Raw genomic sequence first — 56,777 nt, 5'->3', positions numbered from 1 at the left:
CGGAAAGTGCACGCCAAAGGAGTAGAAGTTTTCCCGGGTCAGCTCGGCGCCAAACTGTTCTTGCACCATCTGCCGGTAACTGTCGAAGGCCGGCCGCCAGTCGATCTGGAAGATGCGGTTGCCGGCGGTGGCGGTGGCGCAGGTGGTTTGCTGTGGTGCGGCATAGCCGTGGGCAATCACCGGATTGGCGGAGGAGGGCAGCAGCAGGCACAGCACGCCATGGCCGATGGTGTGATGCTGATCGAACAGGCAGGGCATGGGCTGGAAGCTCTCGCTGCCGGCATTCACGCCGCCGTAGTACACCTGATCGGCCAGCAGCAGGTAGAGCTCGTCCAGGATGGAGGCAATGTCCGGCAGCATGGCGTCGAACAGCATGAACAGCGTAGGCTTGCCCTGTGCTGCCGGCCATTGTTGCAGCATGTGCAGCACCTGGTCGGCCATCTGGCGGGCGGCCGTGGCCGCTCCACGGTCAGGGTGGATGCCAAGCAGGGCGGCATCGGCCGGTGAGGCATGGGGCAGCAGCCAGGCCCCGCCGGGCAGAAAGCCCTGACCGTCCAGCAGGCGCGGAAAAATGCCACCGGCCAGACCGATGCCCAGATGCAGGCAGCAGGTTTGCAGCAGGGGCAGCTGCTGTTGATCGGACTCTGCTACCAGCGCCAGCAATTGCTGGCCGGGATGGCTGGATTGCCATTGACGTAATTGCATTTCCAGCTGTCCGCTATCCAGCGGGCTGTGCCAGGGGGCGTTCATCGGTGGGGCTTTCGATCAGTAAGCTGCTCTTGCGAGCGATAGCCTTATCATAAACGAGGTCATCGCTGTTTCCGACCGTTTTGCACAATAAATGCTGAGAAAAACCGGCCGGCGCAATCCCCTGCCGCGGTGGTTCAGTGTTCCCCGGCCAGTGCCGGCGCGCGCTGGCTCTTGCCCTGCAGCCAGTTGCGCAGCAGGCGGCTGCACAGCGGGATGAAGCAGAACACCATGGCCGGCGTCAGCAGCAGGGTGCTGCACAGCACGCGCAGCACCAGCGGCAGGGCGGCCAGCTGTTCGCCCAGCAGCAGGTTGAAGCTGAGTGAAACCGGAAAGAAGGCCAGCCAGATCATCACCGCCTGCTTCCAGCGCGGTGGCGGCTGCAGGCCGAACCAGCTGTCCAGCCCGCGGGCGCAATGCACCTGGCTGTGCCGGATCAGCCCGGCGCCCTCTTGCAGCCAGTGCCGGCGTGCGGCGCTGGCCGCCCAGGCATCCAGGCTGGACTGGCTGGCGAAGCGGAACAGGATCTGCCAGCAGTCGTCGCCCGGCGGGGGCGACAGCAGGCCCGAGCCCAGATAGCCTGGCGCCTGGCTGGCAAGGGCTTCGCCGTGGCGGATCCACTGGTGAAATTCGGCATGGCGGGTCGGGTCGATGCGACGGGTAATCAGCAAGGTAAGCGGGATGTCGGATGTCATGTCTGGCTCCTGCGGGCAAGCCGTACCGCATCGGGGTGGGAGCGGACGGCACGCTTCCGGGGTGGTGGAAGCGTTTCTGTCACGGTCAAAGCAAACAATATGCCTGGCCTGATGCAGCCGCCCGTCGTCCGCCTTATTTGCGCAGCAAACGCAGGCCGTTGCCCACTACCAGCAGGCTGGCACCCACATCGGCGAACACCGCCATCCACATGCTGCCCATGCCAAACAGGGTCAGCAGCAGGAAAACTGCCTTGATGCCCAGTGCCAGGGCGATGTTTTGCACCAGAATGGCGTGGGTGGCGCGTGACAGGCGCACAAAAGCCGGGATCTTGGCCAGATCATCGTCCATCAGGGCCACGTCGGCGGTTTCGATGGCAGTGTCCGAACCCATGGCTCCCATGGCGAAGCCGATATCGGCACGGGCCAGGGCCGGGGCATCGTTGATGCCATCGCCCACCATGCCGACCAGACCCTGGCCGGACAAGGCGTCTATCGCATCGGCCTTGTCCTGTGGCAGCTGATTGCCGCGGGCCTCATCGATGCCGGCCAGGCTGGCGATGGTGCTGGCACTGGCCTGGTTGTCGCCGCTCAGCATGAGGGTTTTCACGCCCAGCTGGTGCAGTTCGGCCATGGCTGCCGCACTGCCGGGCTTGATGGTGTCGGCCACCGCAAACAGGGCCAGCGCGCCGCTGTCATCCAGCAAGACCACCACACTCTTGCCCTGCGCCTCCAGTGCCGCCAGCCGTGTGGCCAGTGCCGGCGGGCAGTGGCCGCTTTCCTGCAGCAGCCGCTGGTTGCCCAGCAGATAGTCGCGGCCGGCGATATGGCCCTGGATACCACGCCCGGGCAGGGCGCGGAATTGGCTCACCGGCAACAGCGGCAGCGCCTGCTGCCTGGCGGCGCGGCTCAGTGCTTGCGAGACCGGGTGATCGGAACGGTCGGCCAGGCTGGCCGCCAGTTGCTGGTAATCGCTGGGCGTGGCTGCGCCCAGTGCGACAAAGTCGGTCTGTTCCGGTTTGCCGTGGGTGATGGTGCCGGTCTTGTCCAGCGCCAGCCAGCGCAAATGCCGGCCCTGTTCCAGCCAGACCCCGCCCTTGATCAGGATGCCGCGCCGGGCGGCGGCAGCCAGGCCGCTGACGATGGTGACCGGCGTGGAAATGACCAGGGCGCACGGGCAGGCGATGACCAGCAGCACCAGCGCCTTGTACAGCCAGTCATGCCAGTTGCCGCCAGCCAGCAACGGCGGCAGCAGCGCAACAGCCAGCGCCAGCAGGAACACGGCCGGGGTGTAGTAGCGGGCAAAGTTGTCGACAAAGCGCTGGGTGGGCGCGCGTGCGCCCTGTGCCTGTTCCACGGCATGGATGATGCGCGCCAGCATGGTGTCGTTGGCGGCGGCCGTGACCCGATATTCAAACGAGCCGCTGGCATTCAGGGTGCCGGCGTATACGCTGTCGCCCACGCTTTTTTCCACCGGCAGGCTTTCACCGGTCATGGCCGACTGATTAACACTGGAGCTGCCGGCCAGCAGCACGCCATCCAGTGCGATGCGCTCGCCGGGGGCGACCCGCACGATGCTGCCGATGGCGATGTCGGCCACGGCCATGCTCTGCCAGCTGCCGTCCGCCTGCTGCACCATGGACTGGGGTGGCGTCAGCTGCATCAGGCCGCCGATGGCATTGCGTGCGCGTTCCAGCGAGCGTGCCTCGATGCGCTCGGCCAGGGTGAACAGCACCATCACCATGGCGGCTTCCGGCCATTGACCCAGCAACAGCGCACCGCTGACGGCGATACTCATCAGTGCATTGATGTTGAGGGTGCGGTTGCGCAGGGCAATCCAGCCCTTTTGATAGGTGCCCAGGCCACAGCTGAGAATGGCGGCCAGCGCCAGCACGGCCGCCAGCCAGCCGGGCAGCTTGAGCCAGCTGCAGATTTCCGCGGCGGCGGCGGCCACGCCGGCCAGGGCCAGCGGCCACCATGCGGCGGACTGTGTTGCCTGCCCGGCCGGGGTGGCGCCGGTTTGCGGTTCAAATCCGAGGCTGCGCAGGGCTGCCAGAATGCCCGGCAATACCGCGGGCTGATGGCTGACCGTCAATACCCGTTGCATCAGGTTGAATTCCATGTCCTGCACGCCGGGCATTCCCCCCAGCTTGTTGCGGATCAGTGCTTCTTCGGTGGGGCAGTCCATTTGCAGGATGCGGATGGGGGTGCGCAGCAGTTCGCCCATGCCTTGTGCTGCAGGCAGCGCCGCCAGGGTGCTGGCCGCTGCACCGTTGCAGCCGCAGCTGTGCTGCTGGGCATGCTGTCCGGCATGCTGGTGCGGGGGGTGTTGGTGTTTCATGCTGGTCTCCACTGCGACATTGGCTTACAGTAAACACCTTGTAGCAACTACAAGGTCAAGCCTTGGCTGGGAGGGTGGAATGAAAATCGGCGATCTGGCGCGTCACGCCGGCTGCACCACGGAAACGGTGCGTTTTTATGAAAAGGAAGGGCTGCTGCCGGCGGCTGACCGTGCCGCCAACAATTACCGCAGCTATGGCCCGCGCCATCTGGAGCGGCTGCGTTTTGTACGCAATTGCCGCGCCCTGGACATGACCCACGAGGAAATCCACCAGTTGCTGCAGATGGAAACGGCCGGCGGCGATTGCCGCGGGGTGAACGAATTGCTGGATGCGCATATCGAGCATGTGGACCAGCGCATTGCCGAGCTGCTGCAACTCAAGCAACAGCTGGATGCGCTGCGCCAGCGCTGTCAGCAACAGCAGGGGGTGGACGAATGCGGCATCTTGCAGGGTCTGGCGGAAATGGAAACCAGCGCCCGGCCGGAACGCCACACCCATCTGGGCTGAGTGGCGGGCCGGCCGGAACCTGGCTGTCTCATACCTGATACTGCGCCACGGTTTGCAGAATGCTTCTGGCCTGATGATGCAGCTGGCGTGCGGCATCGGCCGAGCTGCTGGCCGCCGAGGAGTTCTCCTCGGCCATCTGGGCAATCTGTTCCACCCGTTGGGCAATGGTGGTGCTGGTGCTGGTCTGTTCCGAAATGCTGTTGGAAATATCGTGCACCAGTCCCATGGCCTGATGGGTATTGCTCTGGATCTGGCCAATCGCCGTATTGGCCTCGCGGGCACCATCCGCTTCACGATTGGCCCGTTCCACCACTGTCTCCATGCTGCTGACCGCATCCTGCGTGCCCTGCTGCATCTTGCTGATGACCGAGGAAATTTCGGTGGTGGATTTGGCCGTGCGTTCAGCCAGCTTGCGCACCTCGTCCGCCACCACGGCAAAGCCGCGGCCCATTTCGCCGGCACGGGCGGCCTCGATGGCGGCATTCAGCGCCAGCAGATTGGTTTGCTCGGCAATGTCCTTGATGATGCCCATGACGGTGGCAATGGTCTGGCTGTCTTCTTTCAGCTGGTTGATCTGGCTGGCGGCGTTGCGGATGGAGGTCGATACCTGGGTGATGCCCTCCACCGTGGCCAGGATCACCTTGCCACCCTGGGTGGCGGTGCTGCCGGCGGCACTGGTCTGGCTGCTGGCTTCCTGGGCGCGGTCTGACACGTGATTGATGCTGACGGTCATTTCTTCAACCGCGGCCGCCATGGCGGAGGCGGCCTCGCTCTGCACTTCCGAACTGCGGGCAATCTGCGAGGTATTGGCCGCCATGCCTTCGATGGCCTGGTCAACCGATTCCACACTCTTGCGGATATCCTGGAAGCTGCCTTGCAATTGCTGCAGCAGGGCATTGAAGGCCTCGGCGGTATCGCCTACCTCGTCCTTGCGCTTGACCTGCGCCCGTACGCGGAAATCCAGTGATTCGCGCACGGTCAGCATCACGCCGCGAATGCTTTGCAGGCTGCTGCGGATATGCAGGAACAGTTTGCCACCCAAGATGCCGCACAGCAGCAGGCACACACCGACAATGGCCACGGACAGCGTGATGGCACGATCATAGGCCACGGCATTTTCCGACGACAGCTTGTCAGCAAGCTGATAGTTGAATTTCACATGTTCGGTCAGCTGTTTGTTGAGGGCTGCCGTGGCTGCGCGCATGGTGCCGCCGATAATGGCCTGCTCTGCTTCCTGGGTTTTGTTGTCCTTGGAGAGTTGCAGCAGCGCATTGCGGCTGCTGCGGTATTCCTGCAGCAGCTTGCGGTCCTGCTCCAGCAGCTTGCGGTCATCCTCGTTGGAAATCAGTTCTTTCTCGTAGCGGGCCAGCGCGTCATCCAGACGCTGATCATTGCTATTGATGGCCTGCAGGTCCTTTTCCTTTTGCGCGGGGTCGTGGTCGATGACATGGCGGTAGGTGCCGGTGCGCGACTGGGTCAGCGCGTCCTGCGCCTCGTCCAGGGTGGAAATGCTGGGAAAGGTGTTGGCTTTCAGATAGTTGAAGCGCTCATTGGCCAGGTTTTGCTCATACAGGCCGAAGCTGCCTATGCCGAGCAGGGCAAGCAGGGCGATGCCCAGCGTGAGCGCCAGACGTTGTGAAATATTCATGGTTTCCCCTTCTCCACTGGTTATTAGTAACTGGCTTGCTACTTTGCCTGTTTCGTTATAGCTGGCAGATGGATTGTGCCAAGCCTTGTTTCATATGACCGGCGCATCTTGGCCGGTGCTGGCGCCGGCCAAGATGCGCTTGTCGCAAGGCTGAGACGCTTTGCCGGTATCCCGCCAGCATGGCGGGCCTGCAAACATCGACAACCTGCTCCCGACGTGTGACATGGCGATGGTCATGGATGGCCCTTGTCCGGCTTGGCGGCATGTTTCTGTCGCAGGTGCGAGACAGTTGCGCGCGCCGCCGGCCCGGCCTTTGTGCGCCAACCCTTATGGCATGGGGATAGGACGCCGCTGGCATGCTTTCTGCATTGAAGGGGGCATTACCCAGCCCTGTGGTGGCCAGCATGAACAGCTCCTTATTCCGCCTCATCTTCCCGGCTTTGCTGGCCGGCAGCCTGCTGGCATCGGCTGCGGCACAGGGCGAGGGCGAGATGGTGATCGGTCGCGATGTGCCGGCGCGCTCGGCCATCCGCCACGGCGATCCCAGTCCGCAAGTCAGCCAGGTTGCCACTTCTCCATCCGCTGCCATGCCGGTGCTTGCACAACAGCTGGCCGATCCGGTACTGGCTGCCACCCATGCGGTGATGGCTGGTCCGGCCCTGCAGGGGCCGGCGCTGGTGCTGGACGGCCAGTCTGGCTGGTCCGGCCTGGCTGCAGGCGGCGCCAATGGCAAGCAGGCAGGTGGCATGGCCGGCGCGGCTGTGTCTGCGATCGGGGTAGGGCATCTGCTGCAATCGGCCCTGCATCCCTGAACGGCCTGGCGACAAGGAGACAAGTCATGCGCATCTTGCAAATGTTGTGGTTGGGCGGCGGCCTGAGTGCAGTACTGGCCCATGCCGACCAACTGGCCCTGATCGAGAACAGTGGCCAGTCGGCACAGGGCGTGCTGGCGGTGAACCAGGCGGCAGGCAATGCCAATCAGCAAGGCAATCTGCAGGCTTTGGCAGTAGCCGGCGGGCTGGCAGTAGCCAGCGTCGGCCTGTCGCAGCAGCAGGGCAGGGTACAGGACGACACGGCCCAGCAAAACCTGCGGGCCAGCATTGGCGGTGCCGCGTTTGCCGGCAGCCAGGGTGTGCTGGCGGTGAACCAGAGTGCCGGCTACGCCAACCAGTCACTCAATGCCTTTAGCCTGGCGCAGGCCGCCAAAGCGCAGGCCAGCGTCCGTGACATGCCGGCAGCGGTGCAGGATGCCGTGCTGGCGGGCGCTACGGCGGCGACCCCAGCCGGGGCCCCTGCCAGCGGCAGCGCCGGGCAGACAACCGAATTATCCGCAGCAGCTTTCCAGGGAAGCCGGGGGCTGGTGCAGCTTAACCAGATTGCTGGCAGCCATAACCTGGCTGTCAATGTCGTGGCCGTGCAATGGGCCAACCCGTGAGCCGTGCCGGCTTTTGCCAGTGGTGGCGGGGCCGGTATTCAAGCAAATCGCTAGGAGAACAATCATGACCGCAATGCTGCAGAAAAAAGTGCTTTTCGTCGCTCTTGTTGGTATGTTCGGTGCCGCTCATGCCATGGAACCGCCGACTCAGCCGAATCCGCCGGCCACTACCAGCAACAAGATCAGCAATAACCTGTCCAACACCTATAGCAATACCAATGTCAGCCTGACTGGCACCGCCTATCTGGAAGGCATTGCCGTGTACGAGGTGTTTGACCCCAAGGCTGATGCCATGGCCAGTGCGCAGGTGAATGATGTACAGAAAAACCTGGGCAACAAGCTGAATGTCACCGACCCCACCAGCTCCAGCGTAAGCGGCAGTGTAAGCAATATCCAGGGTAATGCCGGCGTGAACAATGCCTCCGGCTTCTTCAACCAGCAGGCCAATAACGTGGCCATCGGCTCGGCCTCCGGCAAGAATAGCGGTGCGGTGGCTTCTACCTCCTTCGAGCAGATGAACGACGGCAACAGCTACACCTTCGCCGAGCCGATGCGTGGCACTTCCAATGACATGAGCGCCAGCATCAGCAACTCGCTGAACAGCATCCAGGGTAATGCCGGGGTGAACAATGCGGCAGGCGCCGGCAACCAGCAGAAGAATGACGTGGCACTGGCCTCGGCCAGCTCGGCCGTGCTGGCTACCGCTTCGGCTGGTGGCATGCAGGTGAACCAGGGCACTTCGGTCACGACTTTCTTCCCGCTTAACGGCACAGCCAGCATCACCGGCTCTGTCAATGGCATCAGCGGCAATGTCGGCCTGAATAATGCGGCCGGCTTGTCCAACCAGCAGGTCAACAGCCTGTCGGTTGCCGCCACCCACTAAGTCAGGAGACGCCGGCAGCGCAGTCCTTGGGCCGTGCTGCCGGCTTTTGCCATGAAACTCACCATGCGCTTGCTGCTGTCTCTGCTGCTAGGGCTGTCCTGTCCCGGTGGTGAGCAGTTCGCCCAGGCGGCCGAGCTGGCGGTTCCCGCCTATACCGGCGAGGGCAATCTCTACAAGCGGGTGCATAGCCTGCGTGAAATGCGCTTTGCCCATGTGGTGGAGCAACATACCGATTTCAGCTGCGGTGCGGCCGCGCTGGCCACCTTGCTGCGTTACGGCTTTGGCCGCGACCTCGACGAGCAGCAAGTCATCGCCGGCATGCTGGCCGGAGCCAATGCCGATGTGGTGCGCCAGCAGGGTTTTTCCATGCTGGACATGAAGCACTATGTGAATACGCTGGGCCTGCGCGCCAGCGGTTTTGTCAGCGGACCGGAGCGTTTGCCTGCGCTGCGCATTCCGGCACTGATCATGCTCGATATCAATGGTTACAAGCACTTTGTGATTCTGAAGCTGGCCACCCGCGACACGGTGTATGTGGCCGACCCGGCGCTGGGCAACCGGGCGCTCGCCATGAGGGACTTTGCCCGGCAGTGGAATGGCGTGCTGCTGGCGGTAGCCGGCCCCGGCTATCAGCCGCAAGGGCCGTTGCGCCAGCTGCCCAGCCTGTTGTCGGCGCGACAGCTGATGAACGGCATGCAGCCGGTGCAGCAGGCCGATCTGGTGGAATACGGCTTTCTCTACAGTGATTTCTTATAGTTGCGGCCTGTGGGCGCTGGCCCGCCGGCGACGACCGGGAGCATGGCATGCGTATCTTATCCAGGGCAGTGCCGCTACTGCTGGCACTGAGTGCCAGTGTGCCGGCGCAAGCCGCCATGCTGGCTTATGTCGACGACAGCGTGCTGGACAGCTTGCGCGGTCGTTATATCGATGCCGGGCAGATTGTGCGCTTCGGCGTGCAGATGCTCACCACCTGGCAGAACCAGGCTGGCGTGGTGCAAGGAGCCGGATTGCAGCTGACAGCCCAGGCCGGGGCGGTGCCGGTCATCAGCCGCTACACCCTGAATGGTGATGGCACGACGGCTGCAGTGGCGGCAGCCCCGACTAGCGGGCTGGCTTCGGTGCAGGGGGTGGTGCAGCTCAATCAGCAGGCTGGCAATGGCAACAGCTCCAGCAACAGCACCAGCATAGACATCCGCCGCGATGGCACAGCCAGCCTGCAGATGCCGGCCGGCTGGCAGAGTAGTGGCAGTGGTACGACGCTTGGCAGCGGCCAGCTGTCCGTCAGCATGGATCTGGGCAATGCCGGACGCATGGGCCAGCTGCTGGGCCAGGGCCAGTTGCTGCAGTTTGCCAGCATCAGTGGCAGCGGCATCAGTACCGACAATAGCCTGCGCATCCAGTTGGTATTGCAGCCCCAAAGCAGCGGCTTCAGCTTCAGCATTCCCAGCCGCTTGATGCTGTCCGGCAGCGGCGTGCGCTGAGGCGCCCGCCTGGCCTGCCGTCCGGTCTCATTCGACCGCGTTGATCTCGTATTTCTTCAACAGGCGGTAGAGCGTGGCGCGGGAGATGCCCAGCGTGCGTGCCGCCTGGCTGCTGTTGTGATGGTGCAGTTGCAGCGCCATGGTCAGCGCTTCCCGTTCCGCCCTTTCCCGCACCGCTTCCAGCCCGTTGTGCAGCGGCGGCAGCATGCTGCTGCCCAGCCCCATGTCTTGCGGACGGATGACCCGACCGCTGGCCATGGCCAGCCCCTGGCTGATGCGATTGGACATTTCACGGATATTGCCCGGCCAGTCGTGTTGCAGCATGACGGCCAATGCCTCGTAAGACAGCCGCTTCAGCGGAATGCCATGGCGGCTGGCACTCTGCTGCAGCAGATACTGCGCCAGCAGCGGGATGTCCGAGCGCCGCTCACGCAGCGCCGGCAGTTGCAACTGGCAGACACACAGCCGGTAGTACAGATCCTCGCGGAAGCGACCCTTGGCAATGGCCGCGGGCAGGTCGACATGGGTGGCCGACAGCACGCGGGTGTCGATATTGCGGCTGCGGTTGTCGCCAAGCCGGTCTATGGTGCCTTCCTGCAGAAAGCGCAGCAGATTGACCTGGGCCTCTATCGCCATGTCACCGATTTCATCCAGAAACAGCGTGCCGTTTTGCGCCGCCTCGATGCGGCCGATGCGACAGCTGGATGCGCCGGTAAAGGCGCCGCGCTCGTGGCCAAACAGCTCGGATTGCACCAGATTCACCGGCAGGCCGCCGCAGTTGACCGCCTGGAAGGGGCCGTCGGCGCGTTCGGAGTGCTGGTGGATCAGCTGCGCCACCAGCTCCTTGCCGGTGCCGGACTCGCCGGTAATCATCACCGTGACATTTACCCGCGCCAGCCGGCGGATTTCCTGGCGCAGGCGGCGGATGCTGGGGTGCTCGCCCACCAGTTGCTGCGCCTCCTGTTCCACCTGTTCGTGCTGGCTGCGCCGGCGCAACAGGGTTTTGCCGTGCAGCCGGCCCAGGGTGACGGCCAGTCTTTCGTCCTCGGTGGGCAGGCAGTGGTAGTCATAGCAGCTGTCATTGATAAAGGCGCGCACCGCCGCTTGTTCCAGCTGGGCGCGCTCGGTCAGCAGCAGCCATTCCAGGTCAAGCTGGCTGGCCAGTTGCTGCAGGGCAGCGCTTTTGCGCAGCAGCTTGCCGTCCAGCAACAGCAGGCCTGCGCTACAGGTGACGCTGCGCTGGGGCTTCCACTGCTGCGGATCATGAATATGGATGATGTGCCAATGCTGCTGGCGCAGCGCGTGCAGGACTGGCAGCAGGGCATCCGACCCCACTGCCAGCAAAGTCTTGTTTGCATGCATGACCAACTCCGTTAGAAACGGTAGGGGAATTTCACCGAAAACGCATAATTGGGGCTGTCCGGGGTCATGCCCAGCGACAGATTGGGAATGATGGACAGGTGCTTGCTGAAGGCGTAGGTCAGGCCCAGGTTCAGATTGGCGGCATTGGCGCTGCTGCCGGTTACGTCGGTCCAGTTGCTGCCCTGTTGCCGCATGCGTGCCTGTTGCACCATTTGTTGCGAATAGGACAGGCCCAGGCTGAGCTTGTCGTTGAGGGCAAAGGCGATGCCGGCTCCCCAGCTCCAGCTGTCGCCCAGCCGCACGTCTCCCGGCTGGGTCACGCCGGCGGTGGGGCTGATGTCGCTGAAATGGCCGTCCAGATAGTGGGTGTAGCTGAGGCTGGCAAACAGCACGGCCGGATCGACGGTCTTGACGAAGGACAGGCTGGTACTCAGGCCCCAGACACCATTGCCGGTGGGCAGGCGATTGGGGATGGACAGATTGTTGTTGTCAGCTGACTGCACCAGCTTGATGCCGTAGGGATTGCGCCCGGTCGGCGCCTTGGCGCGCACACTCCACACAATGTCCGGCCAGTCGGCATTTTCTTCCACCAGCTTGTAACCCACGCCAAAGCTGACATCGCCCAGCGTCGGGCCTTGCTGTACCGAACCCTGCGACACGCTGTTGGCCGCACCGCCAGCACCGCCGGAAAAATAAGTGGCATCACGGGCGACAAAGGGGATGTCCACATCCAGCTGCCAGCGTGGGCTGGGCGAATAGCGGGTGGTCAGGCCCAGGGTGACGCTGTCACTGACCACCTTGTCCAGATTGATATTGCCCAGAAAAATCGAATCCAGCGCCAGAAAGCCATTCAGCACCAGTTCGCGGGTGTCATAGTGGGTGTAGGTGAAGCTGGGTTCGATGGAAAACTTCCCGGCGGCAAAGCCGCTGGCTTCCTGGTAGATGTCTTCCACGCTCTTGGGGACTTCGCTGACTACCGGCAGGGCCGGTCCACTGCCGGCTGCCACCGTTCCCTGGCTGGCCGGGGTCTCGTTGCTCGGCGGATTATTGGCGGCACTGGCGGCGGTATTGCCGTGTTGCAGGCTGGCCAGCTGTCTTTCCAGCTGGCGGATACGGCTCTCCTGCTGCTGATTGGTCTGGGCCAGGGCGCTGATTTGCTGTTGCAGGCCCTCCAGGCTGATTTCAGCCTGTGCCTGCAGCGGAAAGGCAACGGCAAGGGCGGCGCTCAGCAATAGCGGTTTGGCACCTGGGCAAATACTACGCGGCAGATTCATGATCATTTCCTTGCAGGGCAGGTGCGGGCAGAGCAAGGATGGATGCCGGCCAAGGCGGGCAGGCATGCCGATGCTTCCCGGTCACCTGATGGGGTGATTGATGCATTGCATGGCCCGACTTGATGTTAGTTATTTAAACTGTAATTTATGCAATTTATTTATCTTGTATACTAGCCCAGCGTAAGAACAAGGCAAGTTTAATTTGACTGGCATACGCAAATCGTGGGCAATATGCAGTGGCTGGCCTGCTGCTGCGGGCCGTGCCATATGGCCGCCCCCGCCGGCGCACAAGCATGATGAACAGGCTGGATGACAGGGAGTCAACGATGAGGAAATTCATTGCACTACTGGCGGGTGTCTGCTTGCTGGCCGCCTGCGGGCTGGCCCTGGCGGCCGAGCCCTTCAAGCTGGCTTTTGTCGATACCGGCAATACCGGGCGCAGCGTGACGGCCGAAGCGCTGGCCAGACAACGCATCGAGCAGCAGCAACTGCCCATCGCGGTGATTTCGCGGGCAGTCGACATGGACCCCTACGATAACCGCCCCGAGGCCAATGCTGCCAGCCTGCTGTTGCAGCGCGGCATCGACGTGTCGGCCCATCGTGCCGCACAGCTCAATGCCAATGATGTCCGCCATTCCGACCTGATTCTCACCATGACCGCCAAGCACAAGGCCAAGGTGCTGGAGCTATTCCCCGAAGCCAGGGGCAAGACCTTCACCCTGTCCGAATACGCCAGCGGCAATATGGATGATGTGGCCGATGCCTGGGGCAAGCCGCTGGCCGCATACCAGGACATGCTGCGCCAGGTAGAGGGCTATCTGCCGGCGGTGCTGGACAAGGCACAACATAAGAAACCGTAATGCCGGGCCGGCTGCACGGTGATGATGCTGCGGTAACAGCGCCGTTAGCTGGCCTGGCACCGGCGCCCGCTACTGCGCTGGCGCTCAGGCTTGTCTTGCCGCCGGCACGCCGGCTTCGGCCACCACGCCCCAGATGGCGAAGTCCTGCTCATAGCTGGGTTCGATCAGCGGGTAGTCCGGGTGGGCCGCCAGCAACTGCAGCCGGCTGCCACTGCGCTGCAGTCGCCGCACCAGCAGCTCGCCATCGACAGCGGCCACCACCAGGCAACCCTGCACCGGGCTGCCCTGGCCATCCACCGCCAGCAAACAGCCCGCCGCGATGCCGGCACCCGCCAGTGCCTGGTCTGGCATGGGCAGGCAAAACAGCTCGCCGCAGGCAGCGGCAGATGACACTGACGAGGGCAGGGCATGATGGGTGGCCGGGTGGGGGAGCATGGTGGTCATGGCAGTATTTTGAAATTGTACAAAATCAAATATAGCAGATGGCCAGCCGGACAGACAAGGCGGCCGGCCTGGGTATTTGGCGTGTTGTTGCAAATTTTCCTTGATACGGCAGGCTCTGGCTGGTTACCCTCAGGTTTTGTAGTCACCAGCCAACATTCCCGGCGCAGGAGCCATGCATGACCAAACAACAACTCATTGCCATCCTTTCCGAAAAAACCGGCAGCAGCAAAGTCGATGTACTGCGTTTCATGGACGCGCTGGAACAGACCATCCGCGAAGAACTGGTGAATGGCGGCGAACTGACCCTGGCCAGCACCGGCAAGTTCAAGGTGAAAGATACTGCGGCGCGCAATGGCCGCAACCCCAAGACCGGCGAGACCGTGCTGATTCCGGCCAAGCGCAAGGTGGTCTTTACCCCGATCAAGGCATTGAAGGACGCAGTGGCCAACTGACACTGCCCGATTTTCCCGCAACTGCGGGATGGATTATCCAGGGACGCTGCGGCGTCCTTTTTTTATGCCTTCAGAATAAGTTTGCCAATGACTGGACTGTGCCGGAAATCTGTCCAATAAATAAAGAGCTGTAAGGCAAACTTGTCAACGACTGGCAGTTTTGCAATCCCTGGGATGAGTTTGGCGGCTTGCCTGCCAGTTAATGCCCGTTGATGACAGTATTCTTGAGGTTTTATTTTAAAATGCCCAATGAATTTGTAATGGTATTGACGAGCTTGGGTGAAGGTCGGAATATGGCGGCCTGCCTGTTGATTGTTTAATGTCTGCAAAAGCGCAACAGGCGGCAGTGTGCGGTTTTAAGCAATTATAAAAATAGGATCCTCCATGCGTACTCTACGTTCCAGAATGCTGGTGTTTGTATTGATGATGCTGGTGGCCATCTCGCTGCTGTTTTGCGGCGTGGCTTACTGGAAGATGAAGGAGGCCTTGCTGTCTTCCATCAGCGATCAAATCAGTCAGACCGCCAACAATAAAGTCAGCTTTATCACCGAATGGGTATCCACCCGCCAGAACATTGTCAGCTCGGCACTGCTGCACTTCACTGAAGGGGACATGAAGCCCATCCTCGACCAGTCGCAAGTGGCCGGCAAGCTGGATGACATGTATGTGGGTGAGCCCAGCAAGAAAATGACCCAGTTCACCGGGTCCACTCCGGTACCGCCGGGCTACGACCCGACCGGCCGTCCGTGGTATCTGGCAGCCAGCAACTCGCAGGATGCCATTGCCACGGCACCGTACATCGATGCTGCCACCAAGAAACCCATCATCACCTTTGCCAAGGCGCTGCGTAATAACGGCCAGCTGGTGGCGGTGGCCGGTGGCGATGTATCGCTGCAGCGCGTGGCCGAGGAAGTGGTGTCGTCCAAGCTGCCGGGTGACGGCTTTGCCTTCCTGATTACCGCAGACGGTTCGGTGATTGCCCATCCAGTCAAGGATTCCGGCATGAAGAAAATCGGCGAAGTGATGCCCGGTTTTGATATGAACGGCATCAGCAAGGACGGTACCCTGCAAACGGTGAACATCAACGGCGAAGCCAGCATGACTGCGCTCTACCCGGTGGGCAAGACCGGCTGGCTGCTGGGTGTGGTGGTGCCGGTGGCTGCAGCCACGGTATCGGTCACCCATCTGATCGAGCTGATGATCGGCCTGTTGCTGGCCGGTGTGGTGGTGGTGGCACTGCTGGCCACTGTCGGCGTGTCCCGCATGTTGTCCGGCCTGACCGAGCTGCGCGATGCCATGCGCAATGTTGCCAGCGGCGATGGCGACCTCACCCTGCATCTGCCGGTGCACTCGCAGGATGAAGTGGGCCAGATTGCCGAGGCTTTCAACGCCTTCGTGCACAAGCTGCACGGCATGTTCGTGTCGGTTCGCAACGACGCCGAAGCCCTGGCACGCGACACGGCAGCCCTGCATCAGGCGGCCGAGAGCATTGCCTCCGATTCGCGTGTGCAGTCCAACGAGCTGTCCGCCACGGCGGCCACCATCGAGCAGATTACGGTCAGCATCAATCATATTGCCGACAATGCCGGTGAGACCGAAGTGCTGGTGGCCAGCACCCGCGAGAACTCGGAAGAGTCCTACCAGGCCATGGAGAAAGTGGCCAGCGAGGTGCAGTCCATCGTGCAGACCGTGGATGCCTTGCAAAACGCCATGGGCGACCTGTCTTCGCACTCCGAGCAGATTCGCGGCATCGTGGCGGTGATCCGTGACATTGCCGACCAGACCAACCTGCTGGCGCTGAATGCAGCCATCGAGGCGGCACGGGCCGGTGAACAGGGTCGCGGCTTTGCCGTGGTGGCGGATGAGGTACGCAAGCTGGCCGAGCGTACGGCTTCGGCCACGGTGGAAATCGCGCAGATGATCAATAGCGTGATGAGTCAGACCGAAGTGGCCATCGGCCATACCAGCAAGACCAACGAGCGGGTGGCCACCGGGGTGGCGCTGTCGCGTGAAGCGGCAGACAAGGTGGGCAAGATCAAGGCCAGCACCCACGATATCGCGGGGCGCATGTCGGAAATCACCAGCTCGACCAAGGAGCAGAGCACGGCTACCACCGTCATGGCGCAAAGTGCCGAACGCATCAATGCCAAGGCGCTGGAAAGCGATGAAAACGTGCAGCGCATTCTCAGCATCATCCAGGATCTGTCCCGCCGTGGCGGCGACCTGCGTGCGCTGGTGTCGCAGTTCAAGCTGTAAGCGATGGACAGTGTGGTTTGCTGTTGAACAAAACCCCCGCCACGGCGGGGGTTTTGCTTGCCGGCCTGCCTGGCATGACTCGGTAGTCATGTCCTTTTGCTGGTCACCCTTGATACCCGCTCGCCAGCTGCGGGAGCGGGCCGCCGCACCAGCGCAGTGACTGACGAAAAGTACAGTGTTTTGCTCGGAACTTTCAGCTTGCGACAAGGAAGTGTCAGCTGTCCGCCGCAGGAGGGAATGGCCAAGATAGCTGTCAGGGTGTGCTGAAGCTGTCTGACAATCTGTCTGGAGGTGTCGCGATGAAAGCCTATTTGCTGACTGTGGTGGAGCGGGATGGTCGTCGTTATACGCTGTGTGCGCTGGCTGGCAGTTGCGGCGAGGCCTGTCTTAATGTGCTGGAAATGCTGGGGCGGGTGGCCGGCATTAGCGGGAGGCGCATCAAGTGAGGGCCAGACTCTATCACTGGCTGGGTGGCGTCCTGCTGTCCAGCCTGTTCATCGCCGCCCTGGCACTGGCTCAGGCGCTGGAGTAGCCGGCCGGGCGGCCATGGCCGCGATGTTTATTCTTTGGTTGCGGCTGCGGCGGCACGCAGCTTGTCTTTCTTGCTCATGCGCTTGCCCTTGATGCCGCCATTGCTGTCGGGGTCGTGCCGGGCGGCGGGGCTGTTGTCCAGGGGCAGGCTTGGTGCAAAGCCCTCAATCGGCTCGCGTGGCAGCTGTTGCTGCTGACGCTTTTCGATCAGGCGGAAATGAGCAGCGTTGTCCGCAGAAACAAAGCTGATGGCAACACCGCTGGCGCCGGCACGGCCGGTGCGACCGATGCGGTGGGTGTAGTCGACTGCCGAGCGCGGCAGATCGTAATTCACCACCACCGGCAAGCCGGCAATGTCGATGCCGCGGGCGGCCAGGTCGGTGGCAATCAGCACTTGCAGCTGGCCGTTCTTGAGGTCGGCCAGTACCTGCCCGCGCTGGCTCTGGCTGCACTCGCCATGCAAGGCCGCGGCCTTGATGCCGGCGCGCTGCAATTTGCCGGCCACGCGCTCGGCACTGTGGCGGCTGGCCACAAACACCAGTACCCGTTCCCAGTTTTCACTTTGCAGCAAATGACGCAGCAGCATGGTGCGCCGCTCGGCATCCACCTCGATGGCGCGTTGCCGGATGTCGGGTGCGCTGGTTTGGCTGAAGGGGATGTCTATGCGCTGCGGCTGTTTGAGCAAGGCTTCGGCCAGCTGGCGTACGACCGGCGGGAAGGTGGCGGAGAACAGCAGGTTTTGCCGGTACGGTGGCAGCACCGCCAGCAACTGCTTGATTTCCTCAGCAAAGCCCAGGTCGAGCAGGCGGTCGGCCTCATCCAGCACCAGGGTTTGCACGGCAGACAGGCGCAGCGCATTGTGCTGCAGCAAATCCAGCAGCCGTCCCGGCGTGGCCACCACAATGTCGGCCCCGCCGCGCAAGGCCATCATCTGCGGATTGATCGACACCCCGCCATACACCACGGCCACCTTGATGGCCTGCGGCAGCTTGGCAGCCAGTGCGCGCAAGGTGGCGCCCACCTGTACCGCCAGTTCACGCGTGGGCAGCAGGATCAGGCTTTGCGTCTGGCGCGGTGAACCATGCTGGCCGGCCAGCCATTGCTGCAGCATGGGCAGGCAATAGGCAGCGGTTTTGCCAGAGCCGGTCTGGGCGGTGGCCAGCAGGTCGTGGCCTTGCAGAATGGCCGGAATGGCCGCTTGCTGGATGGCGGTAGGCGCGGCATAGCCTTGTGCGCTGGCAGAGGCGGCGAGGGCGGGCTGCAGGCCCAGGGAGGTGAATGGCATGTGTCGATGAAGCCCGGCAGAGGGTTGGGCGGCACCGCCGCCAGAGGCGCAGCAGTATCGTCCCGGCGGACGGCAGGGTCAAGGCTGCTGTCGATCGCTGCGGCGGGGCGGGGCAATTGCGAGTAAGATCGGGGCTTGCCACCAAGTAAAGCAATCTGCACATGCAAACAGAAGTCAAAGAGAAGCCCAGATACGCCATTGTGGCGTCAGTCCAGCTGCCGGATGTCAGCGATGTCGAATTCGAGGCCTCGCTCACCGAACTGAGCGAGCTGGCCAAGACCCTGGGTTTCCAGGTGGTGCATACCTTTGTTCAAAAGCGTAACAGCTTCGACCGCACCGCCTACCTGGGCGTTGGCAAGCTGGAAGAAATCCACATGTATGTCAATCGCGGCCTGCGCGCTGACGAACTGGAACAGGCACCGCCACAGCTGGACCCTTCCGCCATCGAGATCGACGTCTTGCTGGTGGATCATGAAATTTCCCCCTCGCAGGCACGCAATCTGGAACTGGCCGTAGGCTGCGAGGTGATGGACCGCACCATGGTCATCCTGGAGATTTTCCACCGCAATGCCCGCTCGCGTGCGGCCAAGGCGCAGGTGGAAATCGCCCGGCTGGGTTATATGGCGCCACGTCTGCGCGAAGCGGCCAAGCTGGCCGGGCCGCAAGGCCGTCAGCGTAGCGGCATGGGCGGACGCGGTGCCGGCGAATCGCATACCGAGCTGGACCGGCGCAAGGTACGCGACCGCATTGCCGAGCTGCAACGCGAAATCCTCGCCATGGAGCTGGAACGCAAGACCCAGCGCGCGCGCCGGCTGGAACGGCAGGGCCAGGGCCTGGCCGGGGTGTCGCTGGTGGGTTATACCAATGCCGGCAAATCCACGCTGATGCGGGCGCTGACCGGCAGCGAGGTGCTGGTGGCCAACAAGCTGTTTGCCACGCTGGACACCACGGTGCGCGCCATTTACCCGGAAAGCGTGCCGCGGGTGCTGGTAAGCGACACCGTCGGTTTTATCAAGAACCTGCCACACGGCCTGGTGGCCTCGTTCAAGTCCACGCTGGAAGAGGCGCTGGATGCGGCGCTGTTGCTGCATGTGATCGACGCCAGCGATCCGGGCTTTGAGCGCCAGCTGGAAGTGACCGACATGGTATTGCAGGAAATCGGTGCCGATGAAGTGCCGCGTATCCGCGTGTTCAACAAGATCGACCATGTCGGTGACGAAGCGGCCGCAGCCGCCTGGACCGCCGAGCTGCAACAGCGCTATCCCGGTTGCGTGGTGATGAGTGCGCGCCGGCCGGCCGACGTGGCGGCCTTGCGTGAGCGCATCGTGTCCTTCTTCCAGCAGGATCTGGTGGAAGATGAAGTGCTGCTGCCGTGGTCGGCCCAGCAATTGCGTGGCGAGCTGTTCAGCCAGTGCCAGGTACTGGAAGAGCGCGCAGAGGAAGAGGGCAGCTGGTTCCGCATACGGGGTGAGCCAGCGCAGTTGCGCCGGCTGCACGAGCAGCTGAATCCCGGCTCGCAAGGCCGGGAAAAGGAATACTGGGAAGTCTGACCCCCGGCCCGTCGTTGCATGAAAAACGCCATCCAGTCCGGATGGCGTTTTTCATGTACTCACGGCAGATTCCTGATCTGCAGCCGGCTTAGCCCGGCACCCCCAGGATCACGCTGGACGCCTTGAAGATGGCGCAAGCCGGGCTGCCCACTTGTAGCCCCAGCTGGCTGGCGCTGCCATTGGTGATGATGGCGGCGATGCTGCTGCCGGGGGCCAGTTCGATCACCACCTCGGTATTCACCGCGCCAGGCTGCAGCCGGCTGACCGTGCCGTGCAGCTGGTTGCGTGCCGACAGCCGCATGCCATCCTGGCCGCTGCCGACGATGACCGACGAAGCCTTGATCAGGGCAAAGGCGGTGGTGCCCGGAGCCAGCCCCAGGTTCTCGCTACTGTCATGGGTGACCACGGCCACCAGCCGTAACCCGTCGGCCACTTCCAGCTCGACTTCGTCATTGACCGCGCCGGTACGGATGGCCACCACCTTGCCCAGAAACTGGTTGCGTGCACTGGTTTTCATGCTCATGCCTTTCAATAGCAGCAGATCGTCGGCCATGTTGCCGGCCTGACGCTGCAGATTACGCAGAAACTGCTGATGTTCCTGCGCGATGATCTGGTAATTGGCTACCAGTTGCCGGCCACGCGCCGTCAGCCGGGTGCCGCCGCCGCCCTTGCCACCGGACAGGCGCTCCACCAGCGGTTCGCCGGCCAGATTGTTCATGTGGTCGATGGCATCCCAGGCCGCCTTGTAACTGATGCCGGTGGTGCGGGCGGCCTGGCTGATGGAGCCGCAGACATCAATTTGCGCCAGTAGGGCCAGATGTTGCGGGCTGCCAAACTTCTCGCCGGCCATGCTCAGCCACAGTGCGCCTTGCAGGGTGATGTCCTGTGGCTTCATGTCTGCTGCTCCGGCAGGGCGGGCAGGCAGGCTGCGTGTTCGTGGCAGCGCCCGCACTCCGGTGGCTTGAGCCCGGCCTGGCCCAGAAGCTCTCCCAGTTCGGCATACAAAAACCGCTTCCACTTGATGTCAGCCTGGTTGCGCGCATACAGCGGATACAGGTAGTACTGCAGCAGCTGGCTTACCTCATGCCGGCCGGACAAGCCCATGTCCTGCCACAGGTGACGGCTGCCCAGGCTGGCCACGGCCACCACATGGGCCAGCCAGCTGCCATGCAGCGGGTTCTCCGCTGCCGAACGGTTGGCCAGCAGCATGTCCAGCAGTGCGCTGTGCAATGCTGGCTGCCGCGACAGCAGTTGCTGGTATTGCGCGTCGCTCAGCGCTTCCAGCTGGCCCAGTTCTGGCGCGCAGGCGGCCAGCACCTCCAGCAAGGCTGGCTGTGACAGGCCCAGCGTCCAGGCATAAAGCGGCAGTTCGCCATCCTGCGCATTGCGCAGCACGCCGAGCACGGCACGAGACAGCAGGCGGAAGGCTTGCTGCTGCTGGAAGTCATTCATGGACAATCTCCGTCAGGCCGGCGGGCGGCTCCACCAGCCGGCCATCCTGCAGATAAAGGGTTTGCTGGCCAAAGGCGCGCACGTCGGCGGCATCGTGGGTGATCAGCAGCATGGGAATGGACAGGCGTTGCAGCAGGTCGGCCAGCTCGCCACGCAATTGCTGGCGCAGGGCCGGGTCCAGTGCCGAGAACGGCTCGTCCAGCAGCAGGGCGCGTGGCTCGGCCACCAGTGCGCGCGCCAGCGCGGTGCGCTGACGCTGGCCGCCAGACAGCGTGGCCGGCAGTTGATCGGCCAGCGCTTGCAGGCCGAAAGCCTCCAGCCAGTAATCGACCGCGGCCAGCTGGCGACGGCGTCCGGGATTGAGCCAGCCGCGTTGCAAACCAAAACCAATGTTCTGGCGCACGCTCAGGTGCGGAAACAGCGCGTAATCCTGAAACAGATAGCCCAGCTGTCTTTGTTGCGGGCTCAGACAGATGCCTTGCGTGCTCTCGTACAGGCAGCGGCCATCCAGCCGGATATGGCCGGCATCCGGCCGGTGCAGGCCGGCAATGGCCTTGAGCAGCAGGCTTTTGCCGGCACCGGACGGCCCGTAAACCACCAGCTGCTGGCAACTGCTTTGCAATGCGATGTCCAGCGAGAAGCTGTGCTGACCACTGTGCAGGGTGTGGCGGATGGCCAGATCGAAGCGGGGTGTTGTCATGTCAGCGCTCCGCCACCCGGCCCGGCGCCAGCTTGCCGGCCAGCAACAGCACCAGAACGCAGACCAGCGAGGTGACCAGCACCAGCCGGTTGGCACTGTCGTCCTGTCCGGCCTGCACCGCTTCGTAAATGGCCACCGACAGGGTTTGTGTCTTGCCGGGAATGCTGCCCGCCACCATCAGCGTGGCACCGAATTCGCCCAGCGCGCGGGCAAAGGCCAGCAGCAGGCCGGCCAGAATGCCGCGCCACGCCAAGGGCAGGGTGATGCGAAAGAAGATGCCGATTTCAGAAATGCCTAGCACGCGGCCGGCCTGCTCCAGCTGGCCGTCCACCGCTTCAAATGCCGCGCGGGCTGGTTTGTATACCAGGGGAAAAGCCACCAGCGCGGCGGCAATCACCGCGCCTTGCCAGGTAAAGATCAGGTTGATGCCAAACTGCGCCTGCAGCCAGCCGCCCAAGGGGCCGCGCCGGCCCAACAAGGTCAGCAGGTAATAGCCCAGCACGGTGGGCGGCATCACCATGGGCAGGGTCAGCACGGTGTCCAGCAGATTGCGGCCAGGAAAGCGCCCGCGTGCCAGCAGCAGGCCCACGCCCACCCCCAACAGCAGATTAAGCAGGGTGGCGCAGCCGGCTACCCGTAGCGACAGGCCCAGTGCGGTCCAGGCCGGGTCAGTCATCCAGTCAGCCATGGTCAGGGCTTGTGGAAACCGTAGCGGCTCAGCACGGCTTGTGCCGCCGGCGACAGCAGATAATTGACAAAGCGTTGTGCCTCGGTGGCATTGGCTGCCGTGGCGGTACGGGCCACCGGGTAGCTGATGGTTTCATCCAGCGGCACGCTGAAAGCCACTTTCACCTTGTCCGGCATGATGGCGGCGTCGGTCTGATAGACAAAACCGGCTTCCACCTCGCCACGGGCCACGTAGTCCAGTGACTGGCGCACGTTCTGGGTATTGATGGCCTTGGCTGCTACCGCAGGCCACAGATGGGCGTTTTCCAGTGCGCGTTTGGCGTAACGGCCCACCGGTACGCTGGCCGGCACGCCCAGTGCCACATGCTTGATCCCGGCTTGCTGCAAATCGGCCAGCTGTTGCAGCTTCAACTGGCTGTCCGCCGGCACAATCACCACCAGTGCATTGCGGGCAAAGTCCTTGCGGTCCCCACTATTCACCAGCTTTTGCTTGACCGCGCTGTCCATGGTTTCCTGGTCGGCCGAGGCAAACACATCCACCGGGGCGCCCTTGGCCATTTGCTGCAGCAGTGCGCCGGAAGCGGCAAAATTGAAGTTGACCTTGCTGCCCGGGTTTTTCGCTTCAAAGCCCTGGGCAATCTCCTTGAAGGCATTGGTCAGGCTGGCGGCGGCGGAGACGGTGATTTCACCAGCCAGGGTATGGCCTGCCAGCAGCATGCTGCACAGGGAAAGGGCAATCAGCCTTGCTTTCATTACGGGCTCCGGTTTGCGAATGAATGCGTAATATACCCGGATATATAACGCTAAGGAATAATCCTGATGGGGAATGGGCAAGCGGCTGGATTTGACTGCATGGCGGATTGCCGGGCGGGCGATCGACAGCGGCGAAACAAGTGGCGTAATGCTCCGAGACGCTGGCGGCGACTGTATCAGGGGGTGGCGCTGCATTGCGCTGCGGGTGCGCCCTGCCACAGCGCAAACCGGCTGTGCCAGCGATACACAACGACCACTAGCGCAGCAGCGGGCTGCCTAGAATGGTGGGCAGCAAGACAGACAACACCTGTCGTGTCAGCCCATTACCGGAGCAATCGCCATGTACTTTACCCATGCCATCACCCGCCTGCCTGCCGACACCGTTGCCGCCGGACTGACCACCGCCAGCCTTGGTGCGCCGGATGCCGCGCTCACCCGCCAGCAGTTTCGTGAATACATCGACATCCTGCTGCAACTTGGCCTGACCGTCACCACGCTGCCGGCCTTGCCGGATTTCCCCGATGCGCATTTTGTCGAGGACGTGGCGGTGATGATGCCGGAGCTGGCCATCATCACCCATCCGGGTGCGGCGGCGCGACGAGGCGAGGTGCACAGCATTGCGCCATTGGTGTCACGTTTTCGCCATGCGCTATGGCTGGGTGAGGGCGAGCACATGGATGGCGGCGATGTGCTGATGGTGGACAAGCGTTTCTTTATCGGCCTGTCCAGCCGCACCAATGAAGCCGGTATCAGCCGCTTTGCCCGCGAGGTGGAAAAATTCGGCTATAGCGTGCAGGCAGTGCCGGTGGCCTCCGGCCTGCATCTGAAATCGGTGGTGAATTATGTCGGGCGCAATACCGTGCTGCTGTCGGCCAGCGCGGCCGATGAGCCGGCCTTCCGTGATTTTCGCCATATCGTGCTGGACCCGGCCGAGGAATACGCCGGCAATACCCTGTGGATCAACAACACCCTGATTACTCCCAGCGGCTATCCGCATACCTTGCGCCAGCTACAGCAGCTGGACCTGCCCATCATCCAGACTGATACCAGTGAAATCCGCAAGATGGACGGCGGGCTCACCTGCCTGTCCTTGCGCTTCTGACGGTGAAGCTAGTCCGCGCTGCGACCATCGCGCTTGATGGTTTGCAGCTCGGTAGTGGTCAGGATTTTCTCGATACGAAACGCCGTGCTGGCCAGCCAGGCGTCGGCCAGCTGGCGGTATTCGTCAATATGCTGACAGGCAATGCGCAGCAAAAAATCCACCGTGCCGCTTACCATCCAGCCATCCTGCACTTGCGGGGTGCGCTGGATTTCGGCAATGAAGGCTTGCTGGGATACCAGATGGTCGGCCAGCGTCACCTGCGCCAGAATCACCAGTGGCGGTGTGCTGCGCGGCAGGTCGACAATGGCGCTGTAGCCCTTGATGATGCCGGCCTTCTCCAGACGGCGCACCCGCTCCAGACAAGGACGCGGGGTCAGGTTTACCTGCTCGGACAGGCGCTGGAAGGGCAGGCGGCCATCGCGTTGCAGGATGTTGAGGATTTGCAGATCGATACGATCCAGGCCGTTCTTGTCTGTCATGGTTAAGCCAGGCTTCAGGGGGCGGTGATACAAGAGCGCATTGCAGCGCTGCCAGTGTCGGCTTGTCAAGAATAATGCCGACGGCAAAAATTCCTTGTGCATCGCAGCAGGCGGGGATAGGATCGTCTCTGCCCCTCATGGGCAACGTCGCTCGGACGGTTCCGGGCGCTTACGTGAAAGGCTCACATGGCTTCCTCTGCAGGCAAGCGCCGCTTTGCGCGCATCGATCGTCTCCCTCCCTACGTATTCAATATCACCGCCGAACTGAAACTGGCTGCCAGACAGCGCGGCGAGGACATCATCGACCTGAGCATGGGCAACCCCGATGGTGCCACCCCGCCGCATATCGTGGCCAAGCTCAACGAAGTGTCGCAACGCCCGGATACCCACGGTTATTCCGCCTCCAAGGGCATTCCGCGTCTGCGTCGCGCCATTTCGCGCTGGTACAAGGACCGCTACCAAGTCGACATCGATCCCAATAGCGAGGCGATTGTCACCATCGGTTCCAAGGAGGGGCTGGCCCACCTGATGCTGGCCACGCTGGATGGCGGCGATACCGTGCTGGTGCCGGACCCGAGTTATCCGATTCACATCTACGGCGCGGTAATTGCCGGGGCGCAAATCCGTTCGGTGCCGCTGGTGCCGGGCATCGACTTTTTTGCCGAGCTGGAAAAAGCCATCCGCGGCAGCTACCCCAAGCCCAAGATGATGGTGCTGGGTTTTCCGTCGAATCCCACTGCGCAGTGCGTGGAGCTGGATTTCTTCGAAAAAGTGATCGCCCTGGCCAAAAAGCACGACATTTTCGTGGTGCACGACCTGGCCTATGCCGACATTGTGTTCGATGGCTGGAAAGCACCGTCCATCATGCAGGTGCCGGGGGCCAAGGATATCGCCGTCGAATTCTTTACCCTGAGCAAGAGCTATAACATGGCCGGCTGGCGCATCGGTTTCATGGTGGGCAACCCGGACCTGGTGGCGGCGCTGGCGCGCATGAAGAGTTACCACGACTACGGCACTTTCACGCCGCTGCAAGTGGCCGCCATTGCCGCGCTGGAAGGCGACCAGCAATGCGTGCGTGAGATTGCCGAAAAATACCAGCAGCGGCGCGACGTGCTGGTGAAGGGGCTGAATGAAATCGGCTGGGAAGTGGAATGCCCCAAGGCCTCCATGTATATCTGGGCGCGCATTCCGGAACAATGGCGGCAGCTGGGCTCGCTGGAGTTCGCCCGGCTGATGCTGGAAAAGGCCAAGGTGTGCGTGTCACCGGGTATTGGTTTTGGTGACCAGGGTGATGAGTACGTGCGCTTTGCGCTGATCGAGAACGAAGCGCGTATCCGGCAGGCCCTGCGTGGCATCAAGGCCATGTTCAAGGATGCACAGGCCGGCGCCTGAACATCCAGCAAGGACCAAGCTGGCCGGCACTGCCGGCCAGCTTTTTTTTGCGCGATATTCCAAGCCGCAACAGTCCTCTGGTCAACATCGCGGCCACTCAGGGCTGCGCCGCTTTGTCCTGTTGACGGAACAGCGTCCATTCCTCGACTACCCGGCCATCTGTCAGCTGGCACAGGGAATATTCATTGCCGGCATTGTCTTTTTGCGGCAGCAAGCGGCCACCCTGTTTGATGCAATACAGCGCGGCCGGATTGGCCATGCCCGCCATGGCTGGCGGCGGCGTGGTCGGTGGCCGGGCACAGGCGGCCAGCAACAGGCCGAGCAAGGCGAAAGCAGGGGTGTGCAGGCGCGGGATGGCGGACATGCGGCTCTCCGGGGGTGTTTCAGGGAATGCCGCCAGTATAGCGGTGCTACGGCCAAGCCGGCGGTGGCGAGGGCGTGACTGGATGGCGAGCGGCTTGTGCTGCTCATGCGGCCTGGGTGTCGTGACAGCAGCTGTCTGGCCGGATTGACCGGATATGATAAAGCGATAATCAATTCATGCGCTTATTCATTAAACATTTTTTCTGTTTTAAGCCATGACTTTCTTTATTTGCCGCTGATTTATTGCTTATTTTCTGGACGAAAACACCCGGATGGCATGATACTGGAGGGGTGCATGAGCCTCTGCCTGGCGCAGTAGGCGGCAGTATTCACCGAATGATCGTAGAACCAAGCAGGAAAAATAGTTGGACGCCAAAATACCCAATATCGAGGCAATGCTGGAACTGGCATTTCAATTGGTGCTGTGCCAGTTGGAGGCAGATGTCTTTCGTGCCAAGCAGGACATCCGCGAAATGGTCATACCCCTCAAGATATTGCTGTTGAAAGATATCGAAGAAGAAGATACCCAACCCTGCACGCTGGATGATTTCTGAAGCAGCGTGACCATACTGCGCCTGCTTGCTGCAGGCGTATCCTGCCGCGTCATTCCCCCCGTTCCAGCCAGTCCGGCTGTCTCTGGCAAATCACCGAGTCTGTTCCTGCACGCTTGCCCTGAGGCAAGGCCATCCGCGCTGGTATTGCCGCCCGCCATTCATGCCTGTGCCGTGCTTCCTGTTCTCCATTACCGTCACGATCACTGCGCACATGGTCTGCCATCGCCAGTTGCAGCGTTGGCGGCCCGCTACCAAAAAAACAGCCTCCTGGGAGGAGGCTGGTGCAGGCCAGAACTGGGTGGCTGCGCAAACGGAGGGTAAAACTTCAGGCGGCCTGGGTACGGCTGCGCCAGCAGTGGCGTACCTCCTGCCGGTACAGGGCCAGTGTCGCCAGCAGACCGCAGGCTGCGGCCAGCATCATCCAGTAAGCCGGTGCCGCCTTGTCGCCGCTGGCATCGATCAATGCCGTGCTGATCAGCGGAGTGAAGCCGCCAAAAATCGCGGTGGCCAGGCTGTAGGCCAGTGAAAAGCCCACGGTACGCACATGTGCCGGCATGATTTCGGTAAGGGCCACCACGGTGGCGCCGTTATAGCTGGCATACAGGAAGGACAACCACAGTTCCACGGTCAGCATGCGGGCGAAGCTGGGGCTGGCCACCAGCCAGCTCAGGGCAGGGTAGGCGCTGAGCATGGTCAGTGCGCTGAAGCCCAGCATCAGCGGCCAGCGGCCGATGCGGTCGGACAGGCTCGCCATGATGGGCAGCCAGATGAAATTGGACAGCCCGACAAAGAAGGTCACCAGCAGGCTTTCGTTTTCAGTCAGCTTCAGCACGCTTTTGCCAAAGGTGGGGGTGTACACGGTAATCAGATAGAAGGACACCGTGGTCATCACCACCAGCAGCATGCCGGCTGCAATCAGCCGCCAGTTGTCGGCAATCGAGCGCAATATCTGGGCAAAGCTGGGATGCTGTTTGTGTGCCAGAAAGGCCTCGGTTTCCTGCAGCGAGCGGCGAATCATGAACAGGAAGGGAATGATCAGGCAGCCGATGAAAAACGGAATGCGCCATCCCCATTGGTCGATTTGCTGGGCTGGCAGCAGCTTGTGCAAGCCATAGCCCAGCACCGCAGCAAACATGATGGCCACTTGCTGGCTGGCCGATTGCCAGCTGACAAAAAAGCCCTTGCGTCCCGGCGTGGCCATCTCTGCCAGATAGACCGACACCCCGCCCAGCTCCACGCCGGCGGAAAAACCCTGCAGCAAGCGGCCGATCAGCACCAGCACCGGGGCCAGCAGGCCGATGGTGGCATAGCCGGGGACAAAGGCGATCAGTGCCGTGCCGCAGGCCATGATGGCCAGGGTCAGGATCAGGCCCTTGCGCCGGCCAATGCGGTCGATATAGCTGCCGAGGATGATGGCACCGACCGGACGGGCCAGGAAGCCCGCACCAAAGGTGGCAAATGCCAGAATCAGCGAGGCATACAGATTGCCTGACGGGAAAAAGGTCTTGGCAATGTAGGTGGCGTAAAAGCCGTACAGAAAGAAATCGAACATTTCCAGAAAGTTGCCGCTGGTGACGCGCAGCACCATGGACAGGCTGGATTGTTGGCGGGTGTGCTGCATGATCAGCCTCCTTGTTGTGCGGTGGTGGCGGTCGGGCTCAGCCCGGTCTGGCGTATGCTTTCGGCCGCCTGCGGCGATGCCAGAAAGCGGATGAACTGGCGGGCCAGGCTGGCGTGGCGGCTGTCTTGCACGGCGGCGGCGGAGTAGTCGGTGACCAGCTGCGCCTGTTCAGGCAGCAAGCCGACAATGTCGATGCCGCGCACCGGAATCAGCTCGCTCAGTTGCTGAAAACCCAGCTGGGCCTCGCCGCGCGCCACCACCATTCCCACCGGTTCGGCGGGAATCATGCGGCTGCGCGTCTTGATGGCCTCGGCCACACCCAGACGCTGGAACAGCACGGTCGACAGGAATACACCGCTGGCGCTGTCGGAATAGGCCAGCGACTTGCTGTCGAGCAGGGTTTGCCGCAGTGCCGGCAAGCTGCTGATATCGGGATGCGGGCTGCCGGCCGTGACCGCCAGCGCAATGCGCGAGCTGGCCAGCAGGGTGGCGCTGTCCGCTGCCAGCTGGCCGCTGGCAAGCAGTTTTCGCAGCGAGTTGCCCACCATCACCACCACATCGACCGGCTCGCCGCGTGCCAGGCGCTGGGGAATGGCCTGCGGGGTGTCGCCCATGGAGGGGCCCCAGTCCAGCAGCAGATGGTGACCGGTTTGCTGTTCGAAGCGGGGGGCCAGTGTTTTCAGCGCGGCGGCAAAGCCACCGGAACTGACCACGCGCAGCTCATCCGCAGCTGCCGTGCCACACAGGCCGCCCAGCAGCAGCAGGCTGATGGCGCAGCGGCGCCATCCCGTTGTCGGTGCATGCATTCGTCTCTCCTGTTGTTGTGTTTTATCGTTTGACGAATAATGCACGGGACGCATTAAATAGTTAATTGCAATTAATTCATGGATTAATAAATGGCGCGCATCAATTTCGAGCTCAATGAGTTGCAGGCCTTTATCGCGGTGGCGGATAAGTCCAGCTTCAAGGCCGCCGCCGAAGCGCTGTATCTGTCCCAGCCCGCCCTGAGCCGGCGCATCGACAGGCTGGAGCAGGCCCTGCAGGTACGGCTGCTGGAGCGCACCACGCGCAGCGTACGGCTGACCGGGGAGGGCGTGCATTTCCTGCAGCACGCCCAGGCGGTGGTGGAAGAGCTGGAGGCCGCCATGCACGGCCTGGGCCAGCGCCAGCAATTGCGCTGCGGCATGCTGACCATCGCCAGCATTCCATCGGTAGCCCAGCAATTGCTGCCGGAGGTGCTGGCCGCTTTTGCCCGTGCGCATCCGCAGCACCGCTTGCGGGTCCTGGATGAAAATGCGCAGGAGGTACTGGCCTGCGTGCTGGATGGCCGGGCCGATCTCGGCATCAACTTTGTCGGTGGGGAAGATCCGGGCATCGACTTCCTGCCCTTGCTGACCGAGCGCTACCTGCTGGTGGTGCGCCGCGATCATCCCCTGGCATCCCGCAGCCGTGTCCGCCTGCAGGAGCTGGCGGGCGAAAAGCTGGTTTCGGTCTCGCCGCACAGCAGCAACCGTCTGCTGCTGGATCATCAACTGGCCGCGCTGGCCGAGCGGCCGCAGATCTACTACGAGGCAAACCACCTGTCCGGGGTCTATGGCATGGTGCTGGCCGGCATGGGGCCGGTGATCGTGCCCGAGCTGAGCCTGACCCAGGCGCAAAGGCATATGCTGGTCGGCATTGAAATCAGCGAGCCGGCCTTGTCACGCACCCTGGGGCTGATCCAGCGCAAGGGCAGCCACAATTCCCCCCAGATGCGGCAACTGATCGACCAGCTGCGGCGGGCCTTTCAGCAAGGACAGCCACAAGGCGTGGCCGAATGATCGCTGACTTGTCCCTGGGGCGCTGATGCACTGATCTGCCCCGCTTGTTGCAGGTTTGCCGCCAGGCGGCAGGTCCGCACTTTGCAATAAAACACCGCCTTTCCATCATTCACTGCGCGATGGTTCATTGCGATTGCCGACGCTGGCAATCTTGTTGCTATCCGGCACAATTTTCTGCAATCGGCACAAAACGAGTGCTAATCATTTTCGATTGATAATTGTCAATTTTATTAAGAATTTACTGCATCGAAATAACATTTTCATATTATGATGCCACGGCAAAATTAGACCAATGTGCTAACACGCTTGCCGCCCGTCGTGCGGACCAGCATCCAGGCACACACACACATACCCTGGCCATCATCATGTCAAAACAATTCAACGCTTTTACCAGCAGGCTCAGCATTGCCGCCAAGCTCAACCTGGTGTTATCCCTGTTGTTGCTGGTGGTACTCGGACTGGCCGGCATCTGGCTGACCCACTGGCAAGGCCAGCGCATGGAGCAGCAACAGCAACAGGAAATGCGCCAGGCCAACCGCCAGGTCATCGACATGATGGATGCCTACGCGGCGCAGCTGGAACGCTCGGCCGCGCTGGCCGAATCCGCCTTGCGGGCCAGCCTGCCCGGACAGCCGGTACTGAGTGGCGAACGGATGGATACCGGCGGCAAAGCCTTGCCGGTGCTGCGCATGGGCGAGCATGTCATCAATAACAGCACGCTGGAGGTGGATCGCTTCACCCGCGCCACCGGCTCGCTGGCCACCATCTTCGTCAAGGATGGCAGCGAGTGGATTCGTGTTGCCACCTCGGTCAAGAAAGAAGACGGCAGCCGCGCCGTCGGCACCCCGCTGAGCCACGATTCGCCAGCCTATGCCAGCCTGAATGCCGGCCATGCCTATACCGGACCGGTACAGCTGTTTAGTCGCGATTTCATGACCTTGTATTCGCCGCTGCAGAACGAGGCCGGCCAGGTGGTGGGCGCCTTGTTTGTCGGTGAGGAGTTCACCGCCAGCCTGGCTGCGCTGCGCCAGAAAATCATGTCGGTGCGCTTTGGCGAATCCGGCTACATCTATGCTTTCGACGCCCGCAACGAACCGGGCCGCATGATGATTCACCCGCAGGCCCAGGGCAAGAATCTGCTGGACTTCAAGGACAAGGACGGCGTCGCCTTCAACCGCATCATGCTGGAACAGAAGCAGGGCGTGCTGCATTACCACTGGGCCAAGCCGGACAGCAACGAGCCGGTGCGTCCCAAGATCGCCGTATTCGACACCTTCGAGCGCTGGGGCTGGATTGTTGCCGCCAGCAGCTATGAAGACGAGTTTGCTGCCCAGTTGCAAGCCATGCGCTGGCGTCTGGCCGTCGGCATCATCGTGATGATCGGCCTGCTGCTGGCCGCCACCTTCTGGGCCAGCCGCCTGTGGGTGACCCGGCCGCTGGCCCAGGCGGTGGAGGTCATCCGTCGCGTGGCCGCTGGCGACCTGACCGTACGCATCCAGGCTGCGAGCCAGGACGAGGTGGGCGAATTGCTGCTGGCCGCGGATGCCATGAGCAGCCATCTGCGCGAGATGATTGCTGATGTCGAACGCAGCCTGGCCTCGCTGTCGGTACAGGCCAGATCGCTGGTCAGCATCTCCGAAGATGTTTCCACCGCCTCCGGTGAGCAGAATGCCGCGGCCAGCACCATGGCGGCCTGCGTGGAAGAAATGAGCAGCAGCATCAACCAGGTGGCGCGCCATGCCGATCTGGCCCGGCAAATGGCGGTCGATGCCAGCGTGCAGTCGCAATCCGGTGCGCAGGTGGTGGCACAGGCCACCAATACCATGGGGCAGATCGCCCTTGCGGTAAAACAGGCTGGCGGCACCGTGCGCCAGCTGGACGGCTTGTCCGAACGCATTGCCGAAGTGGTGACGGTGATTCGCGACATCGCCGACCAGACCAATCTGCTGGCACTGAATGCCGCCATCGAGGCGGCGCGGGCCGGCGAGGCCGGGCGCGGTTTTGCCGTGGTGGCCGACGAGGTGCGCAAGCTGGCCGAGCGGACCACCCAGTCCACACTGCAGATTACCGATACCGTGAGCAAGATTCAGGACGGTGCCCGCATGGCGGTGGAGCATATGGAAGCCGGCGCACAGCAGGTGGATGCCGGGGTCAGCAGTGCCAGCCAGGCGGCCAGCAGCCTGCAGGACATTCAGGCCGGCGCGGCACAGGTGGGGGATGCCGTCAGCGGCATTTCCGATGCACTGGGTGAGCAGGATGCCGCCAGCCGCGATATCGCGCTCAATGTGGAAAAAATCGCCCAGCAGGCCGATGGCAACCATGGCAAGGCCCGCGCTGCCGCCCAGGCCGCGGCCACCCTGGTGGGGCTGGCAGAAGCATTGCGCGCCAGCATCAGCCGTTTCAAGCTGTAGCACGGCCTGACCGTAAGCCGGGCGGATTGTTGCCGGCTAGGGTATTCTGGGCGCTATAAACAAAACAGGGCGGTGAGCAACACCGCCGGCGCCGGGGACTAGCCGACATCATGAACCAGACCGTATCTGCGCTGGACGGGCTGCTGCACGAGGCAGGGCCTTTGCTGTTGGGGCTGTGCAGCAATGCCCTGATCGGGGTGTACGTCATTCAGGACGACCGCTTCGTCTTCGTCAATCCCCGGCTGGCCGAGCTGTTCGGCTACAGCCAGCAGCAACTGTGCAGCGGCATGGGGCCGCGTGAGCTGACCGCCCCGCGCGACCATGACATGGTGCGCCGGGAAATCCATCGCCGCATCGAAGGCGACAGCCACAGCAGCCACTATGCTTTCCGCGGGGTGCGGCAGGACGGCAGCGAGCTGGATGTGGAGGTGTTTGGCGTCAGTACCCGCTTTGGCGCGCGTCCGGCCATCATCGGCATGCTGCTGGATGTGTCCGAACGCACGGCGGCGGAGCGCGCGGTCCAGGATCAGCTGCAATTCATCACCCGTCTGATCGATACCATTCCCAATCCGGTGTTCTACAAGGACGAAACCGGCCGCTACATCGGCTGCAACAGCGCCTTCGAGCAATATCTGGGCAAGGCGCGCAGCGAGCTGATCGGCCGTACCGTATTCGATATATCCCCGCCCGACCTGGCCGCCCGCTACCAGGCAGCAGACCAGGCGCTGTTTGACGACCGCGGCACCCAGGTATACGAAACCCAGGTGGTGTATGGCGATGGCAGCCGGCATGAGGTGATGTTCTACAAGGCGACCTTCGACAAGGCCGACGGCAGCCTGGGCGGGCTGGTCGGCCTGATGCTGGATATCAGTGAACGCAAGCGCATGGAGCAGGCCATCTGGCACGAGGCCAACTACGACGCCCTGACCGGCCTGCCCAATTTGCGGCTGTTGCGTGACAGTCTGGCCAAAGAACTGGAGCGGGCGCGCCGCAAGAACAGCAATCTGGCGCTGCTGTTTATCGATCTGGACCGCTTCAAGGAAGTCAACGACACCCTGGGTCACCTCATGGGTGACCAGTTGCTGAAACAGGCGGCCGAGCGCATCCGTGCGGTGGTGCGCAGTAGTGACACGGTTTCGCGCCAGGGCGGGGATGAATTCGTGGTCATCCTGCCCGACATCAGCGACGCCCAGGCCGCCGCGCTGGTGGCCGGCAAAATCATCCGCCTGCTGGGCCTGCCTTTCCTGCTGGGCAGCAATCAGGTTTATGTCTCGGCCAGCATCGGCATTGCACTGTGTCCGGATGACAGCACGCAGCTGGAAACCCTGGTCAGCTTTGCCGATCAGGCCATGTATGCCGCCAAGGCGGCCGGGCGCAATGGTTTCAGCTTTTTCACGCCATCCTTGCAGGTCGAGGCACAACGCCGGCAGCAAGTGGGCAACAGCCTGCGCCATGCGCTGCGCGACAACCATTTTGAAGCGTATTACCAGCCGATCATCGCGCTGGACAGCGGCCGGGCGGTCAAGGCGGAAGCCCTGCTGCGCTGGCGCCATCCCGAGCAGGGGGTGCTGTTGCCTGGCGATTTCATCGCGGTGGCCGAGGAAATCGGCATGATCGGCGATATCGGCAATCTGGTGTTCCAGCAGACGCTGGAACTACTGGAGGCTTGGCCTGGAGGGCAGGTCAGCATCAATATCTCACCCCGTCAGTTCATCAGTGGCGACTGCCGCCACTGGCTGCAGGAAATAGCCGCGCGGCAGCTGCCAGCGGGCTGTCTGGCGGTGGAAATCACCGAAGGCTTGCTGCTGGACGAGCGGCCGCTGGTGGTCAATACCCTGCTGGGCTTTCACCAGGCCGGGGTGGAAGTCAGCATCGACGACTTTGGCACCGGCTACTCGGCCATGTCCTATCTGAAAAAATTCAATATCGATTATCTGAAGATAGACCGCAGCTTTATCGCCGGCCTGGCCCGCGATAATACTGACCACGCCATTGCCGAAGCCGTCATCGCCATGGCCCACAAGCTGGGCATGCGGGTGATTGCCGAAGGAGTGGAGACCGAGGCGCAGCGCCAGCTGCTGCTGGAAGCGGGCTGCGACTATGCCCAGGGCTATCTGTTTGCCCGGCCCATGCCACGCCAGGACTTTATCGATTTCATTCGCAGCAGCCAGTGCCGAGTGGCCGCTGGCGGCAATGACTAGCCACTGGCGATTTCGTAAAACTCGATCGGCAGCTGATCCGGATCCTGGCAAAAGAAAAAGCGCTGACCGGTCAGCTCATCCAGGCGGATTTCCTCGCAGGCGACTTGCTGACGCAGCAGCAGCGCCCGCACACCCTCCACATCATCCGTACTCAAGGCCAGATGGCGCAGACCGCAGGCTTCCGGCCGGCTGAGCCGCGGCGGCGCTGCGGGAAAACTGAACAACTCCAGCTGGCTGCCATCCGGCAATTGCAGGTTCAGCTTCCACGACTGGCGCTCGGCACGCCAGCTCTCGCTAATGATGGGCAGGCCGAGAATGCGGTGGTAAAAGTCGCGGGCACGGGGATAGTCGGCAGTAATCAGCGCGACATGGTGCAGGCCGCGCAGCGGCAGGGGGGAGTCTGGCATGCTTGATAGAGAATTTATATTGAAAATCTAACTTCAATCAATTGGACGAATAATGCCGGGGCCGGCACAATGGCGCCACTGACTGACACTCAGCACCACAGGGGCTGGTTCTGCTTGCGGAACCTCTCCTGCCGTTAACAGGCAATCAACACCTGACGCCTGTTGGCGACCCTCCCGCTTTCGGTGGTTTCGGGCCTTGACGCCACCGAATGCTCTTGTGACCGGCCCCACCCCGTGGTGGCCGGTCTTTTTTTGCGTCCTGCCTTGCGTCAGGGAAGCATGGCGCAGCAGCCGGTGCCGGCCATCTGCCGCTAGCGGCGATCTTCCAGCAGGGTTTTCAGCCAGTGGCTGCGCTGCTGCCAGATGATGGGAGCCTCCAGCAGCAAGTGGGCGGTGGCGAGGATGTTCAGCACGGCAGTGCCCAGCAGCAGGTAGGAAATATTGTCGAACTGCCTGAGTACCAGCACGCTGGCCAGCGCAGCGGCCACCATGTAGAAGCCATTGATGATGTTGTTGGCGGCAATGGCCTGCGAGCGGAAGCTGTCCGGGCTGGATAGCTGCAGCCAGGTATATAGCGGCACGGTAAAGAAGCCACCAAAGAAACCCAGCATGGCCACATCCAGCATATGGCGCCAGCTGCTGAGCTGGCCAAGGAAATCCGGCAGCGTCAGCAGGGTGCCGTGGTAATGCGACATGGCACCCAGTGCCAGATCACCGCCAAACAGCGTCATGCCGGCGCTGCCCAGCAACACCAGCCCAAGCTGCAACTGACCGTGCGACAGCTTGGCGCAGATCACCGAACCCAGGCCGATGCCGATGGAAAACAGGGCCAGCATCACGGTGTAGACATCGGCATTGCCGCCCAGGTGCAGGCGGGTAAAGGTGGGCAGCTGGGTGGTGTAGACCGCGCCCATCAGCCAGAACCAGGAAATGCCGAGAATGGCGCTGCGTACATCGCGAATGCGCCAGGCCTGGCCGACCAGCCGCACCGAGTCGCCGATGAAATTGAAGGACAGTTTCAGATGCGGCGCACCGGGCGGCGCTGCCGGCATGCGGCGGCTGAACAGCCAGCCGCACACGGCGGTGCCCAGCAACAGGCCGACGGTGAGCCACGGGCCGCCCTGGGTCATCAGGCTGCCGATGATCTGGCCGATCAGGATGGCCAGGAAAGTACCCATCTCGATCATGCCATTGCCGCCCACCAGCTCGTGTTCGTCCAGGTATTGCGGCAGTACCGAATACTTGAGCGGGCCAAAAAACGCCGAATGGCAGCCCATCAGGAACAGCGCCGACATCAGCAGGCCGGCACTGTGCATAAAGAAGCCAGCGCCAGCCAGCAGCATGATGCCGATTTCGGCCAGCTTGATCCAGCGGGCGATGACGGCCTTGTCGAAGCGTTCGGAAATCTTGCCGGCGGTGGCGGAGAACAGGAAAAAGGGCAGGATGAACACCCCGGCCGCCATATTCACCAGCAGTTCCGGGGACAGGCCGTTCAGGCTGAGGCCATGGTAGCTGATCAGCACCACGATGGCGGTTTTCAGCAGATTGTCATTGAATGCGCCCAGGAATTGCGTGCCGAACAAGGGCAGAAAGCGGCGGGAGCCAAAGAAACTGAAGTCTGTTTTCACGGTGTGTCAGCACGAAAAGGCGGGAAAGGCATGCTAACTGATCCGAAACGGCCTGTCAGCCTTGCTCCACCCTGGATGCGGCCGGCTTTTCCGTGGTGCCGGCGGTGCCAGCCTCGGCCTTTTGCTGTGCCGGACGGTCGTCGTCCATCAGGATGCGGTGGGCCGGGCCTTCCATGTCGTCAAACTGACCGGAGCGGGTGGCCCACCAGAACACCACGGCGATGACAAAAGCCAGCACGATGCTGAGCGGGATGAGCAGGTAAAGACTTTCCATCAGGATTTCCGTTTGACGAGTCGCAGGGCATTGCTCACCACGATGAGCGAGCTGGCGGCCATCCCCAGGCTGGCCAGCCACGGAGTGACGTGGCCGGTCATGGCCAGGGGCAGCGCCAGCAGATTATACCCGGCTGCCCACCACAGGTTTTGCCTGATTACTGCCAGTGTCTTGCGTGCCAGCGACAGGGCTGTCGGAATCAGCGCCAGCTGGTCTCCCATCAGCACCATGTCGCCGCTGGCGCGGGCAACGTCGGTGCCGCCACCCATGGCCAGCGACACATCGGCGCGCGCCAGTACCGGCGCATCATTGATGCCATCGCCCACCATCAGCACCCGCTTGCCGGCCTGCTGCAACTGGCCGACAAAAGCCAGCTTGTCTTCTGGCGTGGCACGGGCATGCCAGTCGCTTATGCCCAGGCTGTCGGCCAGGCTGTGCACGGCACCCGCGCCATCGCCACTGAGCAGGTGAATGGCAATGCCACGCTGGCGCAGGGCCTGCACCATGGCGGCGGCATCATCGCGCACGGTGTCGCCGATGGCGAATACCGCCTGCGCGGCCTGCCGGTTTGCCAGCACCACCAGGGTGCAGTCGGCATGCCAGTCCTGCGCCAGCACAAGCGGCGTTGCCAGCCACTCATTGATGAATTCGGCCGAACCCAGCCGCCAGCTCTGGCCGGCGATGACCCCTTCCACGCCCTTGCCCGGCGTGCTGTCCAGCCGTTCGGTGGCCGGTAGCGGCAGGTCGGCTGCCGCCAGTTTCAGTGCCTGTGCCACCGGGTGCTCCGATGCCTGCTCCAGTGCGGCGGCGATGGCCAGCGTGGCGGCATCGTCCAGCCCGGCCAGTGTCTGCTGCGCGCGCAGGCGCATGTCGCCATGGGTCAGGGTGCCGGTCTTGTCAAACACGGCGTCACTGACCTTGGCCAGGGTTTCCAGGGCATGGCCGCGCGTGGTCAGCACGCCCAGCGCGGCCAGGTGGCCGGTAGCGGCGGTCAGCGCGGCCGGCGTGGCCAGTGACAGCGCGCACGGGCAGGAGATCACCAGCACCGCCACCATGATCCACAGCGCACGGGCCGGCTCGATAAAGTGCCAGGCGATATAGCTGCCGGCAGCCGCCAGCAGCAGCAGGGCGACAAACCAGCTGGCAAAGCGGTCGGCCGCCACGGCCAGGCGCGGCTTTTCCGCCAGCGCCTTGTCCAGCAGCCGCACAATGCCGGCCAGCCGGGTTTCCTGGCCAGTCTGGCTGATGCGGACAAACAGCGGGCTGCTGGTATTGACGCTGCCGGCCACCACGGCGTCGCCGGCTTGCTTGCTGACCGGGCGGCTCTCGCCGCTGATCAGCGCCTCATTCGCCGCGCTATGACCATCCAGCACCAGACCATCGCCGGGAATGGTTTCGCCCGGCTTCACCAGAATCACATCGCCGGGATTGAGCATGGCTACCGTGGTTTCCACCGTGTCGCGGCTGGCCGGCCAGTCATTGGCGCGGTGGGCAAAGGCCGGTATCAGCCGTACCAGGCTTTCGGTGGCCTCGCCGGCCTTGCGCCGGGCAATGCTTTCCAGATAGCGCCCGCCCAGCAGCAAAAAGACGAACATCGATACCGAGTCGAAATACACGCCGTGCGGAATCTTGTTGATCAACGCCCACAGGCTGGCGAAAAAGGCGGTGAAAATGCCGATGGTGACCGGCGTATCCATGCCGACGCGGCCGGTTTTCAGGTCGCGCCAGGTGTTCTGGTAGAAGGGCACGGCGGAGTACAGCATCACCGGCAGCGTCAGGATCAGGCTGGCCCAGTGCAGCAGCCACAGGAAGTCCGGGTCGATGTCGCCATCCGGCGCCAGGTATACCGGCACGGCATACATCATCACCTGCATCATCGACAGGCCGGCCGCCCATAGCCGGCTGATGGCCTGCTTGCGCTGCTTCTGTGCCAGCGCTTCCTGGCGTTCGGCATCATAAGGATGGGCGCGATAGCCGATGGCCGTGATGGCCTGCAGGATCTGCGACAGCCGGATGCGGCTGTTGTCCCAGCTGACCCGTGCGCGGTGGCTGGTATAGTTGATGTCCACGGCCAGCACGCCCGGCAACTGGCGGATGTGCTGCTCGTTCAGCCAGACACAGGCGGCGCAGGTGATGCCTTCCAGCATCAGCGCCGCTTCACGCGTTTGTCCGCTCGTGACATGGACAAAGCTTTTCTGCAATTCTTCCGAGTCGTACAGCTGAATCTGCTGCAAAATATCGGCCGGCAATACCTCGCCCTGGCGCGCGCCCTGCGTGCGGTGAGCGTAGTAGTCGGACAGCCCGGAGTCGATGATGGTCTGCGCCACCGCCTGGCAGCCGGCGCAACAGGTGGCTTCGGTTTTTTCGCGATAACGCACCGGAAAATCGACATTCTCGGGAACGGGCAGGCCGCAATGGAAGCAGTGATCAGTCATGGCGCGCCATTGTAAACAATACTCGGACGCATTGCTTGATCTGGCTCAGTTTCATGACGGGTGAAATTCGCTAAAGAGCAGGCAGTGCAAGGAAAGGCAAAGCAAGATGATGCAGGCGATTTTACAAAGCGCACCGGGTGCTGCTGACACCCTTTATCCGGGGGAGACCGCCAGGCCGCAGCGCCAGGCCGGCCAGCTGCTGCTGCAGGTGATGGCCGCCGGGGTGAATCGGGCCGATATCGTGCAGCGCAGCGGGCATTATCCGCCGCCGCCCGGCGCCAGCAATATCCTGGGGCTGGAAGTGGCCGGGGTGGTGGTCGAGGCTGATGCCGGCAGCCGCTTTCGCGAAGGCGATGCGGTATTCGGCCTGATCGCCGGTGGCGGCTATGCCGAATATGCGGTGCTGGACGAGGCGCTGGCCATTGCCAAGCCGGATGCCATGTCCTGGGTGGAGGCGGCCAGCCTGCCCGAGGTGTGGATGACTGCCTGGCTGAACCTGGTGCAGGTCGGCAAGGTGCAGGCCGGGGATAAGGTGCTGATCCATGCCGGCGCCAGCGGTGTCGGTGCCACGGCCATCCAGCTGGCGCGCTGGCTGGGGGCGCATCCCTTTGCCAGTGCCGGCAGTGCGGACAAGCTGGCCTTCTGTCAGCGACTGGGGGCGGAACAGGTCTTCAATTACAAGCAGTTGCCGGCCTTCTCGGCCCAGGTCAAGGAGTGGGGCGGGGTGGACATGATTCTCGACCCGGTCGGCGCATCTTATCTGGCAGAAAACATGGCCAGCCTGAAGCAGGATGGCCGGCTGGTGAATATCGGCCTGATGGGTGGCAGCAAGAGCGAACTCAATCTGGGCCTGCTGCTGGTCAAGCGTCTGTCGCTGATCGGCTCCACCCTGCGTTCCCAGCCGCTGGCGGCCAAGGCCGTGCTGGCGCAGGCGCTGGAGCGGGAAATCCTGCCAGCCCTGCAGGCCGGACAGCTGCAACTGACCCTGGACAGCAGCTACCCCTGGCAGCAGGCGGCGGAGGCACATGCCCACATGGAAGCCAATGCCAATCTGGGCAAGGTGGTCTTGACCTTCTTTCCTGTAATGACGGCGTAATCCGTCGCCCGTACATTGTGCGGCGTGGGAGGTGCTCTGCCTCTGACTGGTATGGATGGGATTAGGGGACGATGCGGCTATCGTTCCCCTTTTTTTTGTCTGCAAAAAAGCCCGCCTCTGGCGAGGGCGGGCCTTGGGTCCTGCTGCTGCGGGTAACCTTATTCGGCGGCGCTGGCAGCCGGCAAGGGCGACAGCGCTTCGATCAGCGCGACTTCCTGGGCGTAAGACAGCGTCTTCATCTTGCCCAGCAGCGCCTCGCCATCCAGCTTGAAATGCTGATCCAGTTCCTCGTCTATCATGCAGGCTTCCACTGCCAGCCAGACGCCGCGGCAGGATGCCGCCTCTTCGAAGCGCACGTTTTGCAGTACATGGGCAATCAGCTGCAGCTCGGCATCGGCGAACAGGCGCGACAGGGTGGCCTGTTCTCGGCGGACGATTTCCGCATAACGGTCGCAAATCTGCTGTACCCGGCTTTCGTCGCCGTAATGGTGTGTCTCGGCTGCGCCGGTCAGTGCGCTGTGATCAAACCAGGCCTCGATCAGTGGGCGCAGGGTGGGCAGGTCTTCATTCCATACCCGGTGCAGCGCATCGCGGAAGCGGGCGTTGTCGGTGAAGGACAGCTCGTCAAAAGGCATGGCCGGCATCACCTGCTCATCCAGCGTGCGGCTATCTATCCAGATGCGGCCTTCTTCGTCGCGACGCACCACGCCACGCCAGACGGCCTGTTCTTCGGTGGCCAGATTGTCGACATGGATTTCCACATAGGGCAGCGGCAGTGGCTGGCCCTCGTCCTCGCTCACCAGGCGCAGGGTGATGTCAAACAGGCCGTGCTTGAACACTTCCAGCAGCTGCAGCCCGTCGGCATGGCCGGCCAGGATGAAGCGGTCAGCCGTTTCGTATACCGCCACGTCGGTGGGGTGTTGCGCCGGCTTGGTCAGCTTGGCCGACAGCTCGTCGGCCAGCTGGTTGGCGTCGTTGTGCTGCACATCGAAGCCGGTGCGATAGCCTTCATGTTCATGCCACAGGGCGTCCCAGTCATACATGGTCGACTCCTCAATATCGGGGTTTGCAAGGGGAAATGGCGCGCAGTGTAACCAAATCATCATGCCTTGTCGCGATAATGCTTTGGGTTAAGCCTGTGCTACGTGATAGAATCGTACGATTTTTCCGCTTCAACCGACCGAATTCCGAAACATGACACGACAGATTCGTAATATTGCCATTATTGCCCACGTGGACCATGGCAAAACCACCCTCGTTGACCAGTTGCTGCGCCAGTCCGGCACCTTCCGCGAGAACCAGCAGGTAGATGAACGCGTAATGGACAGCAACGATCTTGAAAAAGAGCGTGGCATTACCATTCTGGCCAAGAACACCGCCATCGACTACGAAGGCGTGCACATCAATATCGTGGACACCCCGGGACACGCCGACTTCGGTGGCGAAGTGGAACGTGTACTGGGCATGGTGGACGGCGTGCTGCTGCTGGTCGACGCCGTGGAAGGCCCGATGCCGCAAACCCGTTTCGTGACCAAGAAAGCCCTGGCCCTGGGCCTGCGTCCGATCGTGGTGATCAACAAGGTAGACCGTCCGGGCGCACGTCCGGACTGGGTGGTAGACCAAACTTTCGACCTGTTCGACAAGCTGGGCGCCACCGACGAACAACTGGACTTCCCCATCATCTATGCTTCCGGCCTGAACGGCTTTGCCAAGCTGGAACTGGATCAGGAATCCGACAATATGCGTCCGCTGTTCGACACCGTGCTCAAGCACGTGCCGCTGCCGAACGGTAGCGCAGACGCTCCGCTGCAACTGCAGGTGTCCGCTCTCGACTACTCCACCTACACCGGCCGTCTGGGCCTGGGTCGTATCCTGAATGGCCGCATCAAGCCGGGTCAGCAGGTGGTGGTGATGAACCACGAAGAGCAGGTTGCCGCTGGCCGTATCAACCAGCTGCTGGGCTTCAAGGGCCTGGAGCGCGTGGAAGTGGCTGAAGCCGAAGCCGGCGACATCGTGATCATTTCCGGTATCGAAGACATCGGTATCGGCGTCACCATCTGTGACAAGGATCAGCCGGCTGGTCTGCCGGTACTGTCGGTGGACGAACCGACCCTGACCATGGACTTCATGGTGAACTCCTCGCCGCTGGCCGGTACCGAGGGCAAGTTCGTGACCAGCCGTCAGATCCGTGACCGTCTGAACAAGGAACTGCTGACCAACGTGGCGCTGCGCGTTGAAGAAACCGAAGACTCCGACGTATTCCGCGTGTCCGGTCGTGGTGAATTGCACCTGACCATCCTGCTGGAAAACATGCGTCGTGAAGGCTTTGAAATGGCCGTGGCCAAGCCGCGTGTGGTGTTCAAGGAGATCAACGGCGAGAAGTGCGAGCCGTACGAAAACCTGACCATCGACCTGGAAGATGATCACCAGGGTGGCATCATGGAAGAAATCGGTCGTCGTCGCGGCGAACTGACCAATATGGAATCCGATGGCATGGGTCGTACCCGCCTGGAATACCATATCCCGGCGCGCGGCCTGATCGGCTTCCAGTCCGATTTCATGACCATGACCCGTGGTACCGGCCTGATGAGCCACGTATTTGACGACTACGCACCGGTGAAGCCGGACATGCCGGGTCGCCACAATGGCGTGCTGATCTCCCAGGAAAACGGCGAAGCCGTGGCTTACGCACTGTGGAAGCTGGAAGATCGCGGCCGCATGTTCGTATCCCCGGGCGACAAGCTGTATGAAGGCATGATCATCGGCATTCACAGCCGTGACAACGACCTGGTGGTCAACCCGGTCAAGGGCAAGCAGCTGACCAACGTGCGCGCCTCCGGCACTGACGAAGCGGTTCGCCTGACCACGCCGATGAAGATGACGCTGGAATCGGCAGTTGAATTCATCGACGATGACGAACTGGTGGAAATCACGCCGAAGTCCATCCGCATCCGCAAGCGCTACCTGCAAGAGCACGAGCGTCGCAAGATGAACAAGCAAGCTTCCTGATCTTTCAGCGGAGTGACAAAAGGCAGCCAATGGCTGCCTTTTTTTGCAACTGACTTTATATGTAAGTAAATATTTAGTTGACTAGGGGTTATTTGATAGATATAAATCGAAATGCGAGGTTCCCGCCTCGTATCTATCCCCGCTAAACGTTGATCCCGGCCTGTGCCGGGATTTTTTTGTCTGCCGCCTACAGGGTCAGCGCGCCGGGGACGGCGTGGCTGGCGGGGGCTGCGGGCGTCATCCTGACATCCATCGCAAGCAGCAGGCAGAGCTTGATGGCACGGATCACCGCGATATTGACATCATCCCGGCTGAGCGCCAGTGCGGCATCCTGTGCGGGGTGGTCGTGCAGAATGCTTTCGCGCCGCGCCTGCAGGGTGTCCAGCAGCGGGTCCTCCACATAGGCGAGCAAGCTGTTTTCCTGCGGGAAAAGCAGCTTCAGCCACAAGCGCAGCCGCTCCACGCCGCGGATATTGTTTTCTTCCAGCAGGATGCTGCCCAGTTTGTGCTGTATGGCAAAGTCGTGCCGTTGCAGCACTTCGCTGCGAAACAGCTTGTCACGATGAATGGGCTTGAGCTGCTCCAGTGCATCCAGCAGCAGCAGCGGCTGACGGTTACAGCTCTGCTCGATGAAGTCGCGCAGCAATGCCTCGATGATGTCCCAGGCCAGTGCGGCGGCCAGTGCATTAAGCCGCTGGAACACCGCACCACCATGCTGGTTTTCGATAAAGCCAAACACCTTGCGCATTTCCTGTTCCAGCTGATTGAGTCCGTCCTCGCTGCGAATCAGCTCGGCAAAGGCCAGCTCCCCCAGCTGTTCACTCAGCCGGGCAGCCTGGCTGGCATAAACCATGTCAAAGGGCAGGCACAACATCGACTTGATGGCAAAGATCCGCTCCAGCGCACCCAGGCACAGCTGGCGCAGTGCCAGATCAGGACAGCGGCGGATGATGGCTTGCAGCTTGAGCTGCAGTTGGGAAAACGAAGCGGCACTGCTATAGGTCACGCTGTCTTTCATTGCCTCACTCATCTGCACCATGCCCGCGGGTATTCGGATATTTGTTTAAATTGTTTTAATTATTGCAGGATGGATGAGACTTGATTTGCCGGTCTGCGTCAAGTCAGCGCAACCCCGGCCCTGGCTTGCCAATGGTGCGGCTATTCCACCAGCAGCATATTGGCGCGTATCCAGCCGCTATCCGCGGCTTCGAAGTGCCACCATTCGCTGGCAATGCCGTGGAAACCGGCTTGCTGCATGCAAGCACGCAGCAACAGGCGTCGCTGCAGCTGCGGCTGGGTCAGCAGGCCGGCCTGTAGCATCTGCCTTTCCTGGGCGGGTTGTGCCAGCAGGGAAAAGTCATCAAAGCGGGTGCCCATGTCCTGCTCCTGGCCATGCTCGTCCTCCAGCGTGACATCCACCGCCATGCCAAAGCTGTGGATGGAGCCGCGTGCCGGGTCGGCTACATAGATATGCTGCGGCGTGCCCTTCACCCGCTCCCACAGCAGGCGCTGCACCCGTCCGGGCCGCAATGCATCCAGCACCCGCAAGCGCCAGCCCGGCCGTTCTTCTTGCAGGATGCTCGCGGCGCGGGCCAGCTGGCTGGCGGCCTGGCGGTGCAGCAGGCCGCCATCGAAATCGCCATACAGCTTGTGCCCGATGAAGTTGTCCGCGCTGGCATAGCGCAAATCCAGCAGGATGCCCGGCATCTGGTGGATTGAGATGTATTCCGGATGATTGAGTACGTCTTCCAGCTGGATGGTGGTCAGGGGCATGGGGGGATTCCGGTTGAGCGGGGCAGATGGCCGGCATGTTGACGGCATGACGGATTGTATCTTCCACCAGCGGGCAGAACCAGGCAATGCGCCGCGGTTGCGGATGGGCCGGGCCGTCATTGTTTGGCTCGGTGGCCGGCGCCATGGCTGTGCTTTCGGTTATCATGCGGGCTTTGCTGGCTGGCAATGCCGCAAGCACGGCATGAGGGAGAGAATGATGAAGCTGCATACGCTGTTTCTGCTGGCGGGTCTGGGCACGGCAGCCCTGCCGGCACTGGCCGCCAAGCCCCTGGTGTTCTGCGCCGAAACGGCACCGGAAGGCTTTGATCCGGTACTATGGGATAGTGCATCTACTTATAATGTGACCCGGCAGATTTTCCAGGGACTGGTTGCATTCAAGCGCGGTGGGGTGGACATCGTGCCGGCACTGGCCAGTAAGTGGGAAATATCGGCAGATGGCCTGAGCTATACCTTTCACTTGCGCAAGGGCGTGAGGTTTCAGCACACCGACTACTTCAACCCGACCCGCCCCTTTTCGGCCGATGACGTGGTGTTCACCGTGCAGCGCTGGATCAGGCCCGAACTGCCTTTCAACACAGCATTCAAGACCCAGCTGCTGGGGCCGGCCAATTACGGCATTGCCCAGTCGCTGGCCAGCGTGCAGAAGCTAGACCCCTACACGGTGCGGCTGCAGCTGAAAGAGCGCAACGCCACCTTTCTGAGTTTTCTGGCCATGGGCTTTGCCGGCATGCAGTCGGCCGAATATGCCGAACAGCTGTTGCGGCAGAACCGTGCCGCCGACATCAACCAGCTGCCTGTCGGCACCGGGCCCTACCAGTTCAAGAGCTACGCCAAGGACTCGGCGGTGCGCCTGCAGGCCAATGCCGACTACTGGGGGCGGCCGCAACTTACCCGCAGCCTGGTTTTTGCCATCGTCACCGATCCGCAAGTGCGCATCCAGAAGCTGAAGAACAATGAATGCCAGCTGGCCGCCGCAGTGCGCGAGGCCGATCTGGACAGCCTGCAGGCCGACCGCAATATCAAGGTGGACAGCACCGGCGCGATGAATATTTCCTATCTGGCCTACAATCTGAAACGGCCGCAGCTGGCCAGTCGCGATGTGCGGGTGGCACTGGACATCGCCATTGATCGCGACGCCCTGTTCAAGGCGCTGTTTCCCAGGGGAGGCGCCACGCAGGCGGTCAATCCTTTCCCGCCGGCGGTGTGGGGCTGGAATGGCAAGATCCGCAATGAGTACAATCCGGCGCGCGCACGGCAGCTGCTGGCCAGGGCAGGCTATCCGGATGGTTTCAGCATCAATCTGTGGGCCTTGCCGGTGCAGCGGCCAACCAACCCCAATGGCAAGCTGATGGCGCAAATGATCCAGCAAGACTGGGCCAGGATAGGGGTCAGGGCCACGATCCAGAGTTACGAGTGGGGCGAGTATCTGAAACGGGCAGGGCAGGGCGAGCATGATGTCTATATGAGCGGCCTGACCAGCGACTCCGGCGATCCGGACGACTTTCTGTGGACCGCGCTCTCCTGCAGTGTCAGCAAGAACGGCCAGCGCTTCTGCAATCAGGAATTTGACCAGCTGCTGTTAAAAGCCCGCCAGACCAACGACCGCAAGCAGCGCACGGCCTACTATCTGAAAGCGCAGGAAATTTTCAAACGCGAGCGGCCGTGGATCACCATGGCGCATTCACGCATTTATATTCCGATGCGCAAGGAAGTACAGGGCTTTGTGATGAATCCGAACGGCTCGTTCGGCTTTGAGGATGTCTATGTGAAATAGGCCACCCCTGGCTGGCAGCGGGATCATCCCCGCTGCCAGCCAAGTTCTGGCTTGTTGACTGCCTTGGCAGTCTGCTCCCGCTTGCACGCATCTTCCCCGATGTGTTCGCACACCGTTGCCGGCACCTTCCCCAAGGCTTGCCCGGCAGGTTTCACAGCAATTCAGACGGCTGGCATATCTTTGCCTGCTCGCTGTATCTGTTAGTCCTATCTTACTTGTTTCCTGGATGCGTCCAAGAAAATACGCGTCAAATTCGTGAAAATACCTAAGTAAACATACTTAGTGTTGCACTTATGTCATTATTAATAATTCAATAATTTAAAATTACCAAGTTATTTGATTTAAAGGCTGCTATTTTCTGAGGACAATGCTGCCCATCAATCAATGCGTCTCCCGGCTTTACCAAAATTTACCTGCATATTGGCAAGCATACAGTCGCGTATGTATTTAAAATAAGCCAACTGAATGACTGGGCAGGCAGACCCGGCACAGTGCAGTTCTTCATCTTCCTTCAAGCCCTGGAATGTTTATGCACATCAAGCAAGCATCACCCGCTCTCAAGCTTGTCGCCGCCTTGCTGCTGTCGGCTGCACTGAGCAGCTGCGGCAAGTCGCAAAACGCTGGCATGCCGGCTGCCGGCCCGGCCAGCGTCGGCATCATCACCCTGCAAGCACAGGACACCGTACTAAGCCGCGAGCTGCCGGCACGGATTTCCGCCTTTACCGTGGCCGAAATCCGCCCGCAAGTCGGCGGCATCATCCAGAAGCGGCTGTTTACCGAAGGCAGCGAGGTCAAGGCCGGACAGGTGCTGTACCAGATCAATCCGGAAACCTACCAGGCGGCCTACCAGACCGCCCAGGCCAGCCAGGCCAAGGCCGAGGCGACCCTGGCCTCGGCCGAGCTGAAGGCCAGGCGCTATGCGCAGCTGGCAGAAATCAAGGCCATCAGCAGCCAGGACAATGACGATGCGCATGCTGCCTTGCTGCAGGCGCGCGCCGACCTGGCCACGGCCAAGGCGGCCGTGGAAACCGCCCGCATCAATCTGGCTTATACCCGCATCACCGCGCCGGTCAGCGGCCGTATCGGCAAGTCCAGCGTCACCGCCGGTGCACTGGTGACGGCCAACCAGACTACGGCGCTGGCTACCGTACAGCAGCTCTCCACTGCCTATGTCGACATGACCCAGTCCAGCACCGAGCTGCTGCACCTGCGCCGTGACTTTGCCAAGGGCGCACTGCACAGCCAGCCAGGCAAGGCCAAGGTGAAGCTGATCCTGGAAGATGGCAGCGAATATGCCAAAGAAGGTGAGCTGCAGTTTTCCGATGTCACGGTGGATGCCAGCACCGGCATGGTGACCTTGCGCGCCACCTTTGATAACCCGAATGGCGAGCTGTTGCCGGGCATGTTTGTCCGTGCGCGGCTGGAGCAGGGTGTACGCCAGCGTGCCTTGCTGCTGCCGCAGCAGGCCGTTACCCGTAACCAGAAGGGCGAGGCCGTGGTGATGGTGGTGGGTCCGGACAACAAGGTGAGCGCCCGCATCATCAAGACCAGCCAGACCGTGGGTAATAAATGGCTGGTGGACAGCGGCCTGCAAGGGGGCGAGCGCATCGTGGTGGAAGGCCTGATGAAGGTGCAGGATGGCGCCGTTGTCAAGGCGGAACCCCTCGCTGCCACTGCTTCTGCCGCCAAGTAAACCGGGAAAAGAGTCATGTCGAAATTTTTTATTGACCGGCCGATCTTCGCCTGGGTGATCGCCATCGTGATCATGCTGGCCGGCTTGCTGTCGATTCGCAGCCTGCCGGTGTCACAGTACCCGGCCATCGCGCCGCCGCAGATTGCCATCAACGCCACCTATCCCGGTGCTTCGGCCAAAACCGTGGAAGACAGCGTGACCCAGGTGATCGAGCAGAAGATGCAGGGCATCGACCACCTGCGTTATATGAACTCCACCAGTGACGACACCGGTGCGGTCACCATCACCATGACCTTCGATGCCGGCACCAATCCGGATACCGCCCAGGTCCAGGTGCAAAACAAGCTGCAGTCTGCCATGGCGGCCTTGCCCACCGTGGTGCAGCAGCAGGGCATTACCGTCACCAAGTCGGCACGTAACTTCCTGATGGTGGTGGGTTTTGTCTCGGAAGACGGCAGTATGAACGGCACCGACCTCGGTGACTATGTGGCCAGCAATCTGCAGGACACCCTGAGCCGGGTCAATGGCGTGGGCGAAGTGTCGCTGTTTGGTTCGCAGTATTCGATGCGCATCTGGCTGGACCCCAACAAGCTCAACAGCTACCAGCTGACCACCGGCGATGTCACCACCGCCATTACCGCGCAAAACGCCCAGGTATCGGCCGGCCAGCTGGGCGGCCTGCCGGCCAGGCCGGGCCAGCAGCTGAACGCCACCATCGTGGCGCAGACGCGGCTGTCCAGCCCGGAGCAGTTTGGCAACATCCTGCTGAAGGTGAATGCCGATGGTTCGCGCGTGCTGCTGAAAAACGTGGCGCGCATCGAGCTGGGTGCCGAAACCTATCGCACCAAGGCCCTGTTCAATGGCAAGCCGGCAACCGGCGTGGCCATCAAGCTGGCCAGCGGTGCCAATGCGCTGGATACCGCCCAGGCCGTGCGCAACAAGGTAACCGAGCTGTCCGCCTACTTCCCCAAGGGGGTGAAGGCGGTGTATCCGTATGACACGACGCCGTTTGTAAAAATCTCCATCGAAGAAGTGGTCAAGACCCTGGTGGAAGCCATCGCCCTGGTGTTTGTGGTGATGTATGTGTTCCTGCAAAACTTCCGCGCCACGCTGATTCCCACCATTGCCGTGCCGGTGGTGCTGCTGGGTACTTTTGGCGTGATGGCAGCCACCGGCTTTTCCATCAATACCCTGACCATGTTCGGCCTGGTGCTGGCCATCGGCCTGCTGGTGGATGATGCCATCGTGGTGGTGGAAAACGTGGAACGGGTGATGAGCGAGGAGGGCTTGCCGCCGCGCGAAGCCACGCGCAAATCCATGGGGCAGATTACCGGCGCACTGATCGGCATTGCCCTGGTGCTGGCGGCGGTATTCGTGCCGATGGCTTTCTTTGGCGGTTCTACTGGCGTCATCTACCGCCAGTTCTCCATTACCGTGGTGTCGTCGATGGCGCTGTCGGTGCTGGTGGCACTGGTACTGACCCCGGCGCTGTGTGCCACCCTGCTCAAGCCGGTAGAGAAGGGCCATGGTGTCGGCCATGAATACACCGGCGTGTTTGGCTGGTTCAACCGCACTTTCGACCGCAATAGCGAGCGTTACCAAGGCATTGTTGGCCGCATGCTGAAAAAATCGCTGCGCTACATGGTGATTTATATCGGCATCATCATCGCCATGGCGGTGTTGTTCATGCGCTTGCCCACTTCCTTCCTGCCGGAAGAAGACCAGGGCATCCTGTTTACCCAGGTGCAATTGCCACCGGGTGCCACCCAGGAACGTACCGATGCCGTCTTGCTGCAGGTGCAAAAGCATTTCCTGGCGGATCCGGCGGTCAATTCGCTGTTTACTGTCTCCGGCTTCGGTTTTGCCGGTAGCGGCCAGAACATGGGCCTGGGCTTTGTCCAGCTCAAGCCCTGGGATGAGCGCAACCGGCCAGACCTCAGCGTGAAGGCGGTGTCCGGCCGTGCCATGGCTGCCTTCAGCCAGATCCGCGACGCGATGATTTTTGCCTTTGCGCCTCCGGCCGTGATGGAACTGGGCAATGCCTCCGGCTTCGACCTGCAACTGCAAGACCGTGCCGGTCTGGGGCATGACAAGCTGATGGCTGCGCGTAACCAGCTGCTGGGCATGGCGGCCAAGAACCCGCTATTGATGGCAGTGCGTCCCAATGGCCTGAGCGACAACCCGCAATACCTGCTGGATGTCGACCACGAAAAGGCCAATGCGCTGGGGGTGTCGGTGGCCGACATCAACAGCACGCTCAGCACGGCGGTGGGTTCCACCTATGTCAACGATTTCATCGACCGTGGCCGTATCAAGAAGGTCTATCTGCAAGGTGATGCGCCTTACCGCATGTCGCCGGAAGACCTGGGCAACTGGTATGTGCGCAACAGCGGCGGCAGCATGGTGCCATTCTCGGCCTTTGCCAGCTCGCACTGGGGCTTTGGCTCGCCACGACTGGAGCGTTACAACGGCCAGTCGTCGGTGGAAATCCAGGGCTCTCCTGCACCTGGTGTCAGTACCGGCACCGCGATGAGCGAGATGGAAAACATGATCAAGCAGCTGCCGGCCGGCATCGGCTACGAATGGACCGGCCTGTCCTATGAAGAGCGCCTGTCCGGCTCGCAAGCGCCGGCGCTGTACGCCATTTCGCTGCTGATTGTTTTCCTGTGCCTGGCGGCACTGTATGAAAGCTGGTCGATTCCCTTCTCGGTGATGATGGTGGTGCCGCTGGGGGTGATCGGTGCCTTGCTGGCAGCCAGCCTGCGTGGCCTGTCCAATGACGTGTATTTCCAGGTGGGGCTGCTGACCACCATTGGCCTGGCTTCCAAGAATGCCATTCTGATCGTGGAATTTGCCAAGGAGCAGCAGGAGCATGGCCAGGAGCTGATTGCCGCCACCATGGAAGCGGTACGCATGCGCCTGCGCCCCATCCTGATGACCTCGCTGGCCTTCATTCTCGGCATCTTGCCGCTGGTGATCAGCCATGGCGCGGGCTCTGGCAGTCAGAACGCCATCGGTACCGGGGTGATGGGCGGCATGATCTCCGCCACCGTGCTGGCGATTTTCCTGGTTCCGGTATTCTTCGTGGTCATCCGCCGGCGCTTCCCGCCCAAGAAACGGGCGGATGAGCTGCATGGCATCAGCAAGGAGGGCCTGTAATGTCCCGATTCATCAAACTGTGCAGCCTGTCGCTGTTGGCGACTGCACTGGCGGGCTGCTCGCTGATTCCGCAATATCAGCAGCCCGCGTCGCCGGTAGCGGCGCAATGGCCGAGCGGCCCGGCCTATCTGGGCGTGCCGGCCAGCACGGCGGGCAGCATCCCGGCTGATCAGCTGGCCTGGCAGCAGTTTTTCAGCGATCCGGCCATGCGGCAGCTGATCACACTGGCGCTGCAGAATAACCGCGACCTGCGCGTGGCGGCACTGAATATCGAAGCGGCGCGCGCGCAGTACCAGATTGAAAAAGCCAATCTGTTTCCTGCGGTCAGTGCCAGCGGCAGCGGCACCAGTCAGCGTGTGCCGGCCAGCATCAGCAGTACTGGTCAGGAGTACATCAGCCATAGCTACACAGCTGGCATCGGCTTCAGCGCTTACGAGCTGGATGTGTTCGGCCGCCTGTCCAGCCTGAAACAACAGGCGCTGGAAAACTATTTCTCGCTGGAGGAAACCCGGCGCAGCACGCAGATTTCGCTGGTGGCCGAAGTGGCCAATGCCTATCTGACCCTGCTGGCCGACCGGCAGCACCTGCAAGTGGCGCAGCAAACGCTCAAGTCGCAGCAGGCTTCCTACGAGCTGACCCGGCGCAAGCTGGAGGTGGGCGCGGCAACCGAGCTGGACCTGAGCGATGCCGACACCACCGTGCAGACGGCACTGGCCGACCAGGCCAGCTATCAGCGACAGCTGGCGCAGGATGAAAACGCACTGACCCTGCTGGTGGGCAGCAGCATTCCGGCGGACATCCTGCAAGGTGGCGATCTGGAAACCCAGGGCCGGCTTGCCGATGTACCGGCCGGCCTGCCATCCGCGCTGCTGCAGCGCCGTCCGGATATTCTGGCGGCAGAGCACGACCTGAAAGCGGCCAATGCCAATATCGGTGCGGCGCGCGCCAGGTTTTTCCCCAGCATCAGCCTGACCGCCAGTGCCGGTGCCAGCTCCAGCAATCTGTCCGATCTGTTCAAGGCCGGCAGTGGCAGCTGGTCGTTCAGCCCCTCGCTCAATCTGCCCATCTTCAATGCCGGCAGCCTGAGCGCCAATCTCGAGTCAGCCAAAGTGGCGCGGGACATCGCGGTGGCCAAGTACGAAAAGGCCATTCAGACCGCCTTTGGCGAGGTGGCGGATGCGCTGGCGGTGCGTGGCACGGTGGGTACCCAGCTGCGCGCGCAGCAGGCGCTGGTACAGGCCAGCCAGCGCAGCCTGCAGCTGTCCGAGGCCCGCTTCAAGGTGGGGGTGGATAGCTACCTCACCTTGCTGGTGGCCCAGCGCAGCCTGTATGCTGCGCAGCAAAACCTGATCAGCACCCGTTTGTCGCAGGCGTCCAACCTGGTGACCTTGTACAAGGTGCTGGGTGGTGGCTGGCAAGCGCCGGATCAGGCTGGCTAAGCCAAGACCGCCATGCCCTGCGGCATGGCGGTTGCAGATCCTATTCCAAAGGCCGGGCAATGCACCCGGCCATGATTCCGGTGATGACAAGATGGCACGCAAGACCAAAGAAGAAGCAGACAAGACCCGGCAGCTGCTGCTGGATGCTGCCGAGCAGCTGTTCTGGGAGCAGGGCGTCAGCAAGACCACACTGGCCGGCATCGCCGAACACGCCGGGCTGACCCGTGGCGCCATCTACTGGCACTTTGATAACAAGTCCGACCTGTTCAACGCCATGTGCGAGCGGGCCTTTCCCCGCTTCGAGGAAATGATGCAGGCGCTGCTGGCCGAGGATTATTGCCCGGAGCTGAGTCCGGCGCAGCGTTTGTGGCAACACTGCTGTGAAGTGCTGCAGCTGGTGGCCACCAGTCCGCGCATTGCCCGCGTGGTGGGCATCATCAACCTGCGCTGCGAATTTGTCGGCGAAATGCAAAACTCCTATCTGCTCGATCGCACCTGGCTGAGGGACAAGGTCGGCAATCTGCACGCCATGCTGACGCAGGCGGCGGAAAAAGGGCAGGTCAGGCCGGGTATCGATCTTGCCTGTGCCTCCGGCTGCCTGCATTCGATGATTTGCGGCCTGGTCGACAGCTGGATGATCAACCCGCAAGTGGTCGATCTGGAAAGACATTGCGAACAGCTACTGACGCCATTTTTTGCCGGCGTGTTTGTCGCCGATTGCTGGCTGCCGGCCGCACGGTAAGCCGCAGTATCTGATTTTCCCTTTGCAGCAATACTGGCTACACTGTCATGGTCATGCCCTGCCTGTCTTGTCAGCCAGGCTGTCGGCATGCTGGCCATCATTAGCGGGGGCTCGGCCAGACAGTCGTTTCAGTCAGAGAGTGAATCATGTTCAAAAAAATATTCGGTGGCTTGCTCGGGCGGGGAGAGACGGCAGCAGACAGCCTGCCAGCGCAGGCGCAAACCGTGGTAGAAGAGGATGTTGCCGTCCAGGCCGCTCCCTTCAGCCTGCCACAGACACTGGGCTTTGTTTCGCACCAGCCCATTCAGGATCAGTCGCAACGCATTGTCGCCTACGAATTTGCCGTCAAGGACAGTGTGGCGGTGTCCCGGCCGGCCGCCAGTCGCCGCAGCTTCGACCAGTTGCTGTTCAATACCTTGAAAAACATGAATATCTTCCGCCTGCTGGCTTACCGGCGGGCATTCATTCATGTGTCACTGGCCTCGCTGGATGATTTGCTGCAGCAGCAACTGCCAGCCGCCAGCGCCATTTATCTGCTGGAGCTGCAGGATGGAGAACAGCTGGCCGATACCCTGATGCCACAGCTGGATGCGCTGCGGGCCGCCGGCCTGCGCTTTGCCGTGGAGCCGGCACGCTACGGCACGGCTCCGGTCGCGCTGGCGCTGTACCAGCGCGTGGATTACATGGTGCTGGACTTTGCCGCGCCCAATACCCGGGCATTGTTCCCCTTGCTGGAGCAATTGCCGCAACGTTATCCGCAAATGCGCTGGCTGGCGCGCAATATCAATACGGCCGAAGAACTGGCGCTATGCCGCCACTCGCCCAATAGCGACCGTTTTGCACTGTTTCATGGTTCTTATCTGTCGGTGGCGCAAAGCCGGGTCAGTCAGAAAGAAGCCGCCAGCCAGGGCAGGGTGCTGGAAATCATGCGCCTGCTGCGTGCCAATGCGCCGGTGGCCGAGATAGAGGCCCAGTTCAAGCTGGATTCCTTACTGCTGTTCAAGCTGCTGCGCTTTGTCAATTCGCCGGTGAACGGCCTGTCGCGCAAGATCCAGACCATCGACGAGGGGCTGATGCTGTTGGGACGCAGCGCCTTGTTCAAGTGGTTGTCATTGCTGCTGTTCAGCTCGGATGGCGACAGCGGGGCAACCCTGTCCTTGCTGGAAAAGTCCTTGATCCGTGCCCATTTCATGGAGGAGCTGGGCATCATTCGTGGCAACAAGCTGGAAGCCGAGCACCTGTTTCTGACCGGCATGTTTTCCCTGCTGGGTGATTTGCTCAATCTGCCGCTGGCCGAGGCGCTGGAGCCACTCGACCTGCCCTTTATGATTTCGGATGCCCTGCTGCAGCACAAAGGGCTGTTTGCCGCCCCCTTGCAGTTGGCGATGGCTTGCGAGCAGGACGATGGCGAAGGCATTGCCGAGCTGGCCGGGCAACTGGAGATCGAGCTTGACCAGGTGAGCAGCGTATATATGGAAGCGGTGGTGTGGGCGCAAGAGGTGCTGAGCGAAAGCGAAGTGCAGAGCAATGTGGAAGGGGTGTAGCGCCACGGTTGCCCGGCACCTGCCGGCGCACTAGTCGCGGCTGCGCTTGCCGGGCTTGCTCCAGTTGACGGTGGCCTGATGCCGGTCATCATCTTCGGTATGCAGATAGCGCCGGGTGGTTTCAATCTGCGCATGCCGCAGGTTCTGGCTGACGGTCAGCAAGGGCAGGCCGGCCTCCAGCTGATGCGAGGCCGAACTATGCCGCAGCCAGTGGGTGGTGGCATGTTCCAGATTGGCGGCAATCTGGCTGTGGCCGTTGGCGCGTGCATCATCCGCAGCAGATTTCATGATGGACTTGATGATTTTGTACAGCGAATCGGCGCTGATGGCGGCCATCTCGCCATACACGCTGCACACCAGTGGCGTGGTTTCCGCCGGCGAGGGCAGGGGCGTCAGCCCCAGGAAACGGCGATAACGCTGCAAGGCGGTCAACAGCGCCGCCGGCACCGGCACCAGCCCTTCCTTGTCACCCTTGCCGGTCACCCGGAACCACCAGTTA

At 62.0% G+C, this 56,777-nt stretch carries 50 protein-coding genes (2 of these 50 running past the window's edge); 25 read left to right on the top strand and 25 right to left on the bottom strand.

The window, feature by feature from the left end:
* The 3 genes from DFR38_RS01555 to DFR38_RS01545 all read right to left on the bottom strand — a co-directional run.
* On the bottom strand, nt 1–750 hold the 5' portion of the coding sequence (locus DFR38_RS01555; RefSeq protein WP_059286687.1) for an FIST signal transduction protein. It extends 405 nt beyond the left edge of the window; 750 of the gene's 1,155 nt are visible here — the first part of the coding sequence; the start codon lies at nt 748–750; its stop codon lies beyond the left edge, outside the window.
* Between the two features lie 134 nt (nt 751–884).
* Entirely contained in the window at nt 885–1,442 is a 558-nt protein-coding gene (locus DFR38_RS01550; RefSeq protein WP_110312896.1) for an antibiotic biosynthesis monooxygenase, read from the bottom strand.
* A 133-nt stretch (nt 1,443–1,575) separates the two neighbouring features.
* Complete coding sequence (locus DFR38_RS01545; protein WP_110312895.1) at nt 1,576–3,780, bottom strand: heavy metal translocating P-type ATPase; 2,205 nt, start codon at nt 3,778–3,780, stop codon at nt 1,576–1,578.
* A gap of 79 nt (nt 3,781–3,859) precedes the next feature.
* Between DFR38_RS01545 and cadR the strand changes: the two genes are divergently transcribed.
* Nucleotides 3,860–4,288, top strand: a complete 429-nt coding sequence (gene cadR, locus DFR38_RS01540; RefSeq protein WP_059286339.1) for a Cd(II)/Pb(II)-responsive transcriptional regulator — start codon at nt 3,860–3,862, stop codon at nt 4,286–4,288.
* A 28-nt stretch (nt 4,289–4,316) separates the two neighbouring features.
* Here the strand turns inward: cadR and DFR38_RS01535 are convergent, their stop codons facing one another.
* Complete coding sequence (locus DFR38_RS01535; RefSeq protein ID WP_059286338.1) at nt 4,317–5,936, bottom strand: methyl-accepting chemotaxis protein; 1,620 nt, start codon at nt 5,934–5,936, stop codon at nt 4,317–4,319.
* Nucleotides 5,937–6,340: 404 nt separating this feature from the next.
* Here DFR38_RS01535 and DFR38_RS01530 point away from each other — a divergent pair, with 404 nt between their 5' ends.
* From DFR38_RS01530 to DFR38_RS01510, 5 genes are all read left to right on the top strand, one after another.
* Complete coding sequence (locus DFR38_RS01530; protein WP_146215899.1) at nt 6,341–6,748, top strand: hypothetical protein; 408 nt, start codon at nt 6,341–6,343, stop codon at nt 6,746–6,748.
* A gap of 26 nt (nt 6,749–6,774) precedes the next feature.
* Nucleotides 6,775–7,371, top strand: a complete 597-nt coding sequence (locus DFR38_RS01525) for a hypothetical protein (protein WP_059286336.1) — start codon at nt 6,775–6,777, stop codon at nt 7,369–7,371.
* Between the two features lie 64 nt (nt 7,372–7,435).
* The gene (locus DFR38_RS01520) at nt 7,436–8,254 is read left to right on the top strand and encodes a hypothetical protein (protein ID WP_146215898.1); all 819 of its coding nucleotides are present in this window, start codon (nt 7,436–7,438) and stop codon (nt 8,252–8,254) included.
* 51 nt (nt 8,255–8,305) lie between these two features.
* Complete coding sequence (locus DFR38_RS01515; protein WP_082693484.1) at nt 8,306–9,010, top strand: C39 family peptidase; 705 nt, start codon at nt 8,306–8,308, stop codon at nt 9,008–9,010.
* A 47-nt stretch (nt 9,011–9,057) separates the two neighbouring features.
* Entirely contained in the window at nt 9,058–9,735 is a 678-nt protein-coding gene (locus tag DFR38_RS01510; RefSeq protein ID WP_146215897.1) for a hypothetical protein, read from the top strand.
* A gap of 27 nt (nt 9,736–9,762) precedes the next feature.
* On the opposite strand, the gene DFR38_RS01505 is transcribed toward DFR38_RS01510, so the two are convergent.
* A complete protein-coding gene (locus DFR38_RS01505; protein WP_059286333.1) occupies nt 9,763–11,097 on the bottom strand; it encodes a sigma-54 dependent transcriptional regulator in 1,335 nt (444 codons plus the stop codon).
* Between the two features lie 11 nt (nt 11,098–11,108).
* A complete protein-coding gene (locus DFR38_RS01500; RefSeq protein ID WP_110312911.1) occupies nt 11,109–12,371 on the bottom strand; it encodes a transporter in 1,263 nt (420 codons plus the stop codon).
* A 326-nt stretch (nt 12,372–12,697) separates the two neighbouring features.
* On the opposite strand from DFR38_RS01500, the gene DFR38_RS01495 reads away from it, so the two are divergent.
* The gene (locus DFR38_RS01495; RefSeq protein ID WP_110312894.1) at nt 12,698–13,231 is read left to right on the top strand and encodes an arsenate reductase/protein-tyrosine-phosphatase family protein; all 534 of its coding nucleotides are present in this window, start codon (nt 12,698–12,700) and stop codon (nt 13,229–13,231) included.
* 84 nt (nt 13,232–13,315) lie between these two features.
* Here DFR38_RS01495 and DFR38_RS01490 read toward each other — a convergent pair whose 3' ends face one another.
* On the bottom strand, nt 13,316–13,675 hold the full coding sequence (locus DFR38_RS01490) for a LexA family protein (RefSeq protein ID WP_059286331.1): 360 nt from the start codon (nt 13,673–13,675) through the stop codon (nt 13,316–13,318).
* Between the two features lie 176 nt (nt 13,676–13,851).
* On the opposite strand from DFR38_RS01490, the gene DFR38_RS01485 reads away from it, so the two are divergent.
* The 3 genes from DFR38_RS01485 (at nt 13,852) to DFR38_RS21170 (ending at nt 16,829) form a co-directional block, all read left to right on the top strand.
* A complete protein-coding gene (locus tag DFR38_RS01485) occupies nt 13,852–14,127 on the top strand; it encodes an HU family DNA-binding protein (RefSeq protein ID WP_059286330.1) in 276 nt (91 codons plus the stop codon).
* A gap of 384 nt (nt 14,128–14,511) precedes the next feature.
* Nucleotides 14,512–16,383 carry a methyl-accepting chemotaxis protein gene (locus tag DFR38_RS01480; RefSeq protein WP_059286329.1) on the top strand — a complete coding sequence of 624 codons (1,872 nt, stop codon included), beginning with the start codon at nt 14,512–14,514 and terminating at the stop codon, nt 16,381–16,383.
* Between the two features lie 299 nt (nt 16,384–16,682).
* Nucleotides 16,683–16,829 carry a hypothetical protein gene (locus tag DFR38_RS21170; protein ID WP_158527672.1) on the top strand — a complete coding sequence of 49 codons (147 nt, stop codon included), beginning with the start codon at nt 16,683–16,685 and terminating at the stop codon, nt 16,827–16,829.
* A 113-nt stretch (nt 16,830–16,942) separates the two neighbouring features.
* Here the strand turns inward: DFR38_RS21170 and DFR38_RS01475 are convergent, their stop codons facing one another.
* Nucleotides 16,943–18,199, bottom strand: coding sequence for a DEAD/DEAH box helicase (locus DFR38_RS01475; protein ID WP_193394287.1), 1,257 nt, complete (start codon nt 18,197–18,199; stop codon nt 16,943–16,945).
* Between the two features lie 161 nt (nt 18,200–18,360).
* Here DFR38_RS01475 and hflX point away from each other — a divergent pair, with 161 nt between their 5' ends.
* Nucleotides 18,361–19,749, top strand: coding sequence for a GTPase HflX (gene hflX / locus DFR38_RS01470; RefSeq protein ID WP_110312893.1), 1,389 nt, complete (start codon nt 18,361–18,363; stop codon nt 19,747–19,749).
* Between the two features lie 88 nt (nt 19,750–19,837).
* On the opposite strand, the gene DFR38_RS01465 is transcribed toward hflX, so the two are convergent.
* Genes DFR38_RS01465 through modA form a run of 5 tightly spaced genes read right to left on the bottom strand, consistent with a single transcriptional unit; the run spans nt 19,838 to nt 23,341 of the window.
* A complete protein-coding gene (locus tag DFR38_RS01465; protein ID WP_110312892.1) occupies nt 19,838–20,644 on the bottom strand; it encodes a TOBE domain-containing protein in 807 nt (268 codons plus the stop codon).
* The gene (locus tag DFR38_RS01460) at nt 20,641–21,201 is read right to left on the bottom strand and encodes a nitrogen fixation protein NifQ (protein WP_110312891.1); all 561 of its coding nucleotides are present in this window, start codon (nt 21,199–21,201) and stop codon (nt 20,641–20,643) included. Before DFR38_RS01460 ends, DFR38_RS01465 begins: the two co-directional genes overlap by 4 nt.
* Complete coding sequence (locus tag DFR38_RS01455; protein ID WP_110312890.1) at nt 21,194–21,901, bottom strand: ATP-binding cassette domain-containing protein; 708 nt, start codon at nt 21,899–21,901, stop codon at nt 21,194–21,196. Before DFR38_RS01455 ends, DFR38_RS01460 begins: the two co-directional genes overlap by 8 nt.
* A gap of 1 nt (nt 21,902) precedes the next feature.
* The gene (gene modB, locus DFR38_RS01450; RefSeq protein ID WP_199052747.1) at nt 21,903–22,589 is read right to left on the bottom strand and encodes a molybdate ABC transporter permease subunit; all 687 of its coding nucleotides are present in this window, start codon (nt 22,587–22,589) and stop codon (nt 21,903–21,905) included.
* A gap of 2 nt (nt 22,590–22,591) precedes the next feature.
* Nucleotides 22,592–23,341, bottom strand: a complete 750-nt coding sequence (gene modA / locus DFR38_RS01445; RefSeq protein ID WP_059286146.1) for a molybdate ABC transporter substrate-binding protein — start codon at nt 23,339–23,341, stop codon at nt 22,592–22,594.
* A gap of 340 nt (nt 23,342–23,681) precedes the next feature.
* Here modA and DFR38_RS01440 point away from each other — a divergent pair, with 340 nt between their 5' ends.
* Nucleotides 23,682–24,443 (top strand): dimethylarginine dimethylaminohydrolase family protein, encoded by a 762-nt coding sequence (locus tag DFR38_RS01440; RefSeq protein ID WP_059286145.1) that lies wholly within the window; start codon nt 23,682–23,684, stop codon nt 24,441–24,443.
* Nucleotides 24,444–24,451: 8 nt separating this feature from the next.
* On the opposite strand, the gene DFR38_RS01435 is transcribed toward DFR38_RS01440, so the two are convergent.
* Nucleotides 24,452–24,922 carry an Lrp/AsnC family transcriptional regulator gene (locus DFR38_RS01435; protein WP_059286144.1) on the bottom strand — a complete coding sequence of 157 codons (471 nt, stop codon included), beginning with the start codon at nt 24,920–24,922 and terminating at the stop codon, nt 24,452–24,454.
* A gap of 186 nt (nt 24,923–25,108) precedes the next feature.
* Between DFR38_RS01435 and alaC the strand changes: the two genes are divergently transcribed.
* Nucleotides 25,109–26,314 (top strand): alanine transaminase, encoded by a 1,206-nt coding sequence (gene alaC / locus DFR38_RS01430; protein WP_059286143.1) that lies wholly within the window; start codon nt 25,109–25,111, stop codon nt 26,312–26,314.
* Between the two features lie 97 nt (nt 26,315–26,411).
* Here alaC and DFR38_RS01425 read toward each other — a convergent pair whose 3' ends face one another.
* Complete coding sequence (locus DFR38_RS01425) at nt 26,412–26,678, bottom strand: putative hemolysin (RefSeq protein WP_059286142.1); 267 nt, start codon at nt 26,676–26,678, stop codon at nt 26,412–26,414.
* A gap of 364 nt (nt 26,679–27,042) precedes the next feature.
* On the opposite strand from DFR38_RS01425, the gene DFR38_RS01420 reads away from it, so the two are divergent.
* Nucleotides 27,043–27,231 carry a hypothetical protein gene (locus DFR38_RS01420; RefSeq protein WP_059286141.1) on the top strand — a complete coding sequence of 63 codons (189 nt, stop codon included), beginning with the start codon at nt 27,043–27,045 and terminating at the stop codon, nt 27,229–27,231.
* A 325-nt stretch (nt 27,232–27,556) separates the two neighbouring features.
* Here the strand turns inward: DFR38_RS01420 and tcuC are convergent, their stop codons facing one another.
* Nucleotides 27,557–28,852, bottom strand: coding sequence for an MFS transporter (gene tcuC, locus DFR38_RS01415; RefSeq protein ID WP_110312889.1), 1,296 nt, complete (start codon nt 28,850–28,852; stop codon nt 27,557–27,559).
* 2 nt (nt 28,853–28,854) lie between these two features.
* Complete coding sequence (locus tag DFR38_RS01410) at nt 28,855–29,658, bottom strand: substrate-binding domain-containing protein (RefSeq protein ID WP_059286140.1); 804 nt, start codon at nt 29,656–29,658, stop codon at nt 28,855–28,857.
* 90 nt (nt 29,659–29,748) lie between these two features.
* Between DFR38_RS01410 and DFR38_RS01405 the strand changes: the two genes are divergently transcribed.
* The 3 genes from DFR38_RS01405 (at nt 29,749) to DFR38_RS01395 (ending at nt 35,284) form a co-directional block, all read left to right on the top strand.
* On the top strand, nt 29,749–30,672 hold the full coding sequence (locus DFR38_RS01405) for a LysR family transcriptional regulator (RefSeq protein ID WP_059286139.1): 924 nt from the start codon (nt 29,749–29,751) through the stop codon (nt 30,670–30,672).
* Between the two features lie 365 nt (nt 30,673–31,037).
* Nucleotides 31,038–33,083: a methyl-accepting chemotaxis protein gene (locus DFR38_RS01400; protein ID WP_110312888.1), complete on the top strand. Its 2,046-nt coding sequence runs from the start codon at nt 31,038–31,040 to the stop codon at nt 33,081–33,083.
* A 110-nt stretch (nt 33,084–33,193) separates the two neighbouring features.
* A complete protein-coding gene (locus DFR38_RS01395) occupies nt 33,194–35,284 on the top strand; it encodes a putative bifunctional diguanylate cyclase/phosphodiesterase (RefSeq protein WP_059287472.1) in 2,091 nt (696 codons plus the stop codon).
* Here the strand turns inward: DFR38_RS01395 and gloA2 are convergent.
* From gloA2 to DFR38_RS01375, 4 genes are all read right to left on the bottom strand, one after another.
* Nucleotides 35,281–35,691: an SMU1112c/YaeR family gloxylase I-like metalloprotein gene (gene gloA2, locus DFR38_RS01390; RefSeq protein ID WP_059287473.1), complete on the bottom strand. Its 411-nt coding sequence runs from the start codon at nt 35,689–35,691 to the stop codon at nt 35,281–35,283. The two genes, DFR38_RS01395 and gloA2, sit on opposite strands and share 4 nt — an antisense overlap.
* A gap of 311 nt (nt 35,692–36,002) precedes the next feature.
* Nucleotides 36,003–37,319, bottom strand: a complete 1,317-nt coding sequence (locus DFR38_RS01385; RefSeq protein WP_110312887.1) for an MFS transporter — start codon at nt 37,317–37,319, stop codon at nt 36,003–36,005.
* 55 nt (nt 37,320–37,374) lie between these two features.
* A complete protein-coding gene (gene ccoS, locus DFR38_RS01380; protein WP_059287654.1) occupies nt 37,375–37,593 on the bottom strand; it encodes a cbb3-type cytochrome oxidase assembly protein CcoS in 219 nt (72 codons plus the stop codon).
* Nucleotides 37,593–40,028: a heavy metal translocating P-type ATPase gene (locus tag DFR38_RS01375; RefSeq protein WP_110312886.1), complete on the bottom strand. Its 2,436-nt coding sequence runs from the start codon at nt 40,026–40,028 to the stop codon at nt 37,593–37,595. Before DFR38_RS01375 ends, ccoS begins: the two co-directional genes overlap by 1 nt.
* A 106-nt stretch (nt 40,029–40,134) precedes the next feature.
* Between DFR38_RS01375 and DFR38_RS01370 the strand changes: the two genes are divergently transcribed.
* A complete protein-coding gene (locus DFR38_RS01370) occupies nt 40,135–41,124 on the top strand; it encodes an NAD(P)H-quinone oxidoreductase (protein WP_239688641.1) in 990 nt (329 codons plus the stop codon).
* Nucleotides 41,125–41,282: 158 nt separating this feature from the next.
* Here the strand turns inward: DFR38_RS01370 and DFR38_RS01365 are convergent, their stop codons facing one another.
* Nucleotides 41,283–42,167: a hypothetical protein gene (locus DFR38_RS01365; RefSeq protein ID WP_059285948.1), complete on the bottom strand. Its 885-nt coding sequence runs from the start codon at nt 42,165–42,167 to the stop codon at nt 41,283–41,285.
* A gap of 151 nt (nt 42,168–42,318) precedes the next feature.
* Here DFR38_RS01365 and typA point away from each other — a divergent pair, with 151 nt between their 5' ends.
* Nucleotides 42,319–44,133, top strand: coding sequence for a translational GTPase TypA (typA, locus tag DFR38_RS01360; RefSeq protein ID WP_059285947.1), 1,815 nt, complete (start codon nt 42,319–42,321; stop codon nt 44,131–44,133).
* Between the two features lie 187 nt (nt 44,134–44,320).
* Here typA and DFR38_RS01355 read toward each other — a convergent pair whose 3' ends face one another.
* A complete protein-coding gene (locus DFR38_RS01355; protein ID WP_110312885.1) occupies nt 44,321–45,151 on the bottom strand; it encodes a hypothetical protein in 831 nt (276 codons plus the stop codon).
* Between the two features lie 140 nt (nt 45,152–45,291).
* On the bottom strand, nt 45,292–45,906 hold the full coding sequence (locus DFR38_RS01350) for a M15 family metallopeptidase (protein WP_059285945.1): 615 nt from the start codon (nt 45,904–45,906) through the stop codon (nt 45,292–45,294).
* A gap of 214 nt (nt 45,907–46,120) precedes the next feature.
* On the opposite strand from DFR38_RS01350, the gene DFR38_RS01345 reads away from it, so the two are divergent.
* The 6 genes from DFR38_RS01345 to DFR38_RS01320 all read left to right on the top strand — a co-directional run bounded on the left by DFR38_RS01345 (nt 46,121) and on the right by DFR38_RS01320 (nt 56,278).
* Entirely contained in the window at nt 46,121–47,701 is a 1,581-nt protein-coding gene (locus DFR38_RS01345; RefSeq protein WP_110312884.1) for an ABC transporter substrate-binding protein, read from the top strand.
* Nucleotides 47,702–48,230: 529 nt separating this feature from the next.
* On the top strand, nt 48,231–49,394 hold the full coding sequence (locus DFR38_RS01340; protein ID WP_059285949.1) for an efflux RND transporter periplasmic adaptor subunit: 1,164 nt from the start codon (nt 48,231–48,233) through the stop codon (nt 49,392–49,394).
* A 15-nt stretch (nt 49,395–49,409) separates the two neighbouring features.
* Nucleotides 49,410–52,553: an efflux RND transporter permease subunit gene (locus DFR38_RS01335; protein WP_110312883.1), complete on the top strand. Its 3,144-nt coding sequence runs from the start codon at nt 49,410–49,412 to the stop codon at nt 52,551–52,553.
* Nucleotides 52,553–53,992, top strand: a complete 1,440-nt coding sequence (gene adeC, locus DFR38_RS01330; RefSeq protein ID WP_110312882.1) for an AdeC/AdeK/OprM family multidrug efflux complex outer membrane factor — start codon at nt 52,553–52,555, stop codon at nt 53,990–53,992. The genes DFR38_RS01335 and adeC overlap by 1 nt, the downstream gene beginning before the upstream one ends.
* Nucleotides 53,993–54,083: 91 nt before the next feature.
* Nucleotides 54,084–54,734 (top strand): TetR family transcriptional regulator, encoded by a 651-nt coding sequence (locus DFR38_RS01325; protein ID WP_146215896.1) that lies wholly within the window; start codon nt 54,084–54,086, stop codon nt 54,732–54,734.
* Between the two features lie 146 nt (nt 54,735–54,880).
* Nucleotides 54,881–56,278 carry an EAL and HDOD domain-containing protein gene (locus tag DFR38_RS01320; RefSeq protein WP_059285942.1) on the top strand — a complete coding sequence of 466 codons (1,398 nt, stop codon included), beginning with the start codon at nt 54,881–54,883 and terminating at the stop codon, nt 56,276–56,278.
* A gap of 30 nt (nt 56,279–56,308) precedes the next feature.
* Here DFR38_RS01320 and DFR38_RS01315 read toward each other — a convergent pair whose 3' ends face one another.
* Nucleotides 56,309–56,777 carry the 3' portion of a tyrosine-type recombinase/integrase gene (locus tag DFR38_RS01315; RefSeq protein WP_059285941.1) on the bottom strand. It continues 701 nt past the right edge of the window, so only the last 469 of its 1,170 coding nucleotides appear in the window; its start codon lies beyond the right edge, outside the window — the gene reads right to left on this strand; the stop codon is at nt 56,309–56,311.

Source organism: Aquitalea magnusonii, assembly GCF_003202035.1.
GTDB classification, from domain to species: domain Bacteria; phylum Pseudomonadota; class Gammaproteobacteria; order Burkholderiales; family Chromobacteriaceae; genus Aquitalea; species Aquitalea magnusonii.
The sequence above is the reverse complement of the archived record's forward strand: the minus strand, read 5'-3'. Positions and strand labels throughout refer to the sequence as shown.

Excerpts from the sequence above, each read along its gene's own strand:
- DFR38_RS01425 (WP_059286142.1), bottom strand. The coding sequence starts at position 26,678 with ATGTCCGCCATCCCGCGCCTGCACACCCCTGCTTTCGCCTTGCTCGGC.
- DFR38_RS01325 (WP_146215896.1), top strand. The coding sequence starts at position 54,084 with ATGGCACGCAAGACCAAAGAAGAAGCAGACAAGACCCGGCAGCTGCTG.
- DFR38_RS01340 (WP_059285949.1), top strand. The coding sequence starts at position 48,231 with ATGCACATCAAGCAAGCATCACCCGCTCTCAAGCTTGTCGCCGCCTTG.
- typA (WP_059285947.1), top strand. The coding sequence starts at position 42,319 with ATGACACGACAGATTCGTAATATTGCCATTATTGCCCACGTGGACCAT.
- DFR38_RS01465 (WP_110312892.1), bottom strand. The coding sequence starts at position 20,644 with ATGAAGCCACAGGACATCACCCTGCAAGGCGCACTGTGGCTGAGCATG.
- DFR38_RS01350 (WP_059285945.1), bottom strand. The coding sequence starts at position 45,906 with ATGCCCCTGACCACCATCCAGCTGGAAGACGTACTCAATCATCCGGAA.
- adeC (WP_110312882.1), top strand. The coding sequence starts at position 52,553 with ATGTCCCGATTCATCAAACTGTGCAGCCTGTCGCTGTTGGCGACTGCA.
- DFR38_RS01435 (WP_059286144.1), bottom strand. The coding sequence starts at position 24,922 with ATGACAGACAAGAACGGCCTGGATCGTATCGATCTGCAAATCCTCAAC.
- DFR38_RS01345 (WP_110312884.1), top strand. The coding sequence starts at position 46,121 with ATGATGAAGCTGCATACGCTGTTTCTGCTGGCGGGTCTGGGCACGGCA.
- DFR38_RS01400 (WP_110312888.1), top strand. The coding sequence starts at position 31,038 with ATGTCAAAACAATTCAACGCTTTTACCAGCAGGCTCAGCATTGCCGCC.
- DFR38_RS01515 (WP_082693484.1), top strand. The coding sequence starts at position 8,306 with ATGAAACTCACCATGCGCTTGCTGCTGTCTCTGCTGCTAGGGCTGTCC.
- DFR38_RS21170 (WP_158527672.1), top strand. The coding sequence starts at position 16,683 with ATGAAAGCCTATTTGCTGACTGTGGTGGAGCGGGATGGTCGTCGTTAT.
- DFR38_RS01505 (WP_059286333.1), bottom strand. The coding sequence starts at position 11,097 with ATGCATGCAAACAAGACTTTGCTGGCAGTGGGGTCGGATGCCCTGCTG.
- DFR38_RS01335 (WP_110312883.1), top strand. The coding sequence starts at position 49,410 with ATGTCGAAATTTTTTATTGACCGGCCGATCTTCGCCTGGGTGATCGCC.
- DFR38_RS01440 (WP_059286145.1), top strand. The coding sequence starts at position 23,682 with ATGTACTTTACCCATGCCATCACCCGCCTGCCTGCCGACACCGTTGCC.
- DFR38_RS01480 (WP_059286329.1), top strand. The coding sequence starts at position 14,512 with ATGCGTACTCTACGTTCCAGAATGCTGGTGTTTGTATTGATGATGCTG.
- cadR (WP_059286339.1), top strand. The coding sequence starts at position 3,860 with ATGAAAATCGGCGATCTGGCGCGTCACGCCGGCTGCACCACGGAAACG.
- DFR38_RS01365 (WP_059285948.1), bottom strand. The coding sequence starts at position 42,167 with ATGTATGACTGGGACGCCCTGTGGCATGAACATGAAGGCTATCGCACC.
- DFR38_RS01320 (WP_059285942.1), top strand. The coding sequence starts at position 54,881 with ATGTTCAAAAAAATATTCGGTGGCTTGCTCGGGCGGGGAGAGACGGCA.
- ccoS (WP_059287654.1), bottom strand. The coding sequence starts at position 37,593 with ATGGAAAGTCTTTACCTGCTCATCCCGCTCAGCATCGTGCTGGCTTTT.
- hflX (WP_110312893.1), top strand. The coding sequence starts at position 18,361 with ATGCAAACAGAAGTCAAAGAGAAGCCCAGATACGCCATTGTGGCGTCA.
- DFR38_RS01375 (WP_110312886.1), bottom strand. The coding sequence starts at position 40,028 with ATGACTGATCACTGCTTCCATTGCGGCCTGCCCGTTCCCGAGAATGTC.
- DFR38_RS01405 (WP_059286139.1), top strand. The coding sequence starts at position 29,749 with ATGGCGCGCATCAATTTCGAGCTCAATGAGTTGCAGGCCTTTATCGCG.
- DFR38_RS01485 (WP_059286330.1), top strand. The coding sequence starts at position 13,852 with ATGACCAAACAACAACTCATTGCCATCCTTTCCGAAAAAACCGGCAGC.
- DFR38_RS01535 (WP_059286338.1), bottom strand. The coding sequence starts at position 5,936 with ATGAATATTTCACAACGTCTGGCGCTCACGCTGGGCATCGCCCTGCTT.
- DFR38_RS01370 (WP_239688641.1), top strand. The coding sequence starts at position 40,135 with ATGATGCAGGCGATTTTACAAAGCGCACCGGGTGCTGCTGACACCCTT.
- DFR38_RS01490 (WP_059286331.1), bottom strand. The coding sequence starts at position 13,675 with ATGACCACCATGCTCCCCCACCCGGCCACCCATCATGCCCTGCCCTCG.
- DFR38_RS01355 (WP_110312885.1), bottom strand. The coding sequence starts at position 45,151 with ATGAAAGACAGCGTGACCTATAGCAGTGCCGCTTCGTTTTCCCAACTG.
- DFR38_RS01510 (WP_146215897.1), top strand. The coding sequence starts at position 9,058 with ATGCGTATCTTATCCAGGGCAGTGCCGCTACTGCTGGCACTGAGTGCC.
- DFR38_RS01550 (WP_110312896.1), bottom strand. The coding sequence starts at position 1,442 with ATGACATCCGACATCCCGCTTACCTTGCTGATTACCCGTCGCATCGAC.
- DFR38_RS01460 (WP_110312891.1), bottom strand. The coding sequence starts at position 21,201 with ATGAATGACTTCCAGCAGCAGCAAGCCTTCCGCCTGCTGTCTCGTGCC.
- DFR38_RS01500 (WP_110312911.1), bottom strand. The coding sequence starts at position 12,371 with ATGAATCTGCCGCGTAGTATTTGCCCAGGTGCCAAACCGCTATTGCTG.
- DFR38_RS01395 (WP_059287472.1), top strand. The coding sequence starts at position 33,194 with ATGAACCAGACCGTATCTGCGCTGGACGGGCTGCTGCACGAGGCAGGG.
- DFR38_RS01475 (WP_193394287.1), bottom strand. The coding sequence starts at position 18,199 with ATGCCATTCACCTCCCTGGGCCTGCAGCCCGCCCTCGCCGCCTCTGCC.
- DFR38_RS01410 (WP_059286140.1), bottom strand. The coding sequence starts at position 29,658 with ATGCATGCACCGACAACGGGATGGCGCCGCTGCGCCATCAGCCTGCTG.
- alaC (WP_059286143.1), top strand. The coding sequence starts at position 25,109 with ATGGCTTCCTCTGCAGGCAAGCGCCGCTTTGCGCGCATCGATCGTCTC.
- DFR38_RS01530 (WP_146215899.1), top strand. The coding sequence starts at position 6,341 with ATGAACAGCTCCTTATTCCGCCTCATCTTCCCGGCTTTGCTGGCCGGC.
- DFR38_RS01520 (WP_146215898.1), top strand. The coding sequence starts at position 7,436 with ATGACCGCAATGCTGCAGAAAAAAGTGCTTTTCGTCGCTCTTGTTGGT.
- DFR38_RS01495 (WP_110312894.1), top strand. The coding sequence starts at position 12,698 with ATGAGGAAATTCATTGCACTACTGGCGGGTGTCTGCTTGCTGGCCGCC.
- DFR38_RS01455 (WP_110312890.1), bottom strand. The coding sequence starts at position 21,901 with ATGACAACACCCCGCTTCGATCTGGCCATCCGCCACACCCTGCACAGT.
- modA (WP_059286146.1), bottom strand. The coding sequence starts at position 23,341 with ATGAAAGCAAGGCTGATTGCCCTTTCCCTGTGCAGCATGCTGCTGGCA.
- DFR38_RS01525 (WP_059286336.1), top strand. The coding sequence starts at position 6,775 with ATGCGCATCTTGCAAATGTTGTGGTTGGGCGGCGGCCTGAGTGCAGTA.
- DFR38_RS01545 (WP_110312895.1), bottom strand. The coding sequence starts at position 3,780 with ATGAAACACCAACACCCCCCGCACCAGCATGCCGGACAGCATGCCCAG.
- gloA2 (WP_059287473.1), bottom strand. The coding sequence starts at position 35,691 with ATGCCAGACTCCCCCCTGCCGCTGCGCGGCCTGCACCATGTCGCGCTG.
- tcuC (WP_110312889.1), bottom strand. The coding sequence starts at position 28,852 with ATGCAGCACACCCGCCAACAATCCAGCCTGTCCATGGTGCTGCGCGTC.
- modB (WP_199052747.1), bottom strand. The coding sequence starts at position 22,589 with ATGGCTGACTGGATGACTGACCCGGCCTGGACCGCACTGGGCCTGTCG.